Source organism: Burkholderia singularis, assembly GCF_900176645.1.
In the GTDB taxonomy this organism is placed as follows: domain Bacteria; phylum Pseudomonadota; class Gammaproteobacteria; order Burkholderiales; family Burkholderiaceae; genus Burkholderia; species Burkholderia singularis.
In genome coordinates, this window is the sequence record NZ_FXAN01000061.1 from 1 (window position 1) to 56,944 (window position 56,944).

A 56,944-nucleotide genomic window follows, 5' to 3' on the forward strand; every position below is an offset into this window, starting at 1 on the left:
TCAGGTGTGGGCGCTGGACACGACCTACATTCCGATGTCTCGCGGCTTCGTGTACCTGACGGCGGTAGTGGACTGGGCGAGCCGCAAAACATACACGCCAAAGTTCTCCTCCCAGACCGCCCGGATGAGGGCCTTCAGTTCAGCGTCGCGACGCGCTCGTGCTGGCCATTGCTCCGGATCGCTGCGCCGCCCAGCGTGCCGGTAATACGTCGACGGCGAGATCGGCAGCAGGTGGCAGATCGGCTCGATACCGTAGACGTCGCGATGCTCATCGATGAACGCGATCATGGCTTCGATCGGCGGTCGAGCTCCGCCTGCGCGAAATATGCGGAGGCCTTCCGCAGGATCTCGTTGGCCGTGCGCAGTTCACGATTCTCGCGCTCCAGTTCCTTCAGACGCGCGAGCTCCGAAGTTGTCGCGCCAGCTCGTTGGCCTCGGTCGCGCTCAGCCTGAATGATCCAGTTGCGAAGCGTCTCGCGTGACATCCCCATCTTCGAGGCGATCGAACGGATCGCCGCCCCCTGCGTTTGATACTCGTGTTGGTGTTCAAGCACCATCCGGATCGCTCGCTCACGGACCTCATCCGAATATCGCGTCCCGGTGGGCTTCCTTGTCTTGCCTTCGCTTTCCATGCTTCAAATCTCCCGTTACAGCCAAGATCCGAAGTCTCCTACATTTCCGGGGCGATTCAGTGGCAATCAGGCTGCTATCGGCCATCAGCGACAGCCAGATAGACCGCCTTGTTCTTGACCGTGCCTTCGGAGCGAATTACTTCGCAAGTCCCAACGCACTCTCCACCACCACCTGCAGCAGCACGTTGGCGCCAGCCTCGGCCCACTCGGGCGTGATTGCCTCGGCTTCGTTATGGCTGACGCCGTCGATGCACGGCACGAAGATCATGCCCGTGGGCGTGATGCGTGCGAGATAACAGGCGTCGTGGCCCGCGCCCGACACGATGTCGGCATACGGCAAATCCAGCGTCACGGCCGCGCGCCGCACGGCGTCGATGCACTCAGGCGCGAACGGCACGGGCGCGTAGTCGAAGATCTGCGTGATCTTGTGGCCAAGCTGCGCGTCCTGGGCCACGCGCGCAAGTTCGGCGCGCAATTGCGCATCGAGTTCGGCCAACGCGGCCGAATCCGGATGGCGAAACTCCACCGTGAAAAAACAGTGCCCCGGCACGGTGTTGCGCGAATTGGGCTTCACCTCGATCATGCCGACCGTGGCGCGCCCGTGCGGCGCGTACCGGCGCCCCAGCGCCTCGACGAACGTGATCATGCGCGCCGCGCCGGCCAGCGCGTCGCGGCGCAGGTCCATCGGCGTGGTGCCCGCGTGCGCGTCCACGCCGACGAATTCGATCTCGTACCAGCGCTGCCCCTGCCCCGCCGTGACTACGCCGATAGTCTTGCCGCTGCGCTCGAGAATCGCGCCCTGCTCGATGTGCAGTTCGTAAGCGGCGTGCACCGGTGTGCCGCCCACCGGCTCATCGCCGGCGTAGCCGATCTGCGCAAGCGCCTGGCCTATCGTCGTGCCCGACGCATCGGTGCGCGAGAGCCCGTATTCGAGCGTGTACACGCCCGCATAAACGCCCGACGCGATCATTGCCGGTGCGAAGCGCGAACCTTCCTCGTTAGTCCAGATCACGGCCTCCACGGGATGCTCGGTCTGCACGCCTGCGTCGTTGAGTGCGCGGATCACTTCGAGCGCGCCCAGCACGCCATAAATGCCGTCGTAGCGGCCGCCGGTAGGCTGGGTGTCGGCGTGCGAGCCCGTCAGCACCGGCGCGGCACCGGGATTGCGCCCCGCGCGGCGCGCGAAGATGTTGCCCATCTTGTCGACGCGAATCGTGCAGCCGGCGTCGCGCGCCCATTGCACGAACAGGTCGCGCCCTTCGCGGTCGAGCTCGGTGAGCGCGAGGCGGCACACGCCGCCCTTCTGCGTCGCGCCGATTCGCGCGATGCGTTCGAGCGAATCCCACAGCCGCGCACCGTTCACGCGCAACGCGCTCGGAGCCCATGCGCGATGTCGCGAGCGCTCAGTCATCGGCGCGCTCCTGCACCGATTCCCCTGCTTCGGCCGGCTTCGCGTCGCGCATGCGGTAACGGAAATCGCAGCGCTTGCCGCCCTGCATGATGGTGCTCGTGCGCGTGAGGGCGATGCGCGGGTCATAGCCCGCAATGAATTCGGCATCGCGTGCGCAGCTCAGCAGATGGCCGATTTCCCCGAGGCCCATGGCGTGATACATCTCGGCATAAGCGCAGCGATGCACGTCGTAATCGTAGGCTTCGTCGTCGATGCGCAGCGTTTGCACGTCGAGCGCGTCGTCCTTTTCCCAGAGCACCTGAAGCGCGGCGAACGACGCGACGCTCGTGCCGTTCGGCTCGCGCGCCGCGAACCGGCGGCCCGCATCGATCGCCGCGCCGCGCACGGCCTCGGCGATCACCGCTTGCGCGCGCTCGATGCCGCAATCGCGCTTGAGGATCTCGTAGATCGGCTTGATGATTTCCGCTTCGATGCGCCGGCGCGCGAGAATGCCGAGCGTCTCGCCGTTCACGCCAATCCCGTCCGCGACGCCTTCGCGCTGTTGCTCTGTCATCTTCGTCTCCTCGTTACGTCGTTGCATCATCGGGTTCAGCGGGCGGCGGTCTTCACAAGGGTCTTCATGGCCACGCCGCCGCCGAGCACGTCCACCACGGCCCATTTGCCGTCCTTCACCTGATAAATCGTATAGGCGGGATCCAGCAGGTTGCCTTGCACATCGAAGCCGATCGCGCCAGTCACGCCGTTGCGGCGAATCGTGCGCAGTGCGGCCACTATCTTTTTCGGCACAACCGAATTGGCCTGCTGGGTCGCGGCGATCAGCGTCGCCGCGGCGTCATAGGCAAACGGTGCGTGCAGCTCGATCGGCGCGTGCCAGCGCGCGCGGTACTGCGCGTCGAACGCCGCGCCGCCCGGCATGCGATCGAGCGGACGGCCCGGTTCCAGCGCCGTCACGCCTTCGCCCGAGGGCCCGGACAGCGTGAGAAAAGTCTGGCTCACGAAGCCGCCCGCGCCAAGCAGCGGCGCCTGAATATGCAATTGACGCATGCGGCGCACGAGCGGCGCGGCCTGGGCATCAAGGCCGCCGAAGAAGATCAAGTCGGCACGCTTCGCCTTGATGGCCGTTAGCACGCCGCTGAAATCGAGTGTCTTGTCGGTTATGTACTGGCGATCGATCACCGTGCCGCCGTTGGCCTGCACGCCCTTGATGAACTGGTTCGCGAGTCCCGCGCCGAACGCGCTCTGATCGTCGATCACGGCAATGCGCTGCGCCTTCAGCGTTTTCACCGCATACGCGCCGGTGTATGCGCCGCCGTCGTCGTCGTGGCCCATGATGCGAAACGCGGTGTCGAAGCCCTGCTGCGTGTATTGATGGCCTGTCGAGGCCGGCGCGATCTGCGCGATGCCGGCGTCGTGATATACGCGCGCGGCCGGCACGCTGCAGCCGGTGTTCCAGTGGCCGATCACGCCAATCACGTGACGATCGACGAGTTGCTGCGCGACCGTCACGGCCGTGCGCGGATCCGATTGATCGTCGGCGCTCACGAGCTTGTAGATCACCGGCTTGCCAGCAATGGTCGGATGCTTCGCGTTGGCGTCGTCGACGGCGAGCCGTGCGCCGTTTTCCAGATCCTTGCCGATGCGCGCGGATGCGCCGGTCAGCGGCGCGGCAAGCCCGATCAGCACCACCTGTTCGTCCTGGGCATGCGCAAGGCCCGTGAAAAGCGACACCGCAAGCGCGGCGACCGGCAACGGCAGAGCTTTCTTTGTCATGTCGACCGATTCCGATGAGCCTCTGTATTGAGGCGCTATTGACACGCATGCAGGCCCGCCCCGAAGGCTGATGGCGCGCAGCGTTGAATAGTGAAAAAGATTAATCTTTTGTGTGCGGCGATTTAAATCACGTTTGGTTCGATCGATATGCCCGAACCTTATCATCATGATTAAGTGGATGTTTTATAAGAAAAATCCAGAAAACATTCGTGCCACGCACCTTTCGATATAATTCGATACATGAATAAATTTCAACTAATCGCCGACGATCCACCCCTGCGCGCGGTGCGCGCGTTCGAGTCGTTCGCGCGTCATGGCTCGGTCGCGGCCGCCGCGCGCGAACTCGAAATCACGGCCTCGGCGGTAAGCCATCAGCTGCAATTGCTCGAATCGTTCGTGCAAACGCCGTTGACGATTCGCCGCGGCCGCGCGCTCGTGCTCACCGACGAAGGCCGTGACTACTATCGCTCGATCAGCGCGGCGTTTTCGGTGTTGCGCAGCGCCACGGGGTTCGTGCGCGAGCGCTCGTCGCGGCGTCAGATCACGATCAGTCTGATTCCGCTCTTTGGCATGGGCTGGTTCATTCCCCGGCTGCACGACTTTCTCGCGGCCAATGAAGACGTGGACGTGACGGTGCTTTACGCGAACCACCGCAATTACCGCAGCGATGCCGCCGATTTGTCGATCCGCTTCGGCACCGGCGACTGGATCGGCTACACGAGCACGCCGCTTATGTCGGGCGCGGTTGTGCCAGTGTGCACGCCGCGCTTTTTGCAGCGCCACGGACCGCTGGGCAAACCAGCGGATCTCGCGGGTGTGCCGCTCGTTCACGACGAGGACCGCAGCACGTGGGCAAACTGGCTGCAAAGCGCCGGCGTGCGCCACGTGGCGCGCATCGAGGGGCCGCTCTTCGAAGACGGCCAGCTCACGCTGAGCGCCACGCTCGCCGATCTGGGCGCGTCACTCATGCGCGCGCCGCTGATTTCGCGCGAGCTCGCGTCGGGCGCGTTGCGCAAGCTCTTCGATCACGAACTGAACGACGGGCGGCATTACTACCTTTGCTGGCGCGCCGATGCCGAAATGCCGGACGGCGCGCAGCGGCTCGCGCAATGGTTGCTGGCGTCGGTGAAAACGCGTTGAAGATGCGTTGAGCATCACCGAAACGGCACAGGGTGTGTTGCGCTTGCCGGCAGGCAATACGTTTTGCGAAATGGCAGTGAACTCGGGGTGAAAAGCAACACTACCGAGACCGACATCAAGCGCATACCGGCGAAACCCGGCTTCAACGGAAGACACGGTCTCGTAAGGTGGGGCTCGACGAAGCCTGATCTGGCTGTCGGTGCGAATCACGCACACGATGCGCAGTGGTCGCGGCTTGCCCAAAAGCTCCAGCGCTCCAGCCAATCTGTTCGAGCATGCCGGTCAGACGGCCGGCCTGCAATCCGCTGCTAAATGGTGTGTAAGGTATGATGAAAAAATGATTTTCAAGTCGACCTCGTTCGGCAAAGAAATACAGGAATGCTTATGACAAGCTTGGGTTCTTTATCGAGTCGACGTCAATTCTTGTTCTATTCCGGCGCCACCTTGCTGCTCCCGGCTTTATCCGCATGCGGAGGCGATGGCCAAACGATCGCGCAGCCCGGCGCGACGCCCAAGCGGGAATTTCGCGCCTTCTGGATCGCCTCGGTAAAGAACATCGACTGGCCTTCCCGACCAGGGCTCTCGGTCGCCGAACAGCAAACCGAACTGCGCGAGTGGTTCGACGAGGCGGTTCGGCTGAATTACAACGCGGTGATCCTGCAAGTGCGGCCGGTATCAGATTCGTTCTGGCCATCGCCTTTCACGCCGTGGTCCGAATTCCTCACCGGCGCACAAGGCGCCGATCCCGGCTACGATCCCCTCGCATTTGCGCTCGCCGAGGCACATCGGCGCAATCTCGAATTTCATGCGTGGTTCAACCCATACCGTGCGACGAGAACCACCGATCTCGATGCGCTCGCACCGACGCATCCCGCGCGCCTGCATCCCGACTGGCTCGTGCGTTACGGCAATCAGTTTTATTTCAATCCCGGCATACCCGCCGCTTACGAGCACATCATCGACGCGATCATGGACGCGGTCGGCCGTTATGACATCGACGGCGTCCATCTCGACGACTACTTCTATCCGTATCCGATCGCGGACCAAACGTTCGACGACGCGGCGGCCTACATGCGATACGGTGCGGGTTTCGCGACGCTCGCCGACTGGCGCCGTCATAACGTGGACGTGTTCCTCGAAACGCTCGCACAACGCATCAAGGCGGCAAAACCTTGGGTCAAGTTCGGTATTTCGCCGTTTGCCGTGTGGCGCAACGCCAGCACCGACCCACAGGGCTCGCAAACCTCGGCCGGCGCGCAAACGTATGACGATCTGTATGCCGACACGCGCCGCTGGCTGCGCGAAAACTGGCTCGACTACATCGTTCCGCAGGTCTACTGGGCGCAGGGCTTTCCACCCGCGGACTATGACAAGGTCGTGCCGTGGTGGGCGGAACAGGTTCGAAGGTCGCGCGCGCACCTTTATATCGGCCAGGCGGCTTACAAGGTCGGGGCATCGACTCAATCTGCTGGATGGGCGGACCCTGCCGAACTCGACAATCACCTTGCGTTCAATTTCAGGTTTCCAGAAATAAAAGGCAACGTCTATTTCTCCGCGAAGAGCGTTCGTGCGGACCCGCTCGGGGCGATGTCGAGGCTTGGCCGTGCCTGGTATTCGCGCCCCGCGCTCGTGCCGACCATGCCATGGATCAAAGCGGCGCCGCCGCTCGCAGTGGCGCATCTGCATGCGAAGCGGACCTCCGATGGCATCGCGTTGAAATGGCAAGCAGGCTCGGCCGACACGGTGTCATACGCGATTTATCGCCACGATGCAACGCACGATACGCGCCGCGACCTCGATGCGCGTCATTTGATCTCGACCGTCAGGAAGACCGATTATCTCGATGTCGAAGCGCGTCCGGGTTCTGAATATGTGTACTCGGTCACGGCGCTAGACCGCCTCTGGAATGAGAGCCCGCCCATTGCGGCGACACCGGCAAGCCGCTGAGGGCACATTCGAGCATCGCGCTCGAGCCGGCGCGCCATCCGGGCGGCCTCAATCTCGTCAAGCTGTGCTGCGTCGGCATGCAACCGCCGTGCCCGCCCCGCCCGCGCGGCACGCCGCTTGCGCGACGCCCCGCAGGGCCACGTGCCGCCGAGCGGCGTCGCGCGGCTCATCGGCTTCGGCCCATCGCGAATCAAGGAGGAACGGCATGGCGACAGTGGCGGATTTCATCGTCGAGCGGCTGTACGACTGGGGCGTGCGCCGCGTGTACGGCTACCCGGGCGACGGCATCAACGGCTTTTTCGGCGCGCTCGACCGGGCCGGCGGCAAGATCGAATTCATCCAGGCACGCCATGAGGAAATGGCGGCCTTCATGGCATCCGCGCATGCAAAATTTACAGGCGAGCTTGGCGTGTGTGTCGCGACTTCGGGCCCCGGTGCCGCGCATCTCGTGACCGGCCTGTACGACGCGCGACTCGACCATATGCCGGTGCTCGCGATCGTCGGCCAGCAGGCTCGCGCGGCGCTTGGCGGGCACTACCAGCAGGAAGTTGATCTGCCGGCGCTTTACAAGGACGTGGCGGGCGCATTCGTCCAGCTTGCCACGGTGCCCGGCCAAGTGCGCCATCTGGTCGACCGAGCGGTGCGCACTGCGCTCGGCGCGCGCACGGTCACCGCGCTGGTGCTGCCGAACGACCTGCAAAGGCTCGACTATGCGCCGCCGAAACGCGCACACGGCACCGTGCATTCCGGGCTCGGCTACACGCCGCCGAAGGTCGTGCCCTACGCGGATGATCTGCAGCGCGCGGCCGACGTGCTCAACGCAGGCGCGAAGGTCGCGATGCTGGTGGGCGCGGGCGCGCTGCACGCGTGCGACGAGGTGATCGCGGTGGCTGACCGGCTCGGCGCGGGCGCCGCGAAAGCGCTGCTCGGCAAGGCCGCGCTGCCCGACGATCTGCCGTGGGTGACCGGCGCGATCGGGCTGCTCGGCACCCGTCCCAGCTACGAGCTGATGACCGAATGCGACACGCTGCTGGTGGTCGGCTCCAGCTTCCCGTATTCGGAATTCCTGCCGAAGGAAGGCCAGGCGCGCGGCGTGCAGATCGACCTGAAAGCCGACATGCTGAGCCTGCGCTATCCAATGGAGGTCAATCTCGTCGGCGACAGCGCCGAGACGCTGCGCGCGCTGCTGCCGCTGCTGAAGGCGCGCAGCGACACGGGATGGCGCGAGCGGATCGCGAAATGGAACGCGCATTGGCGCGACACGCTCGCCGCGCGCGCGGCGGCCAAGGCCAGCCCCGGCCGTGGCGTGAATCCGCAGCGCGCGTTCACCGAACTGTCGCCGCGCCTGCCTGACGGCGTCATCCTGACGAGCGATTCGGGTTCCTGCGCAAACTGGTATGCGCGCGATCTGATGATGCGGCGCGGGATGATGGCGTCGCTGTCGGGCGGCCTCGCATCGATGGGCGCGGCGGTGCCGTATGCGATCGCCGCGAAATTCGCGCATCCGGCGCGCCCGGTGATCGCGATAGCCGGCGACGGCGCGATGCAGATGAACAACTTGGCCGAGCTGATCACCGTCTCGAAGTACTGGCGCAAATGGTCCGATCCGCGCTGGATCTGCATGGTGCTGAACAACGAGGATCTGAACCAGGTCACGTGGGAGCAGCGTGTGATGGAAGGCGATCCGAAGTTCGACGCGTCGCAGCAGATTCCGGACGTGCCGTACTCGCGCTTCGCGTCGCTGCTCGGGCTGAAAGGCATCTACGTCGACGATCCGGAGCAGCTCGGCGCTGCGTGGGACGAGGCGCTCGCGTCGGACCGCCCGGTGGTGCTCGAAGTGAAGACCGACCCCGAGGTGCCGCCGCTGCCGCCGCACGTGACGCTTCAGCAGGCGAGGCATTTCGCCGAAACGCTGCTCAAGGGCGACGCGCGCGGAGCGAACGTGATCGTCGAAACCGCGCGGCAGGTGCTGTCGGGCGTGCTGCCGGGCAACGGCGAACACGGCGCGGGCGCACGCAAGGACGGGGAAACGAGTCGTCGGGAATGATCGGTGGGACGGCGCGGCGCACGTGTCGCGTCGCGTCGAACCGTACCGGGCGTGGGCCTGTGCCGGCGGCCTGCCGCCCGTCGCCAGCCAATGCGAGTGCCGGTGTCGCGCCGATGAGCCCGTGCAGCGCGCGCGATTCGCAGGTAAGCCGCGCGATACCGGCATCGCGCCGCGCGCACGCATGAACGCTCGCGCGGCGGGGGCCGGTTCGCATCCGCATTCGCGACGGTCCCCACATTCGGTACTTCCCACTTTCACCAATGAGCGGTGGCATGCTGCCCCGCAGGCGCCTCCATGCCGGATGTCGCCATGTATCGCCTCATATTGCGGCGTATCATCGCGCGCCGCGCTGACGGGCTGACGGACGGACACCCAGTCGACGCCGCGGTGCGCCCCTCACCGCCCACAGCACCGCCCTGGCTCTCGCCGATATGCGCGAGCGGCCCCGCCCGGTATGGGCGCGCCGGCTTGCGGCCACGACATGCGCCGCCCCGCGCTTGCCGTGCCGCCGGAAGATGGCGCCGGGCCGCCCGCGCGCCGATAATGTATCGAAGGATAGGTTCACGGACGGTTCGCCCGACCCTCGTCGGGCCAGGAGATTCCCATGCGCATTGAAACGTCGTTTCTGTTCGATCTCGACGGCACGCTCGTCGACAGCGTCTATCAGCACGTGCTCGCGTGGAAGGAAGCGCTCGATGCCGAAGGCATCGAGCTGTCGGTGTGGCGCATTCACCGCAAGATCGGGATGAGCGGCGGCCTGTTCCTGAACCAGTTGCTGCGCGAGACGGCCGGCGACATCGACGCCGAACGCGTCGAGCGGCTGGCGCGGCTGCACGCGGCCGCGTACCAGCGGCTGCGCGAACAGGTTCGTCCGCTGCCGGGCGCGCGCGATCTGCTCGCCGCGCTGTCGGGCGCGGGGATACGCTGGGCGATCGCGACCAGCGGGCGGATGGAGACGGCGGCGGTCAATCTCGACGCGCTCGGCGTCGATCCGGCGAAGAACGTGGTCATCACACGCGATCAGGTCAAGTACGCGAAGCCGGACCCGGACCTGTTCCTGAGCGCCGCCGCGAAACTCAACGTGCCGATCGAGCATACGGTGGTGGTCGGCGACAGCATCTGGGACATGCTTGCCGCAAGCCGCTGCCGTGCGCTCGGCGTCGGGCTGCTGTCGGGCGGATACGGCCGCGACGAACTGGAACGCGCGGGGGCGCTGCGCGTGTATGACGATCCGGCCGACCTGCTGTGGCATCTCGACGAGGTTGCCGCGCGGCCGTAGCGCCTAAACGGTTCGCCTGACCAGCATCGCGCGTATCTGCGCGATCGCCTTGGTCGGATTCAGCCCCTTCGGGCATACGTGCGTGCAGTTCATGATCGTCCGGCAGCGAAACAGCCGATACGGGTCCTCGAGATTGTCGAGCCGCTCGGCCGTCGCCTGATCGCGCGAATCCACGATGAACCGGTAAGCTTGCAGCAACCCGGCCGGCCCGACGAACTTGTCCGGGTTCCACCAGTAGCTCGGGCACGCTGCCGAGCAGCACGCGCACAGGATGCATTCGTACAGCCCGTCGAGCTGGTCGCGCTGCTGCGGCGATTGCCGCCGCTCGCGCTCGGGCGGCGGCGTATCGTTGATCAAATATGGTCGGATCGAATGATACTGATTGAAAAAATCGGTCATGTCGACGATCAGATCGCGCACCACCGGCAGCCCCGGCAACGGCCGCAGCATGATCTCGCGCGGCAGCGCCGTCATGTTCGTCAGGCACGCGAGCCCGTTTTGGCCGTTGATGTTCATCGCGTCCGAGCCGCAGATCCCCTCGCGGCACGAACGCCGATACGACAGCGTCTCGTCGTCGCGCTTCAGACGCCCGAGCACGTCGAGCAGCATCCGGTCGTCGGGGTTCACGCTGATCTCGTAGCGCTGCATGTACGGCGCCGCATCGCGATCGGGGTCGTAGCGGTAGATATGAAGCGTGCGCGGATCGTTCATCTGTCCTCCCCGGCGCGGCGCCGGCATGCGGTTCTCACGACATGCGGCGCGCAAGCGCCGTGCCGGCCGGCTCAGTCGTCGTCGAGACGCTTGTCGACCAGATAGCGCCCGCGCTCGACGCCCGCGCGCAGCGCCTCTTCCTCGGTCAGCCATTCGGGATTGGCCGATTCCGGCACCACGAGTTCGATGCGCGCGCCGCCGACATACACCTGCACCTCGTCGGCCCACGCGCCGCGCCCGTTGGGCTGCGCCCATACGCGAATCTCGTGGCCGCGATACGAATCGCGGGCCGGTGCGTCCGGTTGATGCTGCATATTGGCCTCCTGTGCTTATCTGCGATGACATGAAAAAAATGCGCGCCGCATGATCGCCGCGCACGCCGCCGGGCCTGCGCGCACGCGCCGTGCCCGCCCTTCGCCGTCCGGCACGCGCCTTGCATTCCTTTGGTGCATCGAACCGCTCAGGTACGCCACTCAGATACGCCATCCATCCAAAGGGAGGCCACGATGATCGGCCACGCCGAACTCCTCGGACGTCTGCTGCTCGCCGCGCTGCTTGGCAGCGTGATCGGGCTCGAACGCGAGCGGCTCAACTGGGCCGCCGGATTGCGAACGCACATGCTCGTCTGCGTGGGCTCGGCACTCGTGATGCTCGTGTCGATTTTCGGCTTCGAGGACGTGCACGGGCAAAGCGGCGTCGTGCTCGACCCGTCGCGGGTCGCGGCACAGGTCGTGTCGGGCATCGGCTTTCTCGGCGCCGGCTCGATCCTGCTGCGCGGCGAAGTCGTGCGCGGGCTGACGACGGCCGCGAGCCTCTGGACGGTGGCCGGTTCGGCCTCGCGGCGGGCGGCGGCATGTATGTCGCGTCGATCGGCGCGACGGCGATCGTGCTGACGATCCTCGCAGGCGTGAAGCCGCTCGAGCGCCGCTTCATCGCCCGGCGGCAGCAGCGCACGCTGCGGCTTGTCGTGGAGCGCGGCGGCTTGACGCTCGGCACGCTGCATGACGCGCTCGGCACCGGCCGCGTGCGCGTGAAGCGGTTCATCGTCCAGCAGTCGGACGACGACCCGGACACCGACGATATCTCGGTTTCGTTCTCGCGCACGAGCGGAGCGGAATTTGCGGCGATCTGCCGGACGCTGTAGCGCATCGCCTGCGTGCGCGCCTGCTGCCCCGACACCTCGTCGCGGCATTTCGCGTGAGCCAGACGGCGCTGGCTGCCGGCTCGCCGCGCGCAGGCGTGGCCTGCCGCCGGCAGACAAGCGTGTTGCCGCGGCGGCCCGTATGACAAAGACAACCCCTTTTGCACCCCCCGCTGGAGGAATCATGTCGACAGACCGCAGCACGCCGCCCGCCACACGCCGTCGCCTTGGCGGATGGATGGCCAGCGAGGAATCGCACATGGCTGCGTACCGTGAAAAAATCGCGGGCGAGGCACGCGCGCATGCCGGCCAACGGCTGCGCACGCCTGCGGTACAGAAACTCGCCCGCCTGTTCGACGACAACGCATTGCTGCGCATGGGCCTCACGCGCGCGATCGACGAGGCGCTCGAATCTGGCCATCGGCTCGGCTATACGTCGATCGGCGAACTGATGACGGTGATCGATTACCTGATGACGTACACGCCGCCGTTCAGCGAATCGAGCCTGATCGTATGCCCGCTGAACGCGTTCCTCGACTGGCCGATGTGCATGCCGTCGGGCCATGCGGTGTTTCGCGATGCGGCGCTCAACGCGCATCTCAAGCGCGTGCTGAACGTATGGTGCGATTTCCTCGGCGGCCCGCATTCGCGTGCGCATCTCGATACGTCGGCGCCCGACGGCTGGTTCTGCGACGCAGCGCGCCAGCGCCTGGGCCTGTCGCAATTCGAGTATCGACAGGACAAACCGCACTGGGGCTTCGATTCGTGGAACGACTTCTTCACGCGGCGCTTTCGCGCGGGCGCGCGCCCGGTCGCGGCGCCGGACGATGCGCATGTGATCGTCAGCGCGTGCGAAGCGTCGCCGTATCACTGCGCGAACCATGTGCAATTGAGCGATTCGTTCTGGATCAAGGGCCAGCCGTACTCGCTGCGCGACATTTTCACGCCGAGGCGGCTGCCGCTGGCCAAACGCTTCGTCGGCGGCGACCTGTACCAGGCGTATCTCAGCGCATACAACTACCACCGCTGGCATGCGCCGGTGCGCGGCACGCTCACGCATGCGTATCGCGTCGACGGCACGTATTACTCGATTGCCGAGGCCGAAGGCCCCGACCCGGCCGGGCTCAACGACTCGCAAGGGTATACGACGGCGGTGGCCACGCGCGCGATCGTCGCGATCGCGGCCGACGATCCGGGAATCGGCACGGTAGCGGCCGTATTCGTCGGCATGGGTGACGTGTCGTCGTGCGTGATCGAAGTCATGCCGGGCCAGCGTGTCGACAAGGGCGACGAGATCGGCTATTTCCAGTACGGCGGCTCGACGTACTGCCTGCTGTTCGAGCCCGGCGCCATCGATCGCTTCCTGTATGCACCGCCGTTCGACGGCGAACCGCCGCTCGTGCAGGTCAACGCGCCAGTGGCGATCGCGCGCGGCGCGGCGCGCGATCGCACCGCCTGACGCGTGCGGCGGCCGTTCGGACGCGCCATGCCCGGCCCGGCCGCCACCCCTTGTCACGCGGCATCGCGCCGCCGCAGTTCGGCCGGCGGAATCTTCATCGCCTGCCGGTATTTCGTGACGGTGCGGCGCGCGAGCAGAATGCCGCGCCCGGCGAGGTTTTGCGCGAGCGCGACGTCGGACAGCGGCTGCGTGCAGCGCTCGGCGGCGATCATGTCGCGGATCAGCGCTTTCGCGGCCGATGCCGAGCACACGCCGCGGCCGGCCGCCTCCAGCTTGCGCGGGAAGAAATGCTTGAATTCGAACGTGCCGTGCGGCGTGGCCATGTACTTGTTGCCTGTGGCTCGCGATATGGTCGATTCGTGCAGGCCGAGTTCTTCCGCGATGTCGCGCAGCACGAGCGGCTTCATCGCGATCTCGCCGTAACGGAAAAAATCGCGCTGCCGCGCTACGATGCATTCGCCCACACGCTGGATCGTGTCGAACCGCTTTTGCACGTTACGGATCAGCCAGCGCGCTTCCTGCAGTTGCTGACCAAGCGGCGAATCGCGCTCGCCGCTCGACTGCGCGAACAGTGTCGCATACCGTTCGTGCAACCGCGCGCGCGGCAGCACCGCCGGGTTGATCGTCACGATCCATTCGTCGCGCACCTGGCGCACGATCACGTCGGGCACCACGTAGTCGCCGCGTGTGCTGCCGTAATGATTGCCGGGCCGCGGGTCGAGCCCGCGCACCAGCGCGCAAGCGGCCTGCATCGTTTGCTGGCTGCAGCCGAGGCGCCGCTGGATTTCGGCCGTCTCGCGGCGCGCGAGGCGTTGGAGGTGCTCACGCGCGATCGCCTTCGCCTCGGCAAGCGCAGGCGTGCCGGCAGTCATGGCGTCGAGTTGCAACAGCAGGCATTCGGACAGCGAACGCGCCGCGATTCCCGGCCGCTCGAGCATCTGCACGAGCCGCAGCGCGACCGCGAGATCCTGCTCGGTGAGCAGCAGCGCCGGATCGGCCGCCACGAGCAACTCCGGCAGTTCCTGACGCAGATAGCCGTCGTCGTCGAGCGCGTCGATCACGAGGCGCGCGGCCTCACGGTCGCGCCGGTTCAGCGGATAGAGGCGCAGCGCGTCATGCAGGTGCTGATGCAGCGACGGCTCGGCCGCCATCCACTCGCCGGGCGACAGCTCGCCGGCGTCGTCGCCCAGGCGGCTCGGGCCGCGCGGCGCGGGTGCGGCCGTATACGGCACCTCGCGCATCATCTCGCCGGATACGTTCCCGTCCGGCGCGCGCGCGTCGTCGTGCTCGGGCGGCGGTTCGGCCGAAGCCGTTTCGGCCGCGCCGTCCGGTGCGTGCGCGACGATCTCGTCGTCGCCCTGACCGTCTTCGAGAAACGGATTGGAGTCGAGCGCGTGACGCAATTCCTGCTGGAATTCGAGCGAAGACAACTGCAGCAGACGCAGCGACTGCTGAAGCCTCGGCGTGAGTGCCAGATGCTGCCGCATCTGGAGCGCAAGCGTGACGGACATCAATGCCCTCCTGACCATGTACGCAGTTGGTATGCATGAATCTACGCAGCATTCATGCCAGGACAGCAAAGCCCCGCCGGGCGCGGCTCCGGAGAGTTCGTGCGCCGTCGTCGCGGGTCTCGGCAGGTGCTTTTTTACAAGCGCTGGCAACACTAAGCACCGCACCGCGCCGCCCGCGCCGTTTTACAAGCGTCATGTAACGCGCCCGCGCGGGCGCGCATCATCGCGAGCCGCCGCTCGCCAATTCCAGATAGCGCAACAACCGGTGCGGCGTCAGCGGCTTCGCGCAATGCGCATCGAAACCGGCTTGCCGCGCGCGCTCGCGATCGCGCTGCGACGCGAGCGCGCTGCATGCGATAAGCAGCATGTCGGCGGTGAGCGGATCACTGCGCAGGCGCGCCGCGAGTTGCAGACCGTCGAGGACCGGCATCGCGATGTCGAGCACGACCGCGAACGGCTGCCAGTCGCGCGCGAGGTCGCACACGGCACGCGGATCGTCGGCGACGCGGCATTCGAAGCCGCGTGCGTCGAGCAGCAATTGCAGCGCGTGTGCCGCGTCGCGATAGTCGTCGACAACCAGCACGCGGCGTGGGCGCGGCGGCACGCTGGCGGGTGCGCGCCACAACAGCACGTCGCCGTCGGACGGATCGTCGGTGGGGGTGGCAGGCATCGGCATTCTCCCGGTAAGCGGATGCGGCACCGGCGCAAACCGCACACCCATATCGACTCTCGGCTGCTCCGCTCGGCTGCCGCCGGCTGGCATGCCGGTTGCTGCGTGTCCGGCATCGTCGATATGGGAGCCGCCGATGCACGCGATGCAGTCCTTGCAAGCCCGTCACGCAACCGGTTCGCCGGTGCGCGGCCGAGCGGCACACAGGCGCGCGGCAGCGAGCGCCGGCACCGCCCGCGTGCCGCCGGCAGGTATCGCATGACGCTCAAACCGCGCGCAAGGCCCCAGCAATCGCCCGCCGACGGCGGCGACGCGCCCGCGACGCTCGACGCATGCCGCCGCTGCACGCTGTGGGAACGCGCGACACAGCCGGTGCCCGGCGCGGGGCCGGCCGACGCGCGGATCATGCTGATCGGCGAGCAGCCGGGCGACCAGGAAGATCGCACGGGCGTACCGTTCGTCGGCGCGGCCGGCCGCATGCTCGCTCGCGCGCTGGACGAAGCCGGCATCGACCGCGCGCGCGTCTATCTGACCAATGCGGTCAAGCACTTCAAATGGGAGCCGCGCGGCAAGCGGCGGCTGCACAAAACGCCCGCGCAACACGAGGTGGCCGCGTGCCGCTACTGGCTCGAGCGTGAACTCGATGCGCTTGCGCCTCGCGTGATCGTCGCGCTCGGCGCGACCGCGCTGCGCGCGGTACTGCGCGACAACGACGCGACGCTGGAGCGCACGCCGATACCGGTGCAAACCGGCGAGGGCTATCTGGTCGTCGCGACCTATCACCCGTCGTATGTGCTGCGCACGCGCGGCGCCGATTCGCGCGAGCGCGCCTACCGCGTGCTCGTCGACGCGCTGCGCACCGCGGCGCGCCTGGCGCTAAGCCATGGCGGCGCGCGGCGCGCCCGCGGAGACGCCGAATGAGCGAACTGCGCGGCAACGTGCCGCAACCGGCGGCAACCGCGCCGAGCGCCACGAAACCGTGGTACAAGCGGCTCGGTCCCGGCCTGCTCGCCGGCGCATCGGACGCGGACCCCAGCAACGTTGCCGTCTATGCGCAGGCCGGCAGCCAGTTCGGTTTTCACATGCTGTGGATGATCGTCGTCACGCTGCCGATGATGGTGGCCGTGCAACTCGCGTCTGCGTTCATCGGGCGTGCCAACCGCGAAGGGCTCGTCGCAGCGATCCGCGAGCACTACTCCGAGCGGCTGGCCAAATGCCTGATCGCGATGGTGGCGGTCGTCAACGTCGTGAACGTCGGCGCCGATCTGGCCGCGATGGGCGACGCGACGGCGCTCGTCGTCGGCGGCCGCAGCTACTGGTATGCGCCCGTCTACGGGATCGCGTCGCTCGCGCTGCAGGTGCTGCTGCCTTACGATCGCTACGCGCGCTGGCTGAAATGGATGACGCTCGGGCTGAGCGCCTACGTGCTCGAACTCGCGTTCGTGCATATCGACTGGCGCAGCCTGCTGCAGGCGATCGTGCTGCCGCATATCGCGTTCACGCATGCGTATGCGACAACCGCGGTCGCGGTGCTCGGCACGACGCTCAGCCCTTACCTGTTCGTATGGCAGGCGGCGCTGGAAGTCGAGGAAATCTCGGCCGAGCGGCGCAACGGCGATGCCGTCCGCGCGCCCGGCGCGCGCCGCGAGACCGGGCGGCGCATCACGTTCGACACGTGGACCGGGATGGTCGTGACCAACGCGGTGTCGTTCTGCATCATGGCGATCGGCGCTGCGGTGTTCTTCACGCACGGCAAGCACGACATCGGCTCGACCGCCCAGGCCGCCGAGGCGCTACGGCCGATTGCCGGCAACGCGGCGTTCGTGGTGTTCGCGCTCGGCATCGTCGGTTGCGGGCTGCTCGCGGTTCCCGCGTTCGCGGGCAGCGCCGCATACGGCTGCGCGGAGGCGTGGCGCTGGCGCGAAGGGTTGAACGAACCGGTACGCCGCGCGCCGGCGTTCTATGCGGTACTGACGTTGTGCGTCGTCGCTGGCATCGCGATCTGCTTCAGCCCGCTCAATCCGATCAAGGCGCTGTATTGGAGCGCCGTGCTCAACGGCATCGCGGCGGTGCCGATGCTCGTGCTCGTGATGCTGCTCGCGCAGCGGCGCGATGTGACCGGGCAGCCGGGCAGCGGCCCCGCATCGAAGGTGTTCGGATGGTGTGCGGTCGTGCTGATGGCAGCATCGGTGATCACGATGATCGTCGATATGCTGACCTGAGCCCGCGTATGACAAGCCGCGTATGACGCCGCCGGTGCGCCGGGAACCATCGAACGGGGCAATCGGGCCTGACCATGGCGCCATGGCACCGTGAGACCGCGAAAAGACAAGAGCGCAAGAACGCGGGAAGGACCCGAATACCATGCGCCGAGCAGCAAGCAGCAAGCGCAACGCCGCGAAAGCGCGCAAATCCGAAAGCGGCCAACCGGGCGTTCGCGTGTGCGGCGCCGCCCGGCTGCCGCGCCGGTTACATCATCTTGCCGCGCGAGCGTTCCGCGCGCGCCGCGTCGGCCGCCGATTCGACCTTCTTCACTTCCTCGGGCGGCGGCAACACGGCCTTGAAGCCCATCGATTCGATCCACATCTCGCGCGCCCAGCCGCGGGTGTGATACAGGTGATGATCCTCGTCCGCTTCCACTTCGTCGTGCGCAGCCTTCAGCACCTTCGCCGCGTCGCTGTCGGGCAGCTGGTTCGCCGCATAGCCGATCAGCTCCCAGTTCAGATGGTCCTTGGTTTCGGCGAGCACCACGCACTCGGCCGCGACCACCTGCGCGACGCCCGGATCGGCGTGCTTCTTCGCGTGCTCGATCACTTCGACCAGCGATTCGCCGGTCATCGCCACCGCGCTGCGCCCTGGCGACTGCGCATCCGGATCGAGGCCGAGCTTTTCGAAAACGCCGCGCAGCACCTGCTGATGATGCAAGGTTTCGCGGTGATACTTTTCCCATTCGTTGTGCAGATCCTCGTCGGTCGCGCACTGGAGTGCGGCCTCGTAGACCTTCGCGCCGCCAAGCTCGGTCTCGTAAGCTTGGCAGAGCAGTTCGACGATGCCTTCGTGCTTCGATTGGCGTTGGGCCATGGCTGCTTCTCCGAAAAAGCGGGCCGCGTATGCGGCCCAGGGGTTGAACCGGGCGCGCGTCACGGCGCGCCCACCTTGCGCTGAAGCGCTTGCGCCATGCTCAGGTGATGCTCGAGCGTCGGCAGCATGGATGTCGCGAATGCGCGCAATGGCGCGCGCCGGCCGTTGCGCGCCTCGCCTTCGAACAGCGCGATCGCCTTGCGATGCGCGCCGGGGCCGGCCGCCGCGAGATAGGCGACGTCGAAGTCGCGCCCCGCTTTGCCGCGCAGCGCGTCGACGTCCGGGTCCGAGATCTGTTCGGCCTGCGGTTTCATGCGTTGGCGCGCCGCAATCTCGTTGAGCCTGGCGTTCGCTTTGCCGTGATCGGCGAGCATGCGCTTGGCGAACGCGCGCACGTCGGCCGACTGCGCCTGCTTCAGCGCAAGCTGGCTCGCCTGCACCTCGGCCTTGTCGGCGATCGCGGCCTGGGACGAATTGCGCGTCGTCGTGCACCGCCTGCGCGGCGTCCGAACCGCCGGCTGCGACGCCCGGCGACGATTTGCCCAGGCCGCCCGGCACCTGCGAATTCGACGCGGGCGGCTCGCTCGGCATCTGCGCGCGGGCGGCGCCCGCTGCGCTCAGCACCGTTGCGGCCAGCGCCGCGAGTGTCCAGTGGCGTTGTTTCATGCGCGTTCTCCTTGCTTGGGTCAATAGCCGCCATCGCTGTCCAATGGCTGTCCCCTGACCGTCAACCGCCGACGATCGAGCCGCCGTTCGGATGCAATGTCTGCCCCGTCATGTAGCTCGCGCCTTCGGAGGCGAGCAGCACGTAACAGCCGATCAGCTCGTCCGGCTGCCCCGGCCGCTTGAGCGGCACGTTCGAGCCGAATTCCGACACCTGCTCGGCGGTGAAGGCCGACGGGATCAGCGGCGTCCAGATCGGGCCCGGCGCCACCGCGTTTACGCGGATGTCGCGCTCGGCCAGCTCGGTCGACAGCGAGCGCGTGAACGCAACGATCGCGCCCTTCGTCGCCGAGTAGTCGGGCAGCTTCGGGTTGCCGTGATACGCCGTCACCGACGCGGTGTTGACGATGCGCGCGCCCGCCTTCATGTGCGCGAGCGCCGCCTGCGTGCAGAAGAACATGCCGTACACGTTGGTGCGGAACGTCCGTTCGAGCTGCGCTTCGGTCACGTCTTCGATGCGCGGCTGCGGATGCTGTTCGCCCGCGTTGTTCACGAGCACGTCCAAACCGCCCAGCCGTTCGACCGTGCGCGCGACGGCGTCGCGCACCTGCTGGCGATCGCCGATGTCGCATGCGATCGCCTCGCACCGCCGCCCGGCCTGCTCGATCAGCTTTTTCGTGTGCGCGGCATCGTCCGATTCGTTCAGATAGAGGATCGCGACGTCCGCGCCTTCCTTCGCGAAACCGATCGCGACCGCGCGGCCGATCCCGCTGTCTCCGCCCGTCACGAGCGCGACCTTGCCGGCAAGCTTGCCGCTGCCGGTGTAGTCGGCCGCTTCGTCATGCGGCTTCGAATGCATGTCCCGCTCGGCGCCCGGCTGATGCGTCTGCTTTTGGGGCGGCAGGGTTTTTGCCGTGGTCATGGGGTTCCTCCTTGAACGGAACAGGTGGGAAAACTGCGTCGAATGCACTGTCGCAAACGGCGTGCCGCGCGCGTCGCCCCGAGCGGCGCCCGGTTGCGGGGGCTGCCGCGCGACGCGTGCGCCCGCGCCGCGCTCAACGCGGGCCGCGCTGGCCGCGCGTCGTGGCGCCGCCGGGCCGGCGCACCGGGTCGAAGTCGCGCCATTCGCCGTCCTGCCACTCGCCTTCGACACACTCGATCGACAGCGCGCCGCTCGCGCGCAGCACGTCCTCCGCGGCCGCGGCCGTGGCCGGCGTCACGCGCGCGGCGAGGATCACGCCGGTTTCGCTCCTCTCAAGCATGCCCTTGCCTTCGGAGCGCTCGCCGCGCATCCGGCCGAGCGCGCCGCCGAACGCGCCGAGATACGCACCGGCGAGCGCACCGGCGGCCGGCACGAACCAGTAGCGCAGACCGAGCGCATAGACGCTCATCCCGGCGATGACGCCGATCAGCAGCCCGCGCAGCGCGCCGAGCACCGCGCCGCGCCCGCCGGGCTTGGCCGCCGTGTCGGCGTACACGTCGCCGCCGATCGGAAAGCGCGCATGCTGGCCGCCGGGGTTCAGGAAAAAGATCGACACGTCCTGCGGGCCGAATGCGCGCTCGTAAAGGTGGCGCGCCCCGCCTTCGGCCTCGTCGAACGTCGTGAAACGGCCTGTGACGATCATCGCCATGCTCATGCTCATGCTCCTCGTGACGGTCGTGCGCCGCGCGCGGCACGGCGCACGCGGCCGTCACATCAGCCGCCCGAGTTCCTTCGATACCGACGCCGGCGTGGCGTATTCGCGATCGGGAATCTGCTCGAGCATCTCCAGCACGTCGCGATCCGCGTGCGAGCGCCGCGCGCACTGCACGACGTCCGCCTTGCTCGCCGGATAGTCCATTCCCTTGAGCGCCTTCTGCACGTCGACGGGGCTCGGCGGCTTGCCGTGCCCGGTCTGGTGGCCGCCCTTGTCGTGGTCCTGCTGCGTGCGCTCGCCTTCGTGCGCGCGCGCGTGGCTGTGTTCGTGGCCAGTATGTTGTCGCGATGTCATGGAATCCTCCTTCGGAAATAAACGGAAAACAGGCGCGCGCGGGCGCCGTTACGTCGGCGCGCGCCGCGAACGTGCGCGCGCCGCGACCATCAGCGCCGCCGCGCCCAACGCGAGCGCGCCCGCGATCTTCGGCCGCTGCACCACCGCGTTGTACGCGCAGCCGCGCAGCACCGGCCCGTCCATCCCTTCGCGCTCGTGCAGCGCGCGGCGCGATTCGTACAGCGCGTTGTCGTCGCGCGGGCGGGCCGGCCGCTGCGTGCGCTGCCCGCGCGAAAACAGCGCGGCCGCGACGCGATCGAACAGGTGCGGCGCGTGATAGGCGCTCGCCGACGTGAATTTCGCGGCGCCGCCGACGAACAGTGTGCGCCGCGCATGCGCGGCCGCGTACAGGATCGCGTCGGCCACGAGCGCCGGGTCGTAGACCGGCGGCGGCAGTTTCGCTTCGACGTTCATGTAGTTCTTCGCGTGCATCACGAACATCGTGTCTATCGCGGCCGGCTTGATCAGCGTGACGGACACCGGCAGACGGTCGGCCTCCAGCTCGAGCCGCAGCGAATCGGTGAAGCCTTTCACCGCGTGCTTCGATGCCACATAGGCGCTTTGCAGCGGCAGGGGCGCGTCGGACGCCTCGCTGCCCATGTTGATGATCGCGCCGCCGCGCAAATTGCTGTCGCGCCGGAAATGGTCCGATGCGACGAGCGAGCCGTGCACGACGCCCCAGAAATTGGTTTCGAACAGCCGGCGTTGATCCTCGAGCGGCACCGCCGCCGCCGGGCCGAAGATCGACACGCCTGCGTTGTTGACCCACGTATCGAAGCCGCCGTAGGTCTGCAACGCCTGGGCGGCCGCGCGCTGCACGTCATCGAGATTGCCGACGTCGCCGGCCACCGGCACCGCGACGCCGCCGTGCTGGCGGATTTCGTCGCACAGCGCGTTCAGCGCGTCGCCGTTGCGCGCGAACAGCACCAGCTTCGCGCCGCGCCGGGCAGCCTTGCGCGCGGTCACGAGGCCGATGCCGCTGGTGGCGCCGGTGATCACGATCGTCTGCTCGCCGACCGGTTTGAGCATGCACTTCATCACTGAACTCCTTTGGCTGCGCCGAGGTTATTTGGGCCGGATGGTCAACTGGTCGCGCACGTCCTGTACGCCGTCGATCTTCCTGACGATGTCGACCGCCTGCGTGCGCTGCTGCTCGTGCGGCACGCTGCCCGTCAGCGTCACGACGCCGTGGCGCGTCTTCACATGGATATCGCCGGCCGACAGGTCGCTCGCGCCGGCCAGTTCGGCCTTCGCCTTGGCCGTGATGGCGGTGTCGCGGATCGCGGCGCCGGCCGTCGAACCGGACGCCGATGATGCCGCCGCCGCGTCGTTGCCGGCGGCGAGCACGTTCGGCGCGGCTGCCGTGCACACCGCCGCCGCGGCGAGCGCGAGCGCCATGCCGGCGCGCGCGGCGCGCGGACGGCGAAATCGTGGAAAGCGCGGGAAGCGGGCTTGCAGCGGAAATACCTTCATCGTGACCTCCTTTCGTGTGTCGATTCGAAGCCGGCATGGCCGGCGGTGTCATCCGCTCGGCGCAAGCCGCGTGCCGCGCGCGGTGCGCGGCACCAGCGTCGCGCGGCGCGATAAGACGCCCTTTCATCCAACGCGTTGTAAATTTTTCGGCGCATCGGCACGCCGTTTTCCCCGCCGCGCGCCAGGCATGCGAATTGCCGACGACACCCGTAACGGGGCCCATCGGCGCGGCCCCGACATCGGGAGCGACACCATGCAAAGAATCGCGTTGATCAGTGAACATGCGTCGCCGCTGGGGGTGATCGGCGGCGTCGACGCAGGCGGCCAGAACATCTATGTCGCGAACGTCGCGAAGCAGTTGGCCGAGCGCGGCCTCGACGTCGACGTCTACACGCGTTGCGACAACGCGCACCTGCCCGAAGTCGTGCAGATCGGCCCGCGCATGCGCGTGATCCACGTTCCGGCCGGCCCGCCCGCCGATGTGCCGAAGGAACGGCTGCTGCCGTATATGGGCGCATTCGCGGACTACATGATCGCGCGGATGCGGCGCGAGCCCGATCCGGTCGACGTGATGCACGCGAATTTCTTCATGTCCGGCGAGGCCGGGCTGCGGGTGAAGAAACGCGTGGGCATTCCGCTCGTCATGACGTTCCATGCGCTCGGCCGCGTGCGCCGGCTGCACCAGGGCGCGGCCGACGGCTTTCCGGACGAACGCTTCGCGATCGAGGACACGCTCGCGCGCCGCTGCGACCGGCTGATCGCCGAATGCCCGCAGGACGCGCTCGATCTGACGACGCACTACCGGGCCGACGCCGCGCGCATCGACATCGTGCCGTGCGGGTTCGACGCGCGCGAATTCCGGCCGGTGCCGCGCGCCGGCGCGCGTGCGCGGCTCGGCTGGCCCCAGGATGCGTTCATCGTGCTGCAGCTCGGCCGCCTCGTGCCGCGCAAGGGAATCGACAACGTGATCGACGCGCTCGCGCGGATGCCGCGCGAGCCGCGGCGGCCGGCGCGGCTCTATATCGTCGGCGGCAGCCAGGCCACGCCCGAGCCGTCACGCGATCCGGAACTCGCGCGGCTCGCCGCGCGCGCTGGCGAGGCGGGCGTCGCGGATCGCGTGAGCTTCGTCGGCCGGCGCGAGCGCGACGTGCTGCATCTGTACTACAGCGCGGCCGACGTGTTCGTGACCACGCCGTGGTACGAGCCGTTCGGCATCACGCCGGTCGAGGCGATGGCGTGCGCGACGGCGGTGATCGGCAGCGACGTCGGCGGCATCCGCACGACGGTCGACCACGGCGTGACCGGCTACCTGGTGCCGCCGGCTCGTGCAACTGCGCGCGCAGCCTGGGCTGTGCGAAGCGCTCGGCCGCGCGGGCTACCTGCGCGCGCACCGCTTCTACACGTGGCGCGGCGTCGCCGATCGCCTCGTCGCCATTTATCGCGACGTCGCGCACCCGCAGCGCGGCGGCGCCGCGGCCGGCACGGGACGGCGCACGCCTGTCGCGCTCACGCATGACGTGCTCGCCCACCGCAAGGAGAATGCATGATGAGGGGCTACGATCGCAAACGAGTGCTCGTCACCGGCGGCGCCGGGTTTCTGGGTTCGCATCTGTGCGAGCGCCTCGTGAGTTCCGGCCACGACGTGCTGTGCGCCGACAATTTCTACACGGGCACGAAGGACAACATCGCGCATTTGCTCGATGCGCCGAATTTCGAGCTGATGCGGCACGACGTGACGTTTCCGATGTACGTCGAGGTCGACGAGATTTACAACCTCGCGTGCCCCGCGTCGCCGCTGCACTACCAGCGCAACCCGGTGCAGACGACCAAGACCAGCGTGCACGGCGCGATCAATCTGCTCGGCCTGGCCAAGCGCGTGAACGCGCGCATCCTGCAGGCGTCGACGAGCGAGGTATACGGCAACCCGGACGTTCATCCGCAGGACGAGCGCTACTGCGGGCGAGTGAACCCGATCGGCGTGCGCGCCTGCTACGACGAAGGCAAGCGCTGCGCGGAAACGCTGTTCATGGACTATCACCGCCAGTACGGCGTCGATGTGCGGATTGCACGGATTTTCAATACGTATGGGCCGCGCATGCATCCGGCCGACGGCCGCGTCGTATCGAACTTCATCACGCAGGCGCTCGTCGGCGAGCCGCTGACCGTGTACGGCGACGGCAAGCAGACGCGCTCGTTCTGCTATGTCGACGACATGGTCGACGCGCTGATCCGGCTGATGGACGAGCCGGGCGATGCGTGCGAGCCGGTGAATCTCGGCAGCGACGACGAAATCGCGATGATCGACGTCGCGCGCGAAGTGGTGCGAATCGTCGGCGCGGCGGTCGCCATCGAGTTCCGGCCGCTGCCGAGCGACGATCCGCGTCAGCGCCGGCCCGATCTCGAAGCCGCGCGCCGGCGCCTCGGCTGGCGCGCGTCGACGCCGCTCGCCAGCGGCCTCGCGCATACCGCGCGCTATTTCATCCATCGGCAGGCGCAGCATCATGCGCCGGGCGATCTGGTGCGCAGCACGCAGATCGCATCGCACATGCTCGCGCAAATCGGCGCGCCGAACCGGACGAAGGCGGCGACATGACGCGACGGCCGCGCAGTATGCGCCCCGGTGCGCCGGCGGAACGAGAGGCCGGTCATCGGCGCGCGCTCATGCCGCACGCGCGGCGCGGGCCGGCCGGCACGCAACGCGAACCGGCAATGCCGGCAGGCGGTGCGCTGCTGGCATTGCCGGTTCGCCCGCCCATCGAAAGGACCTTCACGACATGACCGATTCGACACGCCGGCTCATCTCCTCCCCTCATCGGGATCAACCCGGAACAGACTGGCGGCTCGAATGCACAGGCACATCCGCGTAACGCCCGCGCGCGTCGCGCTGCCGCCCGGCGAGCCGCGCATGACCGCGATCGTGCTGACTTACCGGCGCACGGCGGAACTCGCGCGCACGCTATCGCGGCTTGCCGAGCTGCCCGATCGCCCGGCGATCGTCGTGGTCGACAACGCATCGGACCACGGCACCGCCGCACTCGTGCGCAGCCGCTTTCCGCATGTGGTGCTGGTGCATGCGCCAGCCAATCTCGGGGCGGCTGGACGCAATCTCGGCGCGGCACTCGCGCGCACGCGTCACATTGCGTTCTGCGACGACGACACCTGGTGGGCGCCCGGCTCGCTGACCGAAGCCGCGAACCTGCTCGATGCGTATCCGCAGGTCTCGGCCGTCACCGCACGCGTGCTGGTCGGCCCGGAGCGCCGAGAAGATCCCACCTGCCGGCTGATGGCCGACAGTCCGCTCGATGCGAGCATCGCGCTGCCTGGCCGCCCGATTCTGGGACTGCTGGCCGGCGCGAGCGCATTCCGGCGCGATGCGTTCGTGAACGCGGGCGGCTACCACCCCCGCTATTTTCTCGGCGGCGAGGAAGCGCTGCTCGCGCTCGACCTGTGCCGCACGGGCGCGTGGCTGGTGTATGCGCCGCATCTGACCGTTCATCATTACCCGTCGGCGCAGCGCGACATGCGCACGCGCGCGAGCGTGTCCGCCCGCAACGCGCTGTGGACCGCGTGGCTCAGATGGCCGGCCGGTGCCGCGCTTGCGCATACGGCGCGCATGCTGCCGCATCTATGGCGCGAGCACGGCGTCGCCGATGCGCTTGCCGGGCTGCCGTGGATTTTGCGCGAGCGGCACGTGATTCCGCCTCATGTCGAGCGCATGCGCCGCCGGCTCGACGACGACGTGCGACGCCGCGCACACACGCCACCGCACGCCTAAATGCGGCCGGCGCGGCAGCGTCGCGCACGGCGTATGGCGTATCAAACATCGGCTCTTCGCGCGAGGTTCCCGGTTCGGTCGCACCCGTCGTGCAAACCAGTTGCCGGCAACCTTCAGACCGGCTGTCTGAGCCCTTCGGCCGCCTGTGCATTCACGTCGCCGCATTGCGTGCATGCCGAGTATCCGCCGCTGCTCCGCCGCCGGTGGCGGCGGCACGCGAACAGCGGGCGAATCGGCGGCCGGAGGCCATTCAGCGCGTTGCCCCGATACGCATCGGCGCATCACGCAAGCATGCGCAGCCGCTTACGTGACGTGACTTCCGTGCTGCGCGAGCAGCTCGCCCGCCCGTTGCATCACGTCGTCGACGCCGATCGCCGTCGCGCACTCGTGCCCATATGGGCACGCGTCGAACATGCACGGCCGGCAGGCCGGATAGTTCGCGAGCACGCGATGGCGTTCGGCGTCGAGCGGCGCCCAGCGGCCCGTGTCGCTGCCGCATGCGACGACGATGCTCGGCGTGCCGAGCGCCGCCGCGACGTGCGATACGCCCGTGTCGTTGCACAGCAGCAGCCGCGCGCGGCCGATCAGCGCGGCGAGCGCGCCGAGCGGCGTGCGAGCGCACAGGTTCACGCACGGCCTTCCGAGACGCTCGGCCAGCGCGTCGGCCAGCGCGAGTTCGGCGCGCGTGCCGGTCAGCACGATCTGCCAGCCGTCATCCGCAAGCTGCCGGGCGACGCTCGCGAAGCGTTCCAGCGGCCAGCGTCGCGACGCCATCCGCGCGCCCGGATGGACGATCACGTAGCGGCCCGGATCGAGCGCGTGCTCGTCGCAGAGCACGTGCCACAACGCATAGTCGAGGCCGCCGAGCGGGAATTCGAGGTAATCGCCCCAGTCCGGATAACCGAGCTTGCGCATCAACGTCAGATAGCGCGTGACCTCGGGCTCGCCGTCGCGCCACGGCAGCGTGCAATCGAGCGCGGCCGTGCCGCCGCCGGACGGCACGAAACCGGCCGTGCGCGCCGCGCCGAGCGACGCGACGATCGCGTTGGTCTGCGCGCCGCTGCCGTGCAGCTGGATCGCGAGATCGAAGTTGCGCGCGCGGCACTCGGCGACGAACGCCTCGCGCGCGGCCGCGTCGGCTTCGGGCTGCTCGGCGAGGCCCGGCGCACCGGGAAACGTGATGAAGTGGTCGATGTAGCCGGAAAAACGCGAAACGAATTCGCGCGCCCACGGCAGCCCGATCAGCGTGATGCGCGCATCCGGCTCGCCGCGCCGCAGCGCGCGCAACGCGGGCACCGCGCACAGCATGTCGCCGAGTTGCAGCGCGCGGAACACCGCGATGCGCAGCGGTCCGGATGAGGACGAGACGGAATCGATTGTCATAGGAACAGGACCCGGAAATGGAGCGCGCCGCGCGCGCGCCAGTACAGCGACACCGGCGGAATCGCGATCGACGTGACGATCATCTCGGCGATATGCGACGGCGTAAGCCGCGTGCCGCGCAGGCGCGTCACGCAGAACGCGGCCGTGATCGCCGCCCAGACGGCCGCGCATGCGAAGCCCGGCAAGTGCCATGCGGACGTGAAACATACGATCGCGCCAAGCGCGGCGAGCACCGCCGCGTAGTAATGCCATGGCGGCGCCGGCCGAATGTGGCGCCGATAGGTCACGCGATGCTTCTTGTACAGCAGCGCGTCGAAATAGACCTTCGACTGCTGGCCGATGCTCGCTCCCCAGCGGGCGGCGCGCACCGGATGCACGATCCGCGCATTGCCGGCCTCGACGATCGGCCCGGCATACTCGCGCAGCGCGAACATCAGGTCGGCATCCTCGCGCCACGCGCGCGTGAAGCGCTCGTCGAAGCCGCCGACGCGCTCGAGCGCCGCGCGCCGCACGAAGCAGTTCGCGGTGGCGAACTCCGCGTGCGCGAGGCCCGCCGCGTCGCGTTCATAGTCGGTCGGACGCGCGCGCAACGGCACGTCGATGCGCCCGGCCGCAGCCGCCGCGGCCGGTTCGGCCGCGAGCGCCGCCGTGCCGTGCTCAAGCCAGGCCGGATCGGGGATCGTGTCGTCGTCGGTGAAGGCGATCAGCGCGCCGCGCGCACTGCGCCAGCCGACGTTGCGCGCACCGGCCGGCCCCCGCGTAGCGGGCGCGCTCAGGTAGCGGATCGCCGGCGCGCCGGCCGCGCGCGCGCAATGGGCGCGACAGGCATCGACCACGGCTCTCGCGCTGCCGGCACGATCGTCGTCGACGACGACGATCTCATACGCCGCGGGATCGAACGCCTGCGCGCACAGCGCGCTGAGGCAGCGCGCGAGCAGATCGGGCCGCCGATAGGTCGGCACGACCACCGACACCCTCGGCGGCCATTGCGTGTCGCGCATATTCATCTCGGTTTCTCCAGCAGAAACGAACCGATCACGAGCGCATCGAGCGGCGACGTCCAGAAGCATTCGAGCGCATCGCGCGGCGAACAGACGATCGGCTCGCCGCGCGTGTTGAACGACGTATTGACGAGCACCGGCACGCCGGTCAGCGCGTCGAACTCGGACAGCAGCGCGTGCAGCAGCGGATGCTGGTTTTCGTTCACCGTCTGCACGCGTGCGGTGCCGTCGATATGGCGCACCGCCGGAATCGCCGCTTCGGCGCCCGGCGCGACGTCATACACGAACAGCATGAACGGCGCGCGCAGCGGCGTGCGCCGGCCGCCGACAAACCAGTGATGCGCGCGGCTTTCGAGCACGACCGGCGCGACCGGCCGGAAGTCCTCGCGATCCTTGATCCTGTTGAGCTTGCGCTGCATGTCCGGATCGGTCGGCGATGCGAGGATCGAGCGCGCGCCGAGCGCGCGCGGCCCGAACTCCATGCGGCCCTGGAACCAGCCGATCACGCGGTTCGCCGCGAGCAGCGCCGCCGTTTGCGCGGCGACGTCGTCGAGCCGCCGGTACGGCAGCTGCGCTTCGTTCAGAAACGCCTCGATCGCATCGTCGCTGTACGACGGCCCCAGATACGCGTGATCCATCCGCCAGCCGCCGCGCGCGCCGCGGACCTGGAAGTCGGTCCACAGCGCCGCGCCGAGCGCGGTGCCCGCGTCGCCCGCCGCCGGTTGCACCCATACGTCGTCGAACGGGCCGCGATCGCGGATCTTCGCGTTCATCACACAATTCAGCGCGACGCCGCCCGCCATCGCGAGCCGCTGCTCGCCGCTTTGCTCGGCCAGCCAGCCGGCCGCCTGCAGCGCCGTCTCCTCGAGCACGAGTTGCAGCGCGTGCGCGATGTCGCAATGACGCGGCTCGACCGGGCCGCCGCGTTCGCGCGGCGCGCCGAACAGCGCGCTCAGATCGCCGTCGACGATTTCGTAGCGCCCTTCGCCGCGATAGCGGACCAGCTTGCGCATGTCGTCGGCGAACACCGGCTTGCCATACGACGCGAGCGCCATCACCTTGTACTCGTCGGACGAATGCAGAAAGCCGAGGTAGCGCGTCACGCGCTCGTACAGCAGACCGAGCGAATGCGGCAGATTGACCTGGCCGAGCCGCCGGTACGAACGGCCGTCGAACACGCCGTAGCTCGTCGTCGCGCGTTCGCCGCGCCCGTCCATCGTCATCACCGCGCAACGCTCGAACGGCGCCGCGAGAAACGCGCTTGCCTCGTGCGCGAGATGATGCTCGACGAAATGCCAGCGGAACGGCCCGTCGTGCGTGACGCCGCGAAAGCGGCGCTGCAGATGGTGCGGCGCGCCGCCCGCAAGCTGGCGCGGCGCATTCACGATCGATGCAACGAACAGCGGATGCCACGGCGACGCGCCGTCCGCGCGCGGCGCATGCGCGGACGGCGCGAGCGGCAGCGTCAGCGCGGGCTCGTCGCGGTGACGGCCGAGTTCGAGCCACGGATCATACGAATACGCGACGTGGTCGACGTCCGCGAGCGCGATGCCCGCTTCGGCAAGGCAATAGTCGATCGCGTGATACGGCAATTCCCACGTCGAGAACGGCACCGGCCGTTTCGCGTGCTTGACGTGCGTGAAGCGTTCGTCCTCGGCCGCCGCGATCACGATGCCGTCGCGCACGACGCACGCGGCGCTGTCGTGGAACGCGGCATTGATGCCGAGCGTATGGATCGGTTCGGGCATGCGTCAGCTCCTCGTGATGACGGGCGTAAAGGCCGGCTTGCTCGACGCGCTTGCCGCGAGCGGCTCGCCGCCGTGCGCCGCGGCCCGCGCGGCCGCACGTTGCGCATGATGCGCGCGGCCGCCCAGCAGCGCATGCATGGCGTGGACGACGTCGTCCACGCTCACGCCGAGCAGGCACGGATGGCCCGGCTGGTTGCACACGCTGCGATAGCAATTGCGGCACGGCACGTCGGCATTCAGCGCGCGATGCGGCACGCGCCACGGCGTATGCTGCGGGTTGGTCAGCGCATAGAGATCGACGACCGGCGTGCCGAGCGCGGCCGCGAGATGGACGGGGCCGCTGTTGTTCGACAGCAGCAGCTCGGCCGTCTCGATCAGCACGCCCAGTTCGCCGAGCGACAGCACGCCAGCGAGCGGCAGCGCGCGCGGCCCCACGCGCTCGCATACCGTGTCCACCAGCGCACGCTCGCTGACGCTGCCCGTCACGGCAATGCCGTCGAACCGCGATGCGAGACGTGCGGCCGCGTCGCCGAAGCGTTCGGCCGGCCAGCGCCGCGACGCCGCGCTCGCGCCCGGATGCACGACCAGCCAGCGCGCGCGCGCCGGGTCCGGGCGGCCTGGGCTTCCCGCACGCTGCAATGCCCCACGCAGGCGCGCGTGCAGCGCGCGCCGCGCCGCGTCGCCGGGCTCGAACGTCATCCGCCAGTCGGACGTATTCGCGCCGACCGAGCGCACCAGTGCGAGCTGGCGCGCGACCTCGTGGCGCACCCGCGCGTGCGGCTCGGTCTCCGGCACGCGGTCGCTCAACAGTTGATACGGATTCTCGCGGCAATGCGCGAGCCGCAGCGGAATGCCCGCGAGCCAGCACATCATCGCGGCCGGCAGCGGGCTCTGACTGTATACGGTGAAGATCACGGCCGCGTCGAAACGGCCCGCCTGCAGCTTGTCGATCATGCCGCGATCGGCGGCCGGATCGCCGCACGCATTCTGATGCTTGACCCACGGCGCATCGTATGTCCAGACGTCGTCGACCATCGGCAAATGATCCGCGAGCGCGGCGCCGGTGCGCGAGGTCAGCAGCGTGAGCGCGCGTCCGGCGCCGCTTTCCTTCAGCGCGCGCATCGCGGGCGTCGTCATCAGCACGTCGCCGAGATTGTCGAGCCGCACGCACAGAATGCGCCGCGCACGCTCCCACGCGGCGCTCATTGCCGCCTCCACGAACCTTGGCGGCGCGCGGCCTCGCGCACGACGATATCGGCCGCGAGATCGAGACGGCAGGCCACGTAATGGGGCGTGCGCCCGGCGTCGAGCCGCCATTCGGTTTCATTGCCGCAGTCGACGAGTATCGTGTTGCAGTGCGCGGCACGGCCGGCTTCGACGTCGTCGAGGATGTCGCCGATCATCCAACTCCATTCGGCGCGCGCGCCGAGTGTCGCGAGCGCGCGGCGCAGCATGCCGGGGCGCGGCTTGCGGCACATACAATCGCACGTATAGCGCGGCACGCTGCCCGCCGGATGATGCGGACAGTAAAAAAAATCCGCCAGCGTCGCACCGTTTGCTTCGAACAATTCGGCCAAACGCTGGCGGACCGCGCCAAGCTCATTTTCGGTAAAGCGGCCGAGCGCGACGCCCGGCTGGTTCGACACCACCGCAAGCGGCATGCCGGTCGCGCCAAGCGTGCGCAGCGCGCGCGCCGCGCCCGGCGCGACGCGCATGCGCGCGGGATCGACGTTGTACGGCACGTTCTCGAGCAGCGTGCCGTCCTTGTCGAGCAGCACCGCGCCGGAGCACCGGCCTTCGCGGATCACGGCCATGACGTCTCCTTCACCGGCAGCACCATCAGTTCGGGCACGACGGTGCCCGGCGACTGCGTCAGCACGAAGCGCACGGCCGCCGCGACGTGCTGCGGCGGCTGCAGCGTGTCCTCGTCGATGTCCGGGAAGCGCTCGAGCAGGAACGGCGTGCGCATCCCGCCCGCGACGATTGCCGACACGCACACGCCGGCCGGGCGCAACTCCGCGTGCAGCGCATGCGACAGCCCCAGCAACCCCCACTTCGTCGCGTGATACGCGGATGCATTCGGCCATGCGCGCTTCGATGCAGTCGACGCGATATTGACGATGTGGCCGCCGCCGCGCGCCTTCATGATTGGCACAGCCGCGTGGCACATCAGGTACGGGCCGAACAGGTTCGTCATCATCACCTGCCGCCACGCGTCGGTGCCGATGCCGTCGATCGGCGCGGTCACGTCGATCGCCGCGTTGTTGACGATCACGTCGAGGCTGCCGAGCGCTTCGCGCGCTTCGCTCACGAGCTGCGATACCGACACCTCGTCGCGCACGTCGAGTGGCCGTCCGAGCGCCCGGCCGCCGTGCCGCTCGAGACGTTGCGCGAGCGCGGCTGCGCTCGCGCCATCCAAATCGGCAACGACCACGTGCGCGCCGTGCTGCGCGAGATCCTCGCAGATGGCCTCGCCAAGGCCGCGGCCGCCGCCCGTCACGAGCGCGGTGCGGCCGGCGAGCGGCGTGCGGGCTGGATCGTGAGTCGCGTTCACATGCACCTCCTGTCAGCGTCCAAAGAATCGTGGCGCGAACACTTGTCCCGACAAGTGTTCGTGTACCAGGTGCAGCGAAAAACGTGCCCGTGCGCGTGGGGCCATACGGCCTCGGGCCGCCGAGGGCCCGCCGCGCGCGAGCGCTGGCATTTCTATAATCGGCTGTAAAAACGGCGCCGCCGCTCGCGCTCAGATCGCAAGCCCGTCCGGCGTGGCCTGCGCGCGGTGCTTGGCGAGCGCGCGCAGGCAATGCGCGAGGCAGCCGGCGAACGCCTCGTCGAACCAAGGCTGCGCGCCCGATACACCGACCACGATCCCGTGCTGCGCGACCGCGCCCCACAGGTTCGTGTCGCCGGCGCGCAGCCGGTACGGCTCGAGCGCTTGCACGACGTGGCCGTCGCGGCCGGTTTCCCACGACAGCCGCGCCTTCGCGCGCGCGTAGGCGCGGTAATCGGCGTCCCAGTCCTTCGGGTCGGGCAGCGAGAATTCATACAGGATTGCGTCCTCGAACGACGCGTCGCGCGGCCCAAGCGCGGGGTCCATGATCACGATGTGCAGACAGCCGCTGTCGCCGACGAAATCGCTCTGCAACGCGGCCGACAGCGTCGGCAGCAACAGTTCGACGGCCGCGACCGCCGCCTGGCGATCGGCGAATGCGCTACCGCGTCGATCGGCGTTCGGCAGCTTCGCCGCGTTCGGCACGTTGGGCATCGTCGGGTTCGGAAGATTCGGCATGGATGGCTCCGGAGGAAAACGCGAGCGCGCGCAGCGCCGCGATCAGATCGGCCGCTACCGCGGGCTTGGTCAGATAAGCGTGAAAACCCGCTTCGACTGCTCGGGTGCGGTCGCTATCGCGCGCATGGCCGGACAGCGCAAGCGCTTCCAACGGCGCGCGGCCTTCGCGGGGGCGATCGGCGTCGAGTTGGCGCACGCGGCGCAGCACGGTGTAGCCGTCCTCTTCTTCGCCGCCGAAATCGATGTCGCACACGAGCAGCGCCGGCCAGTGCGCGCGGCGCGTGTGCCGCAGCTCGTCGAGCAGCGCCTGCCCGGACGGGAACGCGCGCACGTGCGCGCCGGCGCTCTGCAATAGCGCGGTGAGCGCTTCGCGCGCGTCGTCGTGATCGTCGACACACGCGATGCGCAAGCCGCCGAGCGGTTTCGCGTCCTGGGCGGCGGGCTCCGACTCCAGCGAAGCCGGCGCCACGGTGCACATCGGCAACGACAGATGCAGTGTCACGCCCGTATCGTCACGTTCGCGCACGACGTAGCCGCCCGCGTCGTCGATCGCGCCTTGCAGCCGTTCGAGATCGACCAGCGGCAGCTCCGGCGCATCGACGCCCGCCAGCACGATCGTGATCCGCGCGTCGGGGTCGTGCCGCGCGGTGTGGACTTCGATCTGCCCGCCGCTGCTCACGTCAATCCCGCCGCGGCACAACTCCCAAACGAAACGGCGCAGCCCGGCCGGATCGGCCTTCACGGCGAGATCCTCGTCGGACAGGTGGCGAAACACCGGCACGCCGCGCTGGGCGGCCGCATCGGCCAGGCTGTCGAGCACCTGCGCGACGAGCGGATTGATCCGCACCGGCTGCCGCGCGAACTTTGCCTCGGTGCGCTCCAGCTCGCGCTGCTTCGCCTGCAGCGCCCACATCTGCGCATACACGCCGCCGCTCGCGAGAAGCGCGTCGTGCGTGCCCTGCTCGACGAGCCTGCCGTGCTCCATCACGAGAATCCGGTCCGCATCGACGATCGTCGACAGCCGATGCGCGATGATGAGGCTCGTGCGATGCCGCGCGACGCGCATCAGCTCTTGCTGGATCGCGCGCTCCGCGCGCGTGTCGAGCGCCGACGTCGCTTCGTCGAACACGACGATCGGCGGCGCCTTCAGCAGCGCGCGCGCGATCGCGACGCGCTGCCGCTCGCCTCCCGACAGCCGCACGCCGCGTTCGCCGACGCGCGTATCGTAGGCATCGGGCAGCCGCTCGATGAACGCGTCGAGCTGCGCGCCGCGCGCGGCCGCGATCACTTCGGCGCGCGTCGCGTCGCGCTTGCCGTATCCGATGTTGTAAGCCAGCGTGTCGTTGAACAGGATCGTGTCCTGCGGCACGATGCCGAGCGCGTCGCGCAGGCTGCGCGCGGTGACGCGCCGCAGATCCTGGCCGTCGATGCGGATCGTGCCCGCATCGGGCTGGTAGAGCCGGAACAGCAGCCGCGCGAGCGTCGATTTCCCCGAGCCGCTGCCGCCGACCACCGCGACCGACTGCCCCGGCTCGATGCGAAACGACACGTCCCACAAAATCTGCCGGCTCGGCTCATAGCCGAAGTCCACGTGTTCGAACTCGATCGCGCCGCCGCGCACGACGAGCGGCTGCGCGCCCGGCGCGTCGCCGTCCTCGCCCGGCTTGCCGCGCGCGTCGAGCAGCCCGAACAGCCGCTCGATGTTGGTCATCGCGTCGTTCGCCTCGCGAAACACGAAGCCGAGCGCATTCAGCGGCAAGCTGATCTGGATGACGTAGGCGTTGATCAGCACGAGATCGCCAAGCGTCATCGTGCCGCGAGCGACATGCTGGCCGGCGAGCAGCATCACCGCCGCGATGCCCGCGCCGATGCACGCGCTCTGTCCGATATGCAGCGCCGACAACGCGTACTGGTTGTCGACGCCCGCCTCGCGCCATGCGTCGAGCACGCGCTCGAGGCGGCCGCGCTCGACGTCCTCGCGCGCGAAATATTTCACCGTATCGACGTTGAGCAGGCTGTCGACCACGCGCGTGTTCAATTCGGCCTCGAGCGCATTCACGCGGCGCTGATAGCGCATGCGCCGCCGCGTAAACACGATCGTATACGCGGCGTACACGCCGAACGTCGCGAAGATGATGCCGGTGAAGCCGCCGCCGTACTTGCCGATCACGATCACCAGCACCGAGCCGATCTCGATCGCGGTCGGCACGACCGTAAACACCGCAACGCCGAGCAGGTAGCCGATGCCGGCCGTGCCCTTCTCGAGATCGCGCACGACCGCGCCGGTCTCGCGCTGCGAATGAAAGCGCGCGCCAAGCCGGTGCAGGTGCCCGAACGTGCGGACGGTAAACGCGGCGACCGTGTGCTGCGTCACCTGCACGAACGTCATGTCGCGCACTTCGTTCAGCGCGTTCCCGGCAAAGCGCACGAGCGCATACGCGAACAACAACAGCACGGGCAGCGTGACCTGCTGGCCGGCCGCGCGGCCGAACCCGTCGACGATATCCTTCAGCAGCAGCGGCACCGCGACGGCGGCCGCCTTCGCGAGCACGAGCAGCGCGATCGCCGCCAGCACGCGCATGCGGTAATGCCAGATCGCGCGCCATAGCTCGGCCGCGATGCGCAGCCGCAGGCCGCGTCCGGCGGGCTGGCCCCGGCTGCCGCGCGGCGCGGGCGGCGTGCCGTCCGTGCCGGCTGTCACGCGCGCCATTCGGGCCCTTCTGACGAATCGTGCGGACCGCCGGGCCGCCCGGCAGATCGTCGTGGCATCGTGTCCCTCCTTGAAACGCGCCCGCGTGAACCGCGCCTGGGCCGTGCAGCCCCCGGCCACGTTGGCGCGCGCCTCAGGCTCGGCGTTGCAAATCGCGCGCCGCCATCGGCGCCGCCGTAGCCGGGCGCGGCCCGCGCAGGCCATCCTGCGCCGCCCGCCCGGCGCCTGTCGCGACGCATGCCTTCGCCGTGCCTACCTATCTGCAACGCCATTGCAGTTTTTGCGGCAACGTCAGCCCGGTGACGCCACACCACCGCTATACGCGGCCAGTGCCCGGCGTCCCGGGTTTCTTCGGCGAGCCGGGCTCGCTCAGCCGTTCGGTGCGATCCGGCGCGATATCCGCGCCGTCGTCGAACGTCGCGTCGCCGTCCGCCGATGCGCGCTCGCCGGTGCCCGCGCGATCCGTATCGGTATCGAGCGACGCGTCGCCGCGCTCGAGCGGATGGCCGTCGAACGGCGAATCGACGTCGAACGCATGACGCCGCGCGCCGGCCGTGTCGCTGCCGCTGTCGGACGAGTCGCTCGGCCCCAGCGCGCGTCCGTCGCGGCCGCGCCGCGCGTTGTCGTCGTCGGGGTCGGCCGGTTCGTTGTCGGGGTTCAGGGTGCTGTTCATCGCAATCTCCTCATCTGGCGGCGGGCCGCAGCCGGCGCATTCGTGCGCGGTGTGCGCGGCCTGCCCGCCGGAGCACGAAGCAAGCCGCATACCCCGCCGCCGTCCGCCGGTTGCGCGACAGCGGATGTGCCCCGTCGCGCGCCGTGCGGCACAGGTGATGCGCAGCCGTTGATCGGCGGAATTGAGTTCCTTATGCTTTCGAAGGTGCCAATTCCATTTTGAATACCCCGCCGGCCGCCGTGCGCGGCCAGCCGGGCGTCTCCCGCCCGCATTCAACCGTTTCGATGACGAAAGACCACACGCTTACCGATCCTCATGCGCCGCTCGGCCCGGCCGATGCGCGCGACCTGCTGCACCGTTTCGCCGAGTTCCGCTTCGAGACCGTCGTCGAGGCGATCAGCGACTACGCGGTCTTCATGCTCGATCCGCATGGCAACGTCGCCACGTGGAACGCGGGCGCGCAACGTATCAAGGGCTACCGCGCGGCCGAGATCATCGGCAACCATTTTTCCCGGTTCTACCCGCCGGAGGCCGTCGCATCCGGGCGGCCCGCGTTCGGGCTCCAGCAGGCGATCGCCCACGGCCGCTTCGAGGACGAAGGCTGGCGCGTGCGCAAGGACGGCTCGCTGTTCTGGGCCAGCGTGACGATTACCGCCGTGCGCGGTCCCACGGGCCAACTGGCCGGCTTCATCAAGATCACGCGCGACATGACCGAGCGCAAACGCCTCGCGGAATTGGAAGCCTCCACGCACCGGCTGAGCGTGTTCATCGCGATGCTCGCGCACGAACTACGCAATCATCTCGCGCCGCTGAGGCATTCGGTCGGCGTGCTGCAAAGCCTGCCCGATCCCGCACCCGCGCTCGCGCAGTGCCGCGACGCCGTGCACCGCCAGGTCGGGCAGCTCACACGGCTCGTCGACGATCTGCTCGACGTCGGGCGCATCACCGCCGGCAAGGTCGAACTCGACCGCGAGCCGGTGACGGTGCGCGACATCGTGTGCCGCGGCGTGGAAAGCATCCAGCCGAAGCTCGCCGCGCGCGGGCAGCACATTCGCATCGATCTGCCGCCCGATCCGGTGCTGTTGCGCGGCGACGCCGCGCGACTCGTGCAGGTGCTGCACAACCTGCTCGACAACGCGTCGAAATTCTCGCCGCACGGCGCGCGCATCGACGTCGACGCGCATATCGAAGGGCCCGTCGTCGCGATCCGCGTGACCGATCCTGGCGTGGGCATCGCACCCGGCGCGCTCGAATCGATCTTCGATCTGTTCGAACAGGAAGGCGCGCCGGGCCGGCGCCCGTCAGACGGCTTCGGGCTCGGCCTCGCGATCTGCCGGTCGTTCGTCGAGCTGCACGGCGGAATGATTTCCGCCGAAAGCGGCGGCCCCGGCCTCGGCTCGACGTTCACCATCCGGCTGCCGGCCGAGCGCGAGCCGCGCACCGCCCCCGCCGATACGCCCGCGCCGCGCCCGCCGCGGCAACCGGCCGCCGGCCCGCTGCGCATCGTCGTGGTGGATGACAACCGCGACTCGGCCGACACGCTCGCCGTGCTGTTGCAAGTAAAGGGACACGCGCCGCGCGTCGCGTACAACGCGCACGACGCGCTGGCGCTCGCGCGCGACACCGTCCCGCACCTGATGCTGATCGATCTGTCGATGCCGGACGTCGACGGCTATACGCTGCTGCGCGAACTGCGCGCGATCGACGCATTGGCCGGCATGATCTGCGTCGCGCTGTCCGGCCACGCCCGAGCGGCCGACCTTGCGCGCACCGCGAACGAAGGCTTCGACGATCACCTCGTGAAGCCCGTCGAGATGGCGGTGCTCGATGCGCTGCTACAGCGTGTCGAGCGCGAGGCCGGCGGCACGCCGTAATCGCTGCGGCCATCGCGCGGCAGATCGCGGCTCATCGCCGTGCAGATTGCGTAGGCACGGGCCGCCCTGCTCCACGTTTCCACCGGCCTTTTCAATGCATTTGTGCATCCGGAATGCAGGGCGCGTCATCGCCGCAATTTATCTTATCTGTCGATCAAAAAATTCCGAGATGCATTCCTTTTATTTAAATTTCACCCAAAATTCATCACGTTCGTCGGCGACGCGTACCACGACGATGCCCTGCCCGACATTCCGAAGACATTGCGGGACGCCATCGATATCAGCGCCAATTCGACGTGGTTGCGCGAAGCATTAGGCGACGAGGTGGTCAATCATTACGTGCATGCCGCGCAACGGGAACAACTCGAATACGATCGCCGCATCACGGACTGGGAATTGACCAGGGGCTTCGAGCGAAGCTGAGCGCCGCCGGCGCCCCATCCCGCAGCTGACGAAAAACATACCCTGCCGCTGGCGAACAGGGGCCGCCGGAATCGAGTCAAGCAAGACAAACGAGGGCGATCCCGAAGAAGATTGGCATCTGCGAGCGTCGGCGCGCCGGCTTGCTGGGCATTCTCACAGCGCGCCGCCACACGATGCGAAGCGCGAGCCGCATGAACGAAGCGTTCACCGTGCGCTTGGCGAAATTGGCAAACGAGCACCTGGGCGGCGGCACGCGCGTTCGGCAACACGGCAATCAGCGCTTGCACGCCGGGATTGGCGCTCACTGCCGCACACGTTGCGATGCGCCTGCATGGAACGGGAAACGCTGCGCGATTGCCACACCGGCGAGCGCGACGCCGCCGCCGATCAAGTGATAAAGCCGCAGCGATTCGCCGAGCAGCACGATCGCGCCGCCGGCCGTTATCACGGGCAGCAGGTTCATGAACATCGCGCAGCGGCTCGGACCGAGCAGCCGCACCCCCTGCATCCACAGATACGGCAGCGCCACCGATGCCAGCACGCCGGCGTACAGAATCAGCGGTACGCTCGCGCGCGTCGGCCACGCGGCGTGCGCGGGCAGCCGGATCAGCATCGGCGCCATGAACACGAGTGCGGCAAGCGCCTGCACATAAGTCGACTGCCAAGCCGGCAACTGACCGATACGCCAGCGTTTGAGCAGCACGCCATAGAGCGCATAAGCGGCCGACGCGGCCAGCATCAGCAGATCGCCGGCATGCACGCCGCGCGCGGCGATCGCTATCGGATGCCCTTCGGCGATCAGGTAGACGACGCCCGCGAGCGACAGCATGCCGCCGCCCACCATCCCCGCGCCCAGCGCATCGCCCAGCAGCAGCGAGCTGAGCGCCATCGTCATCAATGGCACGAGCGCGGTGATGATCGCCATGTTGGTCGCACTCGTCGTTTTCGCGGCCTCGTAGGACAGGCTCTGGAACAGCGCCATCGCGAGAAAGCCGAGTGTCGCGAGCTTCGGCAGACGCGCGACGAGCGCCGCGCGATTGCATCACGCGGGGCACAGCGTGAAGACGCTCATCAATGCGACCGCGAGCAGCAGCCGATAGAACGTGATCGCAGACGGGTCGATCGTCGACGCGGACAGCTTCGATACGACGACGTTGCCAGCCCACAGCGCGATCGCGCAAAAGGGAAACAGAAAAGGAGACTTGTTCATCGCGTTTGACGGATTAAGATAGTGACGGGGCTTGACGTGCAGCGGAACGCCATCGTGCCAGCCCGCCCAACTGCCTGTCTCACGCCAACATGTCACGACTTGTCGCCAATCGGACAATCGAGTCCACGCCGTCCTTCGCCCACCTGCGCTACGAATCGACACCGATGCCCGTGTCGGCAATGGCGGCTGTGTACGCCCACGGCACGTCGATCGCGCCGCATCGCCATCGCCGCGCGCAATTGCTCTACGCGATCGAGGGCGTGATGCACGTGCAGTCCGAAGGTGCGTCGTGGATCGTGCCGCCCACGCGCGGCGTATGGCTCGAAGCCGGCCTCGACCATACAGTGCAGATGAGCGGCAACGTTCAGATGCGCACCGTGTTCGTCGAGCCAGGCGCGATCGAGTGCCTGCCCACGCGCAGTTGCGTGGTGGAAGTGCATCCGCTGCTGCGCGAGCTGATCCTAGCCGCAGTCGATATGCCGCTCGACTACAGGCCAGGCTCGCGCCACGATCACCTGGCGCATCTGCTGCTTGCCGAGGTGACGGCCGCGCCGCTGCTGCCGCTGTATCTGCCGTGGCCGCACGACGCGCGCCTGCGGACGATCTGCGAGACGCTCGTCGCCGCACCGGACGACCCGCGCACGATTGCCGAGTGGGCCGGCCTGCTGGGCCTGTCGGTGCGCACGCTCCATCGCGCGTTCCAGCGCGAGACCGGACTCAACTTCCGCCGCTGGCGCGAGCAGGCGCGGCTGCTGCTCGCCCTCAAGCGCCTTGCGCATGGCGAGAAGGTGCTGACCGTCGCGATGGATCATGGCTATAGCAGCCAGAGCGCGTTCTCCGCGATGTTCAAGCGGCATTTCGGTGTGCCGCCATCGGCGTTTTATGCATAGCGGCGCTGTCGGAGCATCGTTCCCGCGATGAGGACCATGCGCGCAAGCGCCGGCGCCATCGTGTGCGGGTGATTGCGCTCACCTGGCCATGCACGAGACAGGTCCACGGCACCGTGTCCGGCGTGTTCGCCGGATCGGCTGCTGCAAGTGATGCACGCGCATCCCGTGCAGGGGGCTATGCCGAGGCTTCGGCGGCCCCCGTCAACCAAGGTTGGCAGCCCCTTATTTCAAGATCGTGAAATTCGCGGGCGTCACGGCGAAGAACACGTTGTCAGTGCAACTTACCCGGATGCGCGCCTTGTTCGACGCCACCGCCGGCAACGTAACCTTGGCTTTGCCGTTATTGGGCGTGCTCGCCAGCAGCGGCTCGGACAGATAGTGATACCCTCCGTCTAGCGATAAATCCAGCTTGACGTTAGTGCAGGCGATCGGCGCGGCGTTGGTCTGCGCCACATTCCAGGCCACGGTTTGCTCGGAACCCGCCTCCCATTTCACAGCAGATTTCGGCGCGGTGACGGCGAACGAGCTGCCGGTATCGACCACGTTCACATACATATTGCCGCTCGCAGTGTTCGGCCCCACGCCTAGTGAGCGAGCCATCGCGACGTTGTCTCGCACCGTCACCCGGAAGCTGAGCTTGCGATTGGTCGCGGGATAGACTTCGCCATTGCCAAGCGGCTCGTCGCCCAGCACGGCGGCCAAGTGTGGGAACGTCTGCTCGGCTTGGGCATGCGGCTTGAATGAGCGGAAGATCGGGCCTTGGCCGTCGTCCTTCAGTTTGCCGAATTGCTCCGGACCGAAATCGAATTGCTCCCAAGTATAAGTCAAGCCGCTTGCCTTGCTGCCTTTAGCCGCCTTCACCTTCAGCGTGAAAGGTGTTTTGGCCGGAATGGTGACACGAGAAAAGCTTGTGCGCAACTTACTCGGGATCGCACATGAGGTCGCACGAAACCCGCGACCGAGTTGAGCGTGGGGATGTGGGACAAGCCGCTTGCGGAAGCGCGCCCGGCCAAACACAGGCCGTTATCCCAAACAAGCCCAAGCAGCAGATGAGCAGTGAGTCGGCCCAGAGGTTTTGATCAGTCATTCGGTGCGCTCCGTCTTGCACGCTCGCATCCCAATTGAACAACCGTTAGGCTTGCCGATAATACAAATTCTGAGGATGCCTTGCTTCGGCGAAGAAGAACCACCGCTCCGCGACGAGCCCTGCGTATTGAATCGCAGACGCCGCGCACAACAGCACAAACGAACCATAGAACGAACGAATGCTGCCGCCGAGCGCCACTAGAAAAATCGGTACGACAAAGGCGGCAACGATGAATGTCCACTTGATGCGCTCTAGCGTCTCAGGCGTCTTGCCGTGAAAGAATTCGTGCAGATTGAAGGCGCCCGCCGTAAAGCCGCGTGACTGCTGTTCGACCCGCGCGGCACGTATGCCAGTCGCGCTCTGCACCGTCGATTTCGGTTTGAGCCGCGCGTTGCGCACAAGCGATGCACTGCGCGATGCGAAACCGCCGAGCGTCAATGTGCAGGCTGCTACCGCAAGCGGCGTCAGAAGCGTGGGCGCAAGCAATGCAGCGCAGGCGGTCGCGACGGTGAAGCCTGATGCGCAACCCAGCAGGGCGAAGTTGATCAGCGTAAGCGGCGTCGCCCACTCCTGCAGAAAACGCAGGCATGCGTAAATCATCGCCGTGCAGATGAACAACGTCGCGCTCGCCATGGCCGCAACCATGCCGATCGCCAGTGCATAAGGCGACGAAACGGCATGCGCTACGCCATAAGCGAACGTGCATGCGAGAAACAGCGGCAACGCCAGGCATTCGCGTGACAGCCACGATGTTCGCCACATCGCGATAGCGCGCCACGCGCGTTCGGGATGACCCAGATGGAAGAACGATGCAAAGAGCCCCAGTGCAGCGAGCAGACATGACAGCGCCGCACCGGCGACGTAGAACGCCGGCGGCACGGCGGCAGCATCGCCGAAGCCGAGCCGCAACGCAGCTTGGCTTACGACGAGCGCGATCAACAACCCCTGCCCCGCGCCGCTCAACGTCGTGAGAAACACCACGGAAAATGCTGGATTCATTGTCTTTTCCCCAGAGCGTCCGGATTCAGACCCGCGTCGCGATGGAAGCGAGATGAAGCGCACCGCGCTCGAGCTGAGCCTCGATTGATGCAATTTCATCGTGCTCGGGAGACGTCTTGCACGAGCACGACTCGCCGCCGCACGACGACACCTTTTGGCGCGGCAAATAGTGATTCGCGGGCCGCGTACCCCATTCCGGCATCAACTGATAGCCGCCGCGTTCGCGGATCGCCTTTGACACGTTCGAATCAGGATCGTGTATATCGCCAAACAGTCGTGCCGAGGTCGGGCACGCCAGTACGCACGCGGGCTTACGATCCCGCTCCGGCAACGTCTCGTTGTGGATTCGGTCCGCGCACAGCGTGCACTTGGTCATTTCCTTGCGCGCTTCGTCGATTTCGCGCGCGCCGTAAGGGCAAGCCCACGAACAGTACTTGCAACCAATACACCGGTCATAGTCGACCAGCACCAGCCCGTCTTCCTTGCGCTTGTAGCTCGCGCCGGTCGGACATACCGGCACGCACGGCGGCTCCTCGCAATGCAGGCACGACTTCGGAAAATGAATGGTATCGGCGAGCGGAAACTCACCGGCTTCGAAAGTCTGCACGCGATTGAAGAAGGTGCCGGACGGATCGGCGTCATATGGGCGGAAGTCCGCGAGACTGCCCGCCTCGCCTGACGTGTTCCATTCCTTGCAACTCGTCACGCAGGCGTGGCAACCCACGCAGACATTCAGATCGATTACGAGTGCCATCTGGGTCATGTCATGCTCCGTTCAATTGTGCCGTGTCGCTTTGCGCAGCCGCGCCGCGAATTCGCCGCGCCCCGCGAAATACGTCTGCACGATGCGATGAAGCAGGCCGCCCGAACCCGTACCCACCACTCCGGGCATCGCCGCCGGCATTGGCGCGAATTGCGGCAGGGTATGGCTGGCGTGCGCCTCGGCAGGATAGACGCGCACACGCACGTCATACCAAGCGGCCTGCCCCGTCACCGGATCGGAGTTAGAGGTGCGCGCATGTTGCGGGTCGGCAACGGGAATCTCATCCGTGATCAGGTGATTCAGCAGGAACCCTCGCTGCGATTCGTTGGCCTCCGGGCCGAGATTCCATGCGCCCGCTGCCTTGCCAATCGCATTCCATGTCCATACCGTACCCGGCTCGACGGCCTCGCTATAGCGCGCAAGACACCGCACCTTGCCCCATTGCGATTCGACATAGATCCACCCGCCATCCTCGATACCTTGCGCGGCAGCCATGCGTGGATTCATATACAGATAGTTCTCGCCATGAATCTGCCGCAGCCACGCGTTCTGCGAATCCCACGAGTGGTACATCGCCATCGGGCGCTGCGTGACGGCCGCCAGCGGAAAACGCGCGTGATCGGTCGTTCCGTGTTCGAGCGGCGGATGCCAGAACGGCAGCGGATCGAAATAGTGCGCCACGCGCGCACGCAAATGGTCGGGCGGCTGCCGCCCTTCGGTCTTGCCCTGCGCGGCGAGCCTGAATTTCTGCATCACGTCGGAATACAGCGCAATGACGATTGGCTCTGCGAATTTTCGAAAACCCTTCTCGACTGCGAATTGCAGGTATGGCCCGTTCGCATTGCGCATGTACTGCAACGGCTCGGGCAGCGTGTAGTGATAAACGCAGTTGTGCCGCGCATAGGCTTCCCATTGCCGCGGATTCGGCTCGCCGACCAGGGCCTCCTGGCCGTCCTTGCCGCGCCAGCCGATCAGGAACCCAACTCCGGAACCTGGCGCTGTCTGGTAATTGACGACGAAATCCGGATAGTCGCGATACTTGCGCTTGCCGTCCGGTGTCGTGAAGGCGGGAAGTTTCAGCCGGCTCGCCAGCTCGACGAGCACCTCCTGGAACGGTTTGCATTCGCCAGTCGGCGGCACGACAGGAACACGCACGGAGTCGACCGGGCCATCGAATTCGGAGATCGGGCGGTCCAGCATCGACATTGCATCGTAACGTTCAAGGTAAGTCGTATCGGGCAGGATGAGATCGGCGAATGCCGTCATTTCCGACTGGAACGCATCGCATACGACGATGAATGGAATTTTGTACTCGCCGTTTTCGTTGCGATCCGCGAGCATCTTGCGGACCTCCACGGTGTTCATCGACGAATTCCATGCCATGTTGGCCATGAAGATCAGCAGCGTATCGATGGGATAGGGATCGCCGCGCCACGCGTTGGTGATGACGCTGTGCATCAGGCCATGCACGGCAAGCGGATATTCCCATGAAAACGCCTTGTCGATGCGCACCGGGTCGCCGTTGTCATGAATGAACAGGTCTTCGGGGCCGGCCGGCCAGCCAAGCGGGCCATTGGCGAGCGGCGTATTCGGCTTGACGTCGCCGGGGCTGTTCGGCGGCTTGGCCGATGGCGGCACGGCACGCGGATAGGGCGACTTGTGCCGGAAGCCGCCCGGGCGGTCGATGGTGCCGAGCAGCGACATCAGCACGGCAAGCGCGCGGATCGTCTGAAAGCCGTTCGAATGTCCGGCCAGACCGCGCATTGCGTGGAATGCGATCGGCGCGCCCGTCACGGTGTCATGCGTTTGTCCCCAGGCATCGGTCCATTGAATCGGCAACGAGATCTTTTGGTCGCGCGCCACGTCGGCCATTTCCTGCGCGAGCCGGCGGATCGTATCGGGTGCGATGCCCGTGATGTCCGACGCCCATTGCGGCGTGCAACCCGCCACTTGTTCGCGCAGCAGCGAGAACGACGGCGCAACGGGCGTGCCGTTTGCCAGCGTATAACGCCCTTCAAGCGCGGGACGCACGCCCGGCGTGTGATGCAGGACTTCACGCCGGCTCACGGGATCCCACCACATATGGTTCTGCGGAAACAGGGCATTGCGTTCCTGCGCCCCTTCGTCCCGCACGAAAAGGCCATAGGTGCTGGAACCCTCGCGCATGTCGAGCAATTCGCCCGCATTCGTGTAGCGCTCCACGAACTCGCGGTCATACGCATCGTTTTCGATCAACTCATGCATCAGCGCCATGAACAGCGCGCCGTCGGTTCCCGGACGGATCGGCACCCATTCGTCCGCGATTGCCGCATAGCCCGTACGGACCGGATTGATCGCGATGAAGCGGCCGCCCGCGCGCTTGAACTTCGAGATTGCAATTTTGAGCGGATTCGAGTGATGGTCTTCGGCGGTGCCGATCATGAAGAACAGCTTCGCACGATCGAGATCGGGGCCGCCGAACTCCCAGAACGAACCGCCCATCGTATAGATCATGCCTGCAGCCATGTTCACCGAGCAGAAGCCGCCATGCGCGGCATAATTAGGTGTGCCGAACTGCTTGGCGAAAAGCCCCGTCAAAGCCTGCATCTGATCGCGGCCGGTAAAGAGCGCGAATTTTTTCGGGTCGGTTGCGCGCAGATGCGCAAGGCGCTTTTCCAGCACGTCGAACGCGACATCCCATGAAACTGGCTCGAACTGCGCCGTGCCACGCAACGCATCTGGCTTACGCATCAAAGGCTGCGTGAGCCGCGCGGGCGAATACTGCTTCATGATGCCCGACGAGCCCTTCGCGCAGATCACTCCCTGATTGAGCGGATGGGCCGGATTGCCGTCGATATAACGCACCTCGCCATCGCGCAGATGCACACGAATCCCACATCGGCAGGCGCACATGTAGCAGGTCGTCGTCTTGACCTCCAATTCTTCGTTTTGCGTGCGTGCTTTGCGCTCCATCCCATCCTCCGTCGACACTCTCGTCAGCAGCGGCACAAGCTCGGCAAGCAACGGCACCGGTCACGATGCGCATGCTTGCCGGACTTCATCGGCCTCCATGCTAAGAGCGGCACGCGCAAAAGAAAAATCGCCATTTCGTATCGAAATCATCGCAGCAACCGATAGTTAAGCTATGCCGCCTTGCGGCGGCTCACGATACGGCTGCACGGCGAAAATCGCCGCCACCGCGTCGCAGTAAGCGGCAGACGGCATGATCGAATGTCGATTTCAACGGTGAGGAAGCAGGACGGCAGAGATCCGCGAAGCGCCAGGTCGATTTTGATCGACCGGCATTTCGTCGATAAACGCCCGTCGGTGCTGCGTTCGGCTAACGCCAAACATGTCGCCGCCCACATATGAACAAAGCCAACGCCAAGGTGGATGGCTATCGAGCGTAGCTGGATCTTGGCGCGAACGCGAGGTGCCGAGACCCGGTATCGCGCACTGCAACTTCTGCCAGCTGATGGTAGACAACCGTTAGCTATCCGATATAAGTATGCAGGCAGGATGCAGAATTTCCGTGTCGACGCGCTCGGGCTTCACACGGTTGATCGAAAAAATCGATCTGCGTAAAAACGATCTACCAATGCTCCACGCAAAGAAGATAACGGATACAAAAGAATAGCGAACAGGTTTATCGCGGTCTTGCGGCTCTGAGCGACGCACCGCAATCGGTCGGTACGCGCGCCAGATGCGTTTCGCTTGCACCTCGCCTTTCGAGACGGGCCCCCACGCCTCGATGGCCTCGGCTAACTGCGATTTGATATGCTTAATACCAAGCGGATTCACGTGCCTGAGCGCAGGCCGCCAAGCTCACCGCCTTGCCGTCCGGTGAACGGACCATCGGCCGGCTGCACCGCTCGCATCGGGCAGCCGGCATGGGGCCAGTCTCGATCGATCACATCATGCCGGGCAATCGGGCGCGCCGAGCGATAATGGAATCGGCGTTTCACCGGCATCCGCCTCATCGCGTTACTAGACCGCACTAGCCGCGCTCGCTGCCTTGGCCTTCTTCGCCGCGCGATGATGGCCAATCGCGCACCCCGCTGCCGAACCAGCCACACTATGATGACCGGCAACGTGGCCGGCGACAGCGCCCACCGCGGCCCCCTTCAGACACCCTTCTGCTCGCGCCGAAGCGGAAACGGCGAACAATGCGACGCAAGTCGCTGTGATCGCGAGGAATTTCATTGCAAGTTCTCCTTGGAAAAACAGTAATCGGCGCGGCACGCTTCCATACGACAACGTACACGCCGTATTCTCAAAAACGCGTTTGGCAGAAAAGGACGCAAGTAGGACGTTGGCATCATGCTCACGCCGTCTGCTCAAACGCATCCCACTTTCGTCCGATGCCGCGCCGCCCTATTTCTGGACGGTGTCCCGCGCCATTCGTCCGATCAGCGCCGCGACGCCCGCGCGCGCGGCCGTCATGACCAAACGCCGCGGCCCCAGCAGCACGCACCCGACGAGCGCCACCGCGATTGCAATGCCGGCGGATCCGCCGAGATTCGGCAGCGTCATGGCCCGATAGCCGGCGGCATTACCGCGTGCGGAAATCGGCCTCGTCATGTCGATCACTCGGTTCGACGAAGATAATTCGGTGCGCGTCGCGGCCATGCGGGCAAGCAGCACCCTGCGTTGTGCTTCCGGCGAACCCTCTGCTGTTCGTCGTTTCATCACATACTCTCTTTAATGGTCTGAATGTCGCGCTGCAATTCCGCAGCCAGAACGGAAAACGTGCCGCGCTCATCGCGCATGCGCACCGCAACCCAGCACCCGATGGACACGAGCATCCAGAACGCGGCGACGCTCCACGCGATCTCGATCAAGTACGGCGTCGTCGCAGCACTGACAATCGCCGCCACGGACACGAACGCCAGCCCCAGCATGACACTCAAGCCGAGCAGCGCATATAGGATCAAATCGCGCAGGAAGTACTTCCGGGCGAGATCGAACTCGACTGCCGCCAGACCTGCATAATCGGTCAGACGCGAGGCCGAAAATTGTGCGACGTTTTGCCATTTTCTGAATTTTGAAAGCACAACCATGACATGTTCCCGTGATGACTTCACCGCGCGCGGACCCGTTCCACTAAAGCGATTGCGATTAACGCTTCGACCACATTGCGCCGATGATGAAGCTCACCGCCGCAACAGCGGCCAGCGTCGCAAGCGGATTGTTTGCCGCAACGTCGCGCACCTGCTCGAGCGCCTCGCCATAGGACTGTTGGACCTTGCCTGCCACCTCGCGCACCGCTCCCTCGACCTGCAGGTCGGTATTGCCCACGGCGTCACCCACCGCCGCTTGCGCGTTGCCCACCAGCTTCTGTACCGTACCTTCGGTTTTTTCGAACATAATTGACCTCGTCGTTAAATTTGCTTGTCTAATCGTCGGGATAACGTTGGCTCACATCCGCGAAGCCATTCGACATCCCGGGAGCTAGTGTAGAAAAGCGGCCATTCGCGCACCATGTTCAAACGTACCGGAACAATTAGTGCATTTGAGGGATGGGAGGGTACGAGTTCAACCGCCGTGCATATCGGCAACCCAAGTATTTCAGCGTGAAGGGCGCCGATCAAACGGAACGGGAAAAGAAATAGCAGAATAATTCAGGATGACCAACGACAGCGCGATCGATGCGACGCAATTTGAATGCGGATATTCCCCCGGACGCTTCGCAAGGCATCCGGAAGCCATCGTCGCGTTCCCGTGGGTCATGGTGGCAACGCTGCGCACCATAATGTCGACTTCGGCTACCGTCGATCGTGGCCGGCAGTCGCCTTTTTCTCGTGGCTATTCATTACACGCGCAACCACTTCGATGAAGTGCTCAAGCGGCGGCGTCTCGTATTCGGCCTGTTTAGCCTCGTCGTCCCACCGCCGCAAACCTAAGGCTTCTTCGGCGAATGGCTTTCGCATGAATGCGATGGCCTCGTCCCTGGAAAATATCCCGCCTTGCAACCGCAGGCTGCGTACCGAATCCGCGGATAGTCGGCTCGCGTATTCGGCGTCGATCAAACATAAATAGCGTTTGGCATCCACATGAAGCCGGATCGGCTCGAGTACGGCGTCTGGTAGAACAGGCCGAAGAAAAGGCAGCACGCAATATTGATGCACGTCGTCGACGTCGTGATCGGCCGGGCCGTTGGCGCGATGGACTAGAAGATGGCCCAGGTCGTGCAAAAATGCCGCGCAGACGAGGTGATCGTGCGCGCCTTCGGCTTGCGCAAGCGTGCCGCATTGCAAGGCATGCTCAAGCTGAGTGACGGGCTCGCCGCTATAGGCCAGAGAACCGTGCAGTTGGAACAGGCTTCGAATATCTTCGAGATTTAATGCCATCGGTCCTCCTGAAAGCGGGCGGCGCGATCGCCCTGCCTTGGCCGCAGTTTAACGGACAGCGATGACAGTCGAATGACGTTATCTGGTCGTCTAGACTGGCCAAGATGGGTAGTCGGCAGGCCGCGACCGACATCGACTCATGCCCCGCCGATATTCGACGGCTCAATGCCCGACGCTGATGCACGGCGACGCATCACGCCGCCGCCCCGCGAAGCCGGGCCAAATGCACTGCTTCAAGCGGCTGATCGTCTAAGCAGCCTCGACGCGGCGGCGCTGCACGACGCCATCCGGCGCGCGAGCGTCGAGCGGCGTGATCACGAAGTCGAAAGCAATCTCCACAAACGGAGCGCTCAGGCTGTGCGCCTGGAGCGACGCAGCGTCGCTACGCTCGACGATATCGGCAATCAGATCGTCGCGCGTCGCGAACGCGAAGTCGTCGTGCAAATACGCGTCACCGGCGATGTTGATTTGCGTCGTCAATTGACGATGGCCGGGCGCGCTGACGAAGAAATGGATGTGCGCCGGGCGCTGACCGTGGCGGCCGATCTGATTGAGCAAATGCTGGGTCGGGCCGTCCGGCGGGCAGCCGTAGCCGGACGGCAGAATGCTGCGGAATTCGTAGCGGCCGTCGGCGCCCGTCCGAATTCTGCGGCGCAGGTTGTACCGGCTCTGCGATTTGTCGAAGAACGAATACATCCCTTTCGTATTCGCATGCCAGACGTCGACGATCGCGTTTCGAACCGGCTCGCCGGCCAGATTGCGCACGACGCCGTGCATGATCAGCGTGCGGCCCGCGTCGGTGCCGTCGTCCAGGCGCGCGGTGCCGTCCGATAGCGGCGCGCCGCCGACATACAGCGGGCCTTCGATCGTGCGCGACGTCCCGGTTTCGATGCCGGCGGCGGCGTCTTGCGCGTCCATCCGGACGTCGAGATAGTGCTCGAGGCCGAGACCGGCGGCGAGCAACCCCGCCTCGCCCGCCGCGCCGAGATCGTTCAGGTACGCGATCCCCGCCCAGACTTCGTCGGGCGTGATGTCGAGGTCGTCGATCGCCTTAAACAGATCAGTCAACAAACGATGAACGATCTGCTTTGCGCGACGCGAGCCCTGCTCCGATGTCAGTCCACTGGCGAGTTCGGCGAATGCGCGCATTTCTGGCGTGGTTGCGATCTTGATGCTCATCTGAGCAGTCTCCTCAATGGTGGGCGGCGCAACGGCCGCGCCTTTCGGTATCGGAAGCGGCGGAATCAGCGATCGTCGTCGAGCAGCGACGACGGATGCCGGCACAACGGCATCACGTCGATCTGCATGTACGGAAAAAGCGGCAGCGACATCAGATAGTCGTGCAGTTGCGCGGGACTTTCGACGTCGAAGATGCTCACGTTCGCGTATTGCCCGACGATGCGCCAGATATGGCGCCATGCACCGCTGCGCTGCAATTGCTGAAAGCGCGCCTTCTCGTCGGCCTTGAGCTTGGCGGCGACGTCGGCCGGCATGTCGTGCGGCAATTTCACGTCCATACGCACATGAAACAGCATGGGTTCGTCTCCTCGAATCAATGTCGAATGTCAATAGCGCGCGGCCGCGACCGTCACGCGCGGGCGATCGCGCCGCAGCGCGTCGACGCGCGCTTCGTCGAGCGCGATGCCCAGACCGGGGCCTGTCGGCAAATACAGTTCGAACGCGTCATAGCGCAGCGGCTCAGTCAGGATTTCCTCGGTCAGCAGCAGCGGCCCGAACAGCTCGGTGCCCCATTGCAAGTGCGCAAAGGTCGAGAAAAGCTGCGCCGATGCAATGGTGCCTACCGCGCCTTCGAGCATCGTGCCGCCATAAAGCTCGATACCCGCCGCATCGGCGATCGCGGCCACCTGCGCCGCGGCGAACAGCCCGCCCGATTGCTCGATCTTCACCGCAAACACATCGGCGGCCTCGAGGCGCGCGAGTTCGAGCGCCGTCTGCGGGCCTTGCAGCGATTCGTCGGCCATCACCGCAACCGGAAAGCGCCGGACGAGCCGCGCAAGCGCGCGCGGCGACGCGACTGGCTGCTCGACGAGATCGCATCCCGCGTGCGCGAGCGCCGCAAGCCCGCGCACCGCCTCGGTTTCGCTCCATGCCATGTTCACGTCGACCCGCACGCTCGCGCGCTCGCCGAGCGCGCGCTTGATTGCCGCAACGTGCGCAATGTCGTGCGCGAGCGGCCGGCCGCCGATTTTCAGCTTGAACACATTGTGACGGCGCAGCGCGAGCATCTGCTCGGCTTCGGCGATATCGCGCGCGGTGTCGCCGGACGCAAGCGTCCAGGCCACCGGCAGCGTATCGCGGCGCCGCCCGCCGAGCAGCTCCGATACCGGCCGGCGCGCCGGCCGAGCGCGTCGAGCAGCGCGGTCTCGACCGCGCACTTCGCGAAATGGTTGCCTTTGACGAACTGGCCAATCCGCGCCATCAGCGCCTGCACGCGCGTCGCATCCGCGCCGACCAGTTGCGGCGCGATGTAACGGTCGATCGTCAGCTTCATGCCTTCGGGGCTTTCCGCACCGTAGGCCATGCCGGCGATCGTCGTGCCCTCCCCGATGCCGACGATGCCGTCGGCGGTACGAATGCGCACGAGCATCAGCGTCTGGCTCTGCATCGTCGCCATCGACAACCGATGCGCGCGGATCGTCGGAATGTCGAGCAGCAGGGTTTCCACGCGCTCGATGCGCGCTTCGGCGCGGCCGGAAGGAGTGAGTGCGGTATTCATGGGCACGAGTCTAGAAATGCGCACGCGCCAAATCCAACACTATTTGCGTCTTATTAGATACCTTAAAGGTATGATACAAAGTAAACGTTTGATTTTTTTCTGTTTTTTATCATCAAAATACCTTGATCGAAAGAAATACCGGAGGCTGACTCGATGGACATCAGACAACTGCGCTACTTCGTTGCCGTCGCGAACGAGCGCAACGTCACGCGCGCGGCCGAGTTGCTGCATATCGCACAGCCACCGCTGAGCCGGCAAATCCAGCAGCTCGAGGACGAGCTGGGCGTGCCGCTGCTGATCCGCACGAGCCGGCCACTGAAGCTCACCGAGGCCGGGCGGCTTTTTTACGAGCAGGCGCTGCAGATTCTCGGGCGCGTCGAGCAGGCGAAAAACATGACGCGCCGCGTCGGCAACGGCGAGCGTAGCGTGTTGTCGATCGGCTTCGTCGCGTCGACGCTTTACAGCGGACTGCCGACGCTTGTGCGGCGTCTGCGGCAGCATGATCCCGCGCTCGACGTGCAATTGATCGAGATGTATTCGATCCAGCAAACGCAAGCGCTGAAAAGCGGGCGGATTGATCTCGGCTTCGGGCGATTGCGCATCACCGACCCGGGCGTCGAGCGGCTCGTGATATACGAGGAACGGCTGATGGCCGCGTATTCGCCCGATCACCGGTTCGCGCACGACACCGCGCCGCTGCCGGTCGACATGCTTGGCGGCCAGCGCGTGATCATTTACCCCAAAGAGCCGCGGCCGAGTTACGCGGACCAGGTGCTGTCGCTGCTGCACGATCATGGCGTGCATCCGCCCGAAATCACCGAGGTTCGCGAACTGCAAACCGCGCTCGGGCTCGTGGCCGCGGACGCCGGAATCTGCATCGTGCCTTCGTCCGCGCGCTTCATCCGCCCGGACGTGCTGTACCGGCCGCTCGCCGACGAATTCGCGACGTCGCCGATCGTGCTCAGCCACCGGCGGCACGACCGGTCCGAGTATGTCGAATTCGTCAAGGCATTGACGCTGGAGATGTACCGCGAGCATCCGGGCTGAGCCGAGCGGCCCGGAGCGCGGCGGATTCGAGAATAGCGAGAAAAGCCGTCGACCTGCCGGCTCGGCTCCCCGGCAGACCGGCCAGCCAGCCGGCCAAGCCGCGCCGATTGTTTCAAGCGGAATTCGGCAATCCCGATGAATCGCCCTCCGCAGCGAACGACGCCAATCGCCGCTTGTTTAAAACATTCGAAACGGCGACGTCAAACTCGACGAAATAGGCGGAATCTTCGGTTCCGACGACATACCGGCATCTGTATCCGACGGTATATTCGGATAACGAATGAACGACAAAATGGCGGTTTGGATATAAAGTCCGTCAGGCACCCCGGCGTGCTTCGAACCTGAATTCGAACGCATCGGTCGACAACGCTTGCGCCGTCGCAGTGCAGGCGTTGCCGCACGGCCATACCGCGAGATGCTAAATAAATTCAATATAGAAACAGGGAGACATGCAATGCGGGATGAAAAAAGGGGATGGCCTCCCCTGCTCGGCGTGGCAGCGACGCTGCTGTCGCTCGCGCACTGTCCGGCGGCCGGCGCGGCGGCGGACCCGTCGAATCCGGCCGTGGCTTACCCGGCGAGCGCCGCGTTGGCGGCAGTGTCCGCGCAGTGCGGCGACCGGCGTGCGACGCGCTTCGTCGCCAATAATCTCGAATTCCGCTTTACCGGCGACGCGGGTTTTCATATCCGCCACGTGAATGCGTGGCTGAACGCAAACGATCCGTCTCGCCCCATCGTGATGGATGATCCCGAATCGTTCCGGGTCGATGTGTCGAACGGCGAAATATCGATGACCGGCGCCAATCTCGCCGCGCTGCTGAACCGCGAATTGTCGGACGCGCACGCGCCGATTCGCAACACGCAAATCAAGGTCGTCAACAACGGACTGCAAATTGTCGGCGAACTGCTGCGCGGCAAAAGCTGGCTGCCGATGACGCTCACCGGACGCCTGATGCTGGACGATGCGGCAACGCTCGGCTTCGAAGCCGACAATATCCTGATCGACGGCGTCGAGGTCGCGCCCAGCCTGCATGTCGCGCGGCTGACCATCCAGAGCATCGTGCCGTTGCACACCCGCTCGATCTCGTTGCGGGACAACCGCATCGTGATCCGAGTGATGTCGATCCTGCCGCCGCCGCAATTCCGCTTCTCGATTCAGGCAATCAACCAGACCGGCGAGCGCATCGTCATGACGCTGGGTCCCAGCCTGGGTTCGAGTTCGGCTTCGAACCCGGCGGCAAGCGCGACGGCCGGCGTCAACGCCGCCCCCCGTGCCAACACGAAAACCGGCGTCGATGCGTGTGGCGAGCCGCCGCTTGCATCGGCCGCCACCGGGCTGATCAGCGATCCCGCCCGCAGCTATCTGCTGCTGTCGGGCGGCGACATTCGCGTCGCGCGCGTACTCGCCCGGGACACCACGCTCGCGTTTTCCAGCGCCGATGCGTCCGAAACGCTGACGTTCAGCCTTTACGATTACCGCACCCTGCTGCAGCGCTGCAATGTCCGCTTGGGAATAGACGGTAGCGTTTCGATCATCAAGCGGCCCGATGCCGATAAACAAGCCAGGAGGCTCCAATGAAGCCGATCCGAGCATGGCGCTGGGCGATGGCGGCCGTCATTTGCAGCGCCGCCGCGTTGCCGGTCTTGGGCGCGGACACTGCCCCGGCTGCACGCCCGCAATGCGAGCGCTTGACGTCGGCCGCGCAGCCGCCGGTCGCGCCGGACGCGCCGGGTGACGATACGGCCATCGCGCAAGCCGTCATCGATCCGGTGTCCGGCTACGCCACGCTGCGCAAAAAAAGCGCCGCCGCCGATGCCGGCCGGCCGTCGACCAGCTATGCCGCATGGCGCAAGTTCTGGCAGGCCGACATCACGCCGCTGCCCGCCGGCGCGCGGCCGCCTTGCCCGCCTGCCGCGACCGACCGCCGCTCGGGCTATCCCCGCGTCGGCATCCAGATCCGAAACAGCGACATCTATCTGAATCAGGATCTCGGTTTTCACGTGTTGCAGCTGGATGGCTGGCTCGAACCCAAGCGCGCCG

At 66.6% G+C, this 56,944-nt stretch carries 48 protein-coding genes, 6 pseudogenes and 1 other annotated feature (1 of these 55 cut by a window edge); of the genes and pseudogenes, 17 read left to right on the plus strand and 37 right to left on the minus strand.

From position 1 onward, the window contains the following. Window positions 1-81: 81 nt before the first annotated feature. The 4 genes and pseudogenes from BSIN_RS26495 to BSIN_RS13005 all read right to left on the minus strand — a co-directional run. A pseudogene (locus BSIN_RS26495) lies at window positions 82-632 on the minus strand (transposase); the annotation flags it as partial. Continuing rightward, window positions 214-330: a sequence feature (AL1L pseudoknot), on the minus strand. (Overlaps the previous pseudogene by 117 nt.) 136 nt (window positions 633-768) lie before the next feature. Further along, entirely contained in the window at window positions 769-2,043 is a 1,275-nt protein-coding gene (locus BSIN_RS12995) for a M20 family metallo-hydrolase (RefSeq protein WP_089340818.1), read from the minus strand. Further along, window positions 2,036-2,596: an L-2-amino-thiazoline-4-carboxylic acid hydrolase gene (locus BSIN_RS13000; protein WP_089340907.1), complete on the minus strand. Its 561-nt coding sequence runs from the start codon at window positions 2,594-2,596 to the stop codon at window positions 2,036-2,038. The genes BSIN_RS12995 and BSIN_RS13000 overlap by 8 nt, the downstream gene beginning before the upstream one ends. Window positions 2,597-2,631: 35 nt before the next feature. After that, entirely contained in the window at window positions 2,632-3,813 is a 1,182-nt protein-coding gene (locus tag BSIN_RS13005) for a branched-chain amino acid ABC transporter substrate-binding protein (protein ID WP_089340819.1), read from the minus strand. A 240-nt stretch (window positions 3,814-4,053) separates the two neighbouring features. Here BSIN_RS13005 and BSIN_RS13010 point away from each other — a divergent pair, with 240 nt between their 5' ends. The 4 genes from BSIN_RS13010 to BSIN_RS13030 all read left to right on the plus strand — a co-directional run bounded on the left by BSIN_RS13010 (window position 4,054) and on the right by BSIN_RS13030 (window position 10,226). Then, a complete protein-coding gene (locus BSIN_RS13010) occupies window positions 4,054-4,953 on the plus strand; it encodes a LysR substrate-binding domain-containing protein (protein ID WP_089340820.1) in 900 nt (299 codons plus the stop codon). Between the two features lie 384 nt (window positions 4,954-5,337). Next, on the plus strand, window positions 5,338-6,900 hold the full coding sequence (locus BSIN_RS13020) for a glycoside hydrolase family 10-like protein (protein WP_089340908.1): 1,563 nt from the start codon (window positions 5,338-5,340) through the stop codon (window positions 6,898-6,900). 205 nt (window positions 6,901-7,105) lie between these two features. Then, complete coding sequence (locus BSIN_RS13025) at window positions 7,106-8,947, plus strand: thiamine pyrophosphate-requiring protein (protein ID WP_089340821.1); 1,842 nt, start codon at window positions 7,106-7,108, stop codon at window positions 8,945-8,947. Window positions 8,948-9,551: 604 nt separating this feature from the next. Next, entirely contained in the window at window positions 9,552-10,226 is a 675-nt protein-coding gene (locus BSIN_RS13030) for an HAD family hydrolase (protein ID WP_089340822.1), read from the plus strand. A 3-nt stretch (window positions 10,227-10,229) separates the two neighbouring features. Here BSIN_RS13030 and BSIN_RS13035 read toward each other — a convergent pair whose 3' ends face one another. Continuing rightward, window positions 10,230-10,937 (minus strand): succinate dehydrogenase/fumarate reductase iron-sulfur subunit, encoded by a 708-nt coding sequence (locus tag BSIN_RS13035; RefSeq protein ID WP_089340823.1) that lies wholly within the window; start codon window positions 10,935-10,937, stop codon window positions 10,230-10,232. A gap of 71 nt (window positions 10,938-11,008) precedes the next feature. Further along, window positions 11,009-11,251 carry a DUF6566 family protein gene (locus tag BSIN_RS13040; protein ID WP_089340824.1) on the minus strand — a complete coding sequence of 81 codons (243 nt, stop codon included), beginning with the start codon at window positions 11,249-11,251 and terminating at the stop codon, window positions 11,009-11,011. Between the two features lie 192 nt (window positions 11,252-11,443). On the opposite strand from BSIN_RS13040, the pseudogene BSIN_RS13045 reads away from it, so the two are divergent. Together BSIN_RS13045 and BSIN_RS13050 are read left to right on the plus strand one after the other, a co-directional pair. Next, window positions 11,444-12,081: pseudogene (locus tag BSIN_RS13045) on the plus strand (MgtC/SapB family protein). A 181-nt stretch (window positions 12,082-12,262) separates the two neighbouring features. Then, window positions 12,263-13,537, plus strand: coding sequence for a phosphatidylserine decarboxylase family protein (locus BSIN_RS13050; protein WP_089340825.1), 1,275 nt, complete (start codon window positions 12,263-12,265; stop codon window positions 13,535-13,537). Window positions 13,538-13,590: 53 nt separating this feature from the next. Here the strand turns inward: BSIN_RS13050 and BSIN_RS13055 are convergent, their stop codons facing one another. Then, entirely contained in the window at window positions 13,591-15,048 is a 1,458-nt protein-coding gene (locus BSIN_RS13055; RefSeq protein WP_089340826.1) for an RNA polymerase factor sigma-54, read from the minus strand. Window positions 15,049-15,268: 220 nt separating this feature from the next. After that, entirely contained in the window at window positions 15,269-15,718 is a 450-nt protein-coding gene (locus BSIN_RS13060; protein WP_069235832.1) for a response regulator, read from the minus strand. Window positions 15,719-15,976: 258 nt separating this feature from the next. Between BSIN_RS13060 and BSIN_RS13065 the strand changes: the two genes are divergently transcribed. After that, window positions 15,977-16,639: a UdgX family uracil-DNA binding protein gene (locus tag BSIN_RS13065; RefSeq protein WP_089340909.1), complete on the plus strand. Its 663-nt coding sequence runs from the start codon at window positions 15,977-15,979 to the stop codon at window positions 16,637-16,639. Then, entirely contained in the window at window positions 16,636-17,940 is a 1,305-nt protein-coding gene (locus tag BSIN_RS13070; RefSeq protein WP_089340827.1) for an NRAMP family divalent metal transporter, read from the plus strand. Before BSIN_RS13065 ends, BSIN_RS13070 begins: the two co-directional genes overlap by 4 nt. Window positions 17,941-18,187: 247 nt before the next feature. Here BSIN_RS13070 and BSIN_RS13075 read toward each other — a convergent pair whose 3' ends face one another. From BSIN_RS13075 to BSIN_RS13105, 7 genes and pseudogenes are all read right to left on the minus strand, one after another. Beyond that, window positions 18,188-18,799 carry a hypothetical protein gene (locus tag BSIN_RS13075; protein ID WP_089340828.1) on the minus strand — a complete coding sequence of 204 codons (612 nt, stop codon included), beginning with the start codon at window positions 18,797-18,799 and terminating at the stop codon, window positions 18,188-18,190. A gap of 59 nt (window positions 18,800-18,858) precedes the next feature. Then, window positions 18,859-19,465, minus strand: a pseudogene (locus tag BSIN_RS13080) (DUF4142 domain-containing protein). 61 nt (window positions 19,466-19,526) lie between these two features. After that, a complete protein-coding gene (locus BSIN_RS13085; protein ID WP_089340829.1) occupies window positions 19,527-20,384 on the minus strand; it encodes an SDR family oxidoreductase in 858 nt (285 codons plus the stop codon). 133 nt (window positions 20,385-20,517) lie between these two features. Next, window positions 20,518-21,093: a hypothetical protein gene (locus BSIN_RS13090; RefSeq protein ID WP_089340830.1), complete on the minus strand. Its 576-nt coding sequence runs from the start codon at window positions 21,091-21,093 to the stop codon at window positions 20,518-20,520. Window positions 21,094-21,153: 60 nt separating this feature from the next. Continuing rightward, entirely contained in the window at window positions 21,154-21,453 is a 300-nt protein-coding gene (locus BSIN_RS13095; protein ID WP_059519718.1) for a DUF2795 domain-containing protein, read from the minus strand. Window positions 21,454-21,501: 48 nt separating this feature from the next. Beyond that, a complete protein-coding gene (locus tag BSIN_RS13100; RefSeq protein ID WP_089340831.1) occupies window positions 21,502-22,530 on the minus strand; it encodes an SDR family oxidoreductase in 1,029 nt (342 codons plus the stop codon). A gap of 27 nt (window positions 22,531-22,557) precedes the next feature. Next, window positions 22,558-22,965, minus strand: coding sequence for a BON domain-containing protein (locus tag BSIN_RS13105; RefSeq protein WP_089340832.1), 408 nt, complete (start codon window positions 22,963-22,965; stop codon window positions 22,558-22,560). 253 nt (window positions 22,966-23,218) lie between these two features. On the opposite strand from BSIN_RS13105, the pseudogene BSIN_RS13110 reads away from it, so the two are divergent. The 3 genes and pseudogenes from BSIN_RS13110 (at window position 23,219) to BSIN_RS13125 (ending at window position 26,740) form a co-directional block, all read left to right on the plus strand. Continuing rightward, a pseudogene (locus BSIN_RS13110) lies at window positions 23,219-24,512 on the plus strand (glycosyltransferase family 4 protein). After that, window positions 24,512-25,558 (plus strand): UDP-glucuronic acid decarboxylase family protein, encoded by a 1,047-nt coding sequence (locus BSIN_RS13115; protein WP_089340910.1) that lies wholly within the window; start codon window positions 24,512-24,514, stop codon window positions 25,556-25,558. The pseudogene BSIN_RS13110 and the gene BSIN_RS13115 overlap by 1 nt, the downstream one beginning before the upstream one ends. Before the next feature lie 252 nt (window positions 25,559-25,810). Then, the gene (locus BSIN_RS13125; protein WP_089340834.1) at window positions 25,811-26,740 is read left to right on the plus strand and encodes a glycosyltransferase family 2 protein; all 930 of its coding nucleotides are present in this window, start codon (window positions 25,811-25,813) and stop codon (window positions 26,738-26,740) included. Window positions 26,741-27,043: 303 nt separating this feature from the next. On the opposite strand, the gene BSIN_RS13130 is transcribed toward BSIN_RS13125, so the two are convergent. The 9 genes from BSIN_RS13130 to BSIN_RS13170 form a co-directional block, all read right to left on the minus strand. Next, window positions 27,044-28,123, minus strand: a complete 1,080-nt coding sequence (locus BSIN_RS13130; RefSeq protein WP_089340835.1) for a glycosyltransferase family 9 protein — start codon at window positions 28,121-28,123, stop codon at window positions 27,044-27,046. After that, the gene (locus BSIN_RS13135; RefSeq protein WP_089340836.1) at window positions 28,120-29,130 is read right to left on the minus strand and encodes a glycosyltransferase family 2 protein; all 1,011 of its coding nucleotides are present in this window, start codon (window positions 29,128-29,130) and stop codon (window positions 28,120-28,122) included. Before BSIN_RS13135 ends, BSIN_RS13130 begins: the two co-directional genes overlap by 4 nt. Then, on the minus strand, window positions 29,127-30,872 hold the full coding sequence (locus BSIN_RS13140) for a carbamoyltransferase family protein (protein WP_089340837.1): 1,746 nt from the start codon (window positions 30,870-30,872) through the stop codon (window positions 29,127-29,129). The genes BSIN_RS13135 and BSIN_RS13140 overlap by 4 nt, the downstream gene beginning before the upstream one ends. 3 nt (window positions 30,873-30,875) lie before the next feature. Continuing rightward, on the minus strand, window positions 30,876-32,078 hold the full coding sequence (locus BSIN_RS13145) for a glycosyltransferase family 9 protein (RefSeq protein WP_089340838.1): 1,203 nt from the start codon (window positions 32,076-32,078) through the stop codon (window positions 30,876-30,878). Beyond that, window positions 32,075-32,686, minus strand: coding sequence for a D-glycero-alpha-D-manno-heptose-1,7-bisphosphate 7-phosphatase (locus BSIN_RS13150; protein ID WP_089340839.1), 612 nt, complete (start codon window positions 32,684-32,686; stop codon window positions 32,075-32,077). The genes BSIN_RS13145 and BSIN_RS13150 overlap by 4 nt, the downstream gene beginning before the upstream one ends. After that, window positions 32,677-33,426, minus strand: a complete 750-nt coding sequence (locus BSIN_RS13155) for an SDR family oxidoreductase (protein WP_089340911.1) — start codon at window positions 33,424-33,426, stop codon at window positions 32,677-32,679. Before BSIN_RS13155 ends, BSIN_RS13150 begins: the two co-directional genes overlap by 10 nt. Window positions 33,427-33,615: 189 nt before the next feature. Next, on the minus strand, window positions 33,616-34,137 hold the full coding sequence (locus tag BSIN_RS13160) for a hypothetical protein (protein ID WP_369828185.1): 522 nt from the start codon (window positions 34,135-34,137) through the stop codon (window positions 33,616-33,618). Beyond that, on the minus strand, window positions 34,085-36,862 hold the full coding sequence (locus BSIN_RS13165) for an ATP-binding cassette domain-containing protein (RefSeq protein WP_369828184.1): 2,778 nt from the start codon (window positions 36,860-36,862) through the stop codon (window positions 34,085-34,087). The genes BSIN_RS13160 and BSIN_RS13165 overlap by 53 nt, the downstream gene beginning before the upstream one ends. A gap of 325 nt (window positions 36,863-37,187) precedes the next feature. Then, complete coding sequence (locus BSIN_RS13170) at window positions 37,188-37,544, minus strand: chemotaxis protein (protein ID WP_089340912.1); 357 nt, start codon at window positions 37,542-37,544, stop codon at window positions 37,188-37,190. Between the two features lie 284 nt (window positions 37,545-37,828). Here BSIN_RS13170 and BSIN_RS13175 point away from each other — a divergent pair, with 284 nt between their 5' ends. Both BSIN_RS13175 and BSIN_RS13180 read left to right on the plus strand, forming a co-directional pair. Beyond that, the gene (locus BSIN_RS13175) at window positions 37,829-39,418 is read left to right on the plus strand and encodes a PAS domain-containing hybrid sensor histidine kinase/response regulator (RefSeq protein ID WP_089340841.1); all 1,590 of its coding nucleotides are present in this window, start codon (window positions 37,829-37,831) and stop codon (window positions 39,416-39,418) included. A 102-nt stretch (window positions 39,419-39,520) separates the two neighbouring features. Next, a complete protein-coding gene (locus BSIN_RS13180) occupies window positions 39,521-39,841 on the plus strand; it encodes a glutamine synthetase (RefSeq protein WP_256583782.1) in 321 nt (106 codons plus the stop codon). Window positions 39,842-40,142: 301 nt separating this feature from the next. Here BSIN_RS13180 and BSIN_RS13185 read toward each other — a convergent pair. Next, a pseudogene (locus BSIN_RS13185) lies at window positions 40,143-41,051 on the minus strand (DMT family transporter). 89 nt (window positions 41,052-41,140) lie between these two features. On the opposite strand from BSIN_RS13185, the gene BSIN_RS13190 reads away from it, so the two are divergent. After that, a complete protein-coding gene (locus BSIN_RS13190; RefSeq protein WP_089340843.1) occupies window positions 41,141-41,941 on the plus strand; it encodes an AraC family transcriptional regulator in 801 nt (266 codons plus the stop codon). A gap of 222 nt (window positions 41,942-42,163) precedes the next feature. On the opposite strand, the gene BSIN_RS13195 is transcribed toward BSIN_RS13190, so the two are convergent. The 12 genes and pseudogenes from BSIN_RS13195 to BSIN_RS13250 all read right to left on the minus strand — a co-directional run bounded on the left by BSIN_RS13195 (window position 42,164) and on the right by BSIN_RS13250 (window position 53,856). Continuing rightward, complete coding sequence (locus tag BSIN_RS13195; protein WP_143757435.1) at window positions 42,164-42,859, minus strand: hypothetical protein; 696 nt, start codon at window positions 42,857-42,859, stop codon at window positions 42,164-42,166. A 214-nt stretch (window positions 42,860-43,073) separates the two neighbouring features. Further along, window positions 43,074-44,027, minus strand: a complete 954-nt coding sequence (locus tag BSIN_RS13200; protein ID WP_059519758.1) for a dimethyl sulfoxide reductase anchor subunit family protein — start codon at window positions 44,025-44,027, stop codon at window positions 43,074-43,076. A gap of 25 nt (window positions 44,028-44,052) precedes the next feature. After that, the gene (locus BSIN_RS13205; RefSeq protein ID WP_059519759.1) at window positions 44,053-44,790 is read right to left on the minus strand and encodes a 4Fe-4S dicluster domain-containing protein; all 738 of its coding nucleotides are present in this window, start codon (window positions 44,788-44,790) and stop codon (window positions 44,053-44,055) included. 12 nt (window positions 44,791-44,802) lie between these two features. Further along, complete coding sequence (locus BSIN_RS13210; protein WP_089340913.1) at window positions 44,803-47,742, minus strand: molybdopterin oxidoreductase family protein; 2,940 nt, start codon at window positions 47,740-47,742, stop codon at window positions 44,803-44,805. A gap of 1,014 nt (window positions 47,743-48,756) precedes the next feature. After that, a complete protein-coding gene (locus tag BSIN_RS26505; RefSeq protein ID WP_083237482.1) occupies window positions 48,757-48,972 on the minus strand; it encodes a hypothetical protein in 216 nt (71 codons plus the stop codon). Window positions 48,973-49,143: 171 nt separating this feature from the next. Continuing rightward, entirely contained in the window at window positions 49,144-49,398 is a 255-nt protein-coding gene (locus BSIN_RS13220; protein WP_256583783.1) for a hypothetical protein, read from the minus strand. Between the two features lie 59 nt (window positions 49,399-49,457). After that, window positions 49,458-49,829 carry a hypothetical protein gene (locus tag BSIN_RS13225; RefSeq protein ID WP_089340846.1) on the minus strand — a complete coding sequence of 124 codons (372 nt, stop codon included), beginning with the start codon at window positions 49,827-49,829 and terminating at the stop codon, window positions 49,458-49,460. Between the two features lie 58 nt (window positions 49,830-49,887). After that, complete coding sequence (locus BSIN_RS13230) at window positions 49,888-50,136, minus strand: CsbD family protein (protein WP_089340847.1); 249 nt, start codon at window positions 50,134-50,136, stop codon at window positions 49,888-49,890. A gap of 398 nt (window positions 50,137-50,534) precedes the next feature. Next, entirely contained in the window at window positions 50,535-51,119 is a 585-nt protein-coding gene (locus BSIN_RS13235) for a phosphonate degradation HD-domain oxygenase (RefSeq protein ID WP_089340848.1), read from the minus strand. Between the two features lie 249 nt (window positions 51,120-51,368). Further along, on the minus strand, window positions 51,369-52,298 hold the full coding sequence (gene catA, locus BSIN_RS13240) for a catechol 1,2-dioxygenase (RefSeq protein ID WP_089340849.1): 930 nt from the start codon (window positions 52,296-52,298) through the stop codon (window positions 51,369-51,371). Window positions 52,299-52,363: 65 nt separating this feature from the next. Then, on the minus strand, window positions 52,364-52,654 hold the full coding sequence (gene catC / locus BSIN_RS13245) for a muconolactone Delta-isomerase (RefSeq protein ID WP_059519765.1): 291 nt from the start codon (window positions 52,652-52,654) through the stop codon (window positions 52,364-52,366). Window positions 52,655-52,684: 30 nt separating this feature from the next. Further along, a pseudogene (locus BSIN_RS13250) lies at window positions 52,685-53,856 on the minus strand (muconate/chloromuconate family cycloisomerase). A 153-nt stretch (window positions 53,857-54,009) separates the two neighbouring features. Here BSIN_RS13250 and BSIN_RS13255 point away from each other — a divergent pair. From BSIN_RS13255 to BSIN_RS13265, 3 genes are all read left to right on the plus strand, one after another. Next, window positions 54,010-54,903: a LysR substrate-binding domain-containing protein gene (locus BSIN_RS13255; protein WP_089340850.1), complete on the plus strand. Its 894-nt coding sequence runs from the start codon at window positions 54,010-54,012 to the stop codon at window positions 54,901-54,903. Window positions 54,904-55,357: 454 nt separating this feature from the next. Then, window positions 55,358-56,482 (plus strand): hypothetical protein, encoded by a 1,125-nt coding sequence (locus BSIN_RS13260; RefSeq protein ID WP_143757436.1) that lies wholly within the window; start codon window positions 55,358-55,360, stop codon window positions 56,480-56,482. Further along, window positions 56,479-56,944 carry the beginning of a hypothetical protein gene (locus tag BSIN_RS13265; RefSeq protein ID WP_143757437.1) on the plus strand. The gene runs 743 nt beyond the window's last position, so only the first 466 of its 1,209 coding nucleotides appear in the window; its start codon is at window positions 56,479-56,481; its stop codon lies off the right edge, out of view. Before BSIN_RS13260 ends, BSIN_RS13265 begins: the two co-directional genes overlap by 4 nt.

Coding starts and splice junctions, on each gene's coding strand:
- BSIN_RS12995 (WP_089340818.1), bottom strand. CDS start 2,043: ATGACTGAGCGCTCGCGACATCGCGCATGGGCTCCGAGCGCGTTGCGC.
- BSIN_RS13000 (WP_089340907.1), bottom strand. CDS start 2,596: ATGACAGAGCAACAGCGCGAAGGCGTCGCGGACGGGATTGGCGTGAAC.
- BSIN_RS13005 (WP_089340819.1), bottom strand. CDS start 3,813: ATGACAAAGAAAGCTCTGCCGTTGCCGGTCGCCGCGCTTGCGGTGTCG.
- BSIN_RS13010 (WP_089340820.1), top strand. CDS start 4,054: ATGAATAAATTTCAACTAATCGCCGACGATCCACCCCTGCGCGCGGTG.
- BSIN_RS13020 (WP_089340908.1), top strand. CDS start 5,338: ATGACAAGCTTGGGTTCTTTATCGAGTCGACGTCAATTCTTGTTCTAT.
- BSIN_RS13025 (WP_089340821.1), top strand. CDS start 7,106: ATGGCGACAGTGGCGGATTTCATCGTCGAGCGGCTGTACGACTGGGGC.
- BSIN_RS13030 (WP_089340822.1), top strand. CDS start 9,552: ATGCGCATTGAAACGTCGTTTCTGTTCGATCTCGACGGCACGCTCGTC.
- BSIN_RS13035 (WP_089340823.1), bottom strand. CDS start 10,937: ATGAACGATCCGCGCACGCTTCATATCTACCGCTACGACCCCGATCGC.
- BSIN_RS13040 (WP_089340824.1), bottom strand. CDS start 11,251: ATGCAGCATCAACCGGACGCACCGGCCCGCGATTCGTATCGCGGCCAC.
- BSIN_RS13050 (WP_089340825.1), top strand. CDS start 12,263: ATGTCGACAGACCGCAGCACGCCGCCCGCCACACGCCGTCGCCTTGGC.
- BSIN_RS13055 (WP_089340826.1), bottom strand. CDS start 15,048: ATGTCCGTCACGCTTGCGCTCCAGATGCGGCAGCATCTGGCACTCACG.
- BSIN_RS13060 (WP_069235832.1), bottom strand. CDS start 15,718: ATGCCTGCCACCCCCACCGACGATCCGTCCGACGGCGACGTGCTGTTG.
- BSIN_RS13065 (WP_089340909.1), top strand. CDS start 15,977: ATGACGCTCAAACCGCGCGCAAGGCCCCAGCAATCGCCCGCCGACGGC.
- BSIN_RS13070 (WP_089340827.1), top strand. CDS start 16,636: ATGAGCGAACTGCGCGGCAACGTGCCGCAACCGGCGGCAACCGCGCCG.
- BSIN_RS13075 (WP_089340828.1), bottom strand. CDS start 18,799: ATGGCCCAACGCCAATCGAAGCACGAAGGCATCGTCGAACTGCTCTGC.
- BSIN_RS13085 (WP_089340829.1), bottom strand. CDS start 20,384: ATGACCACGGCAAAAACCCTGCCGCCCCAAAAGCAGACGCATCAGCCG.
- BSIN_RS13090 (WP_089340830.1), bottom strand. CDS start 21,093: ATGGCGATGATCGTCACAGGCCGTTTCACGACGTTCGACGAGGCCGAA.
- BSIN_RS13095 (WP_059519718.1), bottom strand. CDS start 21,453: ATGACATCGCGACAACATACTGGCCACGAACACAGCCACGCGCGCGCG.
- BSIN_RS13100 (WP_089340831.1), bottom strand. CDS start 22,530: ATGAAGTGCATGCTCAAACCGGTCGGCGAGCAGACGATCGTGATCACC.
- BSIN_RS13105 (WP_089340832.1), bottom strand. CDS start 22,965: ATGAAGGTATTTCCGCTGCAAGCCCGCTTCCCGCGCTTTCCACGATTT.
- BSIN_RS13115 (WP_089340910.1), top strand. CDS start 24,512: ATGAGGGGCTACGATCGCAAACGAGTGCTCGTCACCGGCGGCGCCGGG.
- BSIN_RS13125 (WP_089340834.1), top strand. CDS start 25,811: ATGCACAGGCACATCCGCGTAACGCCCGCGCGCGTCGCGCTGCCGCCC.
- BSIN_RS13130 (WP_089340835.1), bottom strand. CDS start 28,123: ATGACAATCGATTCCGTCTCGTCCTCATCCGGACCGCTGCGCATCGCG.
- BSIN_RS13135 (WP_089340836.1), bottom strand. CDS start 29,130: ATGAATATGCGCGACACGCAATGGCCGCCGAGGGTGTCGGTGGTCGTG.
- BSIN_RS13140 (WP_089340837.1), bottom strand. CDS start 30,872: ATGCCCGAACCGATCCATACGCTCGGCATCAATGCCGCGTTCCACGAC.
- BSIN_RS13145 (WP_089340838.1), bottom strand. CDS start 32,078: ATGAGCGCCGCGTGGGAGCGTGCGCGGCGCATTCTGTGCGTGCGGCTC.
- BSIN_RS13150 (WP_089340839.1), bottom strand. CDS start 32,686: ATGGCCGTGATCCGCGAAGGCCGGTGCTCCGGCGCGGTGCTGCTCGAC.
- BSIN_RS13160 (WP_369828185.1), bottom strand. CDS start 34,137: ATGCCCAACGTGCCGAACGCGGCGAAGCTGCCGAACGCCGATCGACGC.
- BSIN_RS13170 (WP_089340912.1), bottom strand. CDS start 37,544: ATGAACAGCACCCTGAACCCCGACAACGAACCGGCCGACCCCGACGAC.
- BSIN_RS13175 (WP_089340841.1), top strand. CDS start 37,829: ATGACGAAAGACCACACGCTTACCGATCCTCATGCGCCGCTCGGCCCG.
- BSIN_RS13190 (WP_089340843.1), top strand. CDS start 41,141: ATGTCACGACTTGTCGCCAATCGGACAATCGAGTCCACGCCGTCCTTC.
- BSIN_RS13200 (WP_059519758.1), bottom strand. CDS start 44,027: ATGAATCCAGCATTTTCCGTGGTGTTTCTCACGACGTTGAGCGGCGCG.
- BSIN_RS13205 (WP_059519759.1), bottom strand. CDS start 44,790: ATGACCCAGATGGCACTCGTAATCGATCTGAATGTCTGCGTGGGTTGC.
- BSIN_RS13210 (WP_089340913.1), bottom strand. CDS start 47,742: ATGGAGCGCAAAGCACGCACGCAAAACGAAGAATTGGAGGTCAAGACG.
- BSIN_RS26505 (WP_083237482.1), bottom strand. CDS start 48,972: ATGAAATTCCTCGCGATCACAGCGACTTGCGTCGCATTGTTCGCCGTT.
- BSIN_RS13220 (WP_256583783.1), bottom strand. CDS start 49,398: ATGGCCGCGACGCGCACCGAATTATCTTCGTCGAACCGAGTGATCGAC.
- BSIN_RS13225 (WP_089340846.1), bottom strand. CDS start 49,829: ATGGTTGTGCTTTCAAAATTCAGAAAATGGCAAAACGTCGCACAATTT.
- BSIN_RS13230 (WP_089340847.1), bottom strand. CDS start 50,136: ATGTTCGAAAAAACCGAAGGTACGGTACAGAAGCTGGTGGGCAACGCG.
- BSIN_RS13235 (WP_089340848.1), bottom strand. CDS start 51,119: ATGGCATTAAATCTCGAAGATATTCGAAGCCTGTTCCAACTGCACGGT.
- catA (WP_089340849.1), bottom strand. CDS start 52,298: ATGAGCATCAAGATCGCAACCACGCCAGAAATGCGCGCATTCGCCGAA.
- catC (WP_059519765.1), bottom strand. CDS start 52,654: ATGCTGTTTCATGTGCGTATGGACGTGAAATTGCCGCACGACATGCCG.
- BSIN_RS13255 (WP_089340850.1), top strand. CDS start 54,010: ATGGACATCAGACAACTGCGCTACTTCGTTGCCGTCGCGAACGAGCGC.
- BSIN_RS13260 (WP_143757436.1), top strand. CDS start 55,358: ATGCGGGATGAAAAAAGGGGATGGCCTCCCCTGCTCGGCGTGGCAGCG.